Genomic DNA, 57,671 nt, shown 5'->3' with positions numbered 1-57,671 from the left:
GGACATCGACCAATACCAGCGACTGATTGATAACTGGCTGGATTCTGAAGTGGGCATTGAACGCTATTTTACTTACATCGTTACCAAAACCATCAAGCGAGATTCAGGTAGTTTAGAGATCAGTCAAAACGCGTTGTTATAAAAGGAAAAGTTAAACCGGTAGTGAGCAGAAAAAATCGCTATTTTCTGCCTTTATAAAGAAAAATTTCATCGTACCAGCCCTCCCATCAGAAATAATTTATCCCTCTCCTCGATTACAGTTTAACTATGGACAACGATGCTTGAGAGGGACTTATGGCAGCACTTCACAACTTTCATGGTGACGAAGTTAAAGCTTCACACGACATGATGGCGATCATGAAGGACGTACGCTTGGTCAGAGGGTTAGCGTACGTTAACGGTAAATGGACCAGCGGTGATAATTTCCACCCAGTAAGTAATCCGGCCGATGATACGGTTATCGGTTACATCACCCGACTGTCTCAGCAGCAGCTATACAAAGCCATTGATGATGCCGATCGCGCCTTTCGTCAATGGCGCCAAATGCAGGCAGAAGAGCGCGCTGAAATATTAATGCGCTGGCATGACCTAATTCTGCAATCCAAACAGGATCTCGCCCGCTTAATGGTAATGGAGCAGGGGAAAACCTTATGCGACGCGCTGGGCGAAATAGATTACGGTGCATCGTTTGTGCGTTGGTTTGCTGAAGAAGCCCGTCGTAGCTACGGTGAAACCATCCCAAGTCATATACCCAATGCCCAACTTTCCACAATACGCGAACCAATTGGGGTTGCAGCGCTCATTACGCCATGGAATTTCCCCAATGCCATGGTCACGAGAAAAGCGGCCGCCGCGTTAGCTATTGGCTGCCCGGTGATCATTAAGCCCGCCAGTGAGACACCTTTTTCCTCCTTAGCATTGGCGGAATTGGCTGATAGAGCAGGATTTCCGGCAGGCGTGTTTAACGTTGTCACTGGTGACGCTTCCATGGTTTCTCAGACCCTTTGTCGCTCAGACAAGGTCAAAGCGCTCTCTTTCACTGGGTCGACTCGCGTAGGCAAACTGCTACTTCGTGACGCAGCCCAAACTGTGAAGAAATGCAGTATGGAGCTGGGTGGCAACGCGCCCTTTATCGTACTGCCTGATATGGAAGTTGAAGCAGCAGCCAAAGCCGCCGTAGACGCAAAATTTCAAACTGCGGGACAAGATTGCTTGGCTGCAAACCGAATTTTCGTACCGCAGGATAAATACGAGCCGTTCTTAGAAGCCTTTGCCAAACACATGAGCAAGATTGTGCTGGGTAACGGCTTAGACGACAAGTCGACTATGGGACCGCTGATCAATCGAGCGGCCGTGGACAAAGCTCATGATCTCGTGCGTGATGCCCTTGATAAAGGTGCAAGATTAGTCGCGGGTTACCACGAAGTGGTTCCAGGCGATAACTTCTTCGCTCCGACTCTACTCGCCGATGTAACACCAGAGATGGACGTCTACCGTGAAGAGAACTTTTGCCCCGTCGCTGGTGTGCTTCCTTATCAGGATTTAGACCGCGTTATAGAAATGAGCAACAACACCGAATATGGCCTCGCTGCCTATGTTTATGGTCATGATATTCGCCTGATCTGGCGATGTATGCGTGGGTTAGAGTTTGGCATGGTAAGCGTAAACTCCGTCAAGATGACTGGCCATCCAATACCCTTTGGCGGCGTAAAACAGTCCGGATTAGGACGGGAGGGAAGCCTTCACGGCTTTGAAGAATACAGCGAGATTAAATATTGCTGCTTAGGTGCATTGCCGACAGTCAGTGGCAGTTGAGACAGGAAATTACAATATCAACAGGAGAATGATTATGAGCACTAAAACCCAACAACTTCTAGAGATCGATCGTCAACGTGTTTTTCATGCCTCAACCCACCTCAAGCAATACGCGGCTGGTGAGCTTCCGGGCAGAATCATATCAAGCGGACAAGGCATTCGAATCACCGACTCAGAAGGCACTGAGCTTATCGACGGATTTGCTGGCTTGTATTGCGTAAATATTGGATATGGCAGAACAGAGATGGCAGAGGCGATTTACGAGCAAGCGAAAGAGTTGGCGTACTACCATACCTATGTTGGTCACACCAATGAAGCCTTGGTTAAACTCTCAGACCGAATTATCAAAATGGCACCGAACGGCATGAGCAAAGTTTACTACGGAATGTCCGGTAGTGACGCCAACGAAACCCAGCTCAAATTAGTCTGGTACTACAACAATGTTCGTGGTTTGCCAGAGAAGAAAAAGATCATCTCCCGTGATCGCGCTTACCATGGCTCAAGTATCGCGTCTGGCTCTATGACCGGATTACCCCTGTTCCATGCGCACTTTGATCTGCCACTGGAGCGCATCAAGCACACCATGGCGCCCTACTATTACCGCCGAGAAGATGACAGCATGTCGGAGCTGGAATTCTCCCAATACTGTGCGGATCAGCTTGAGTCGATGATACTTGCCGAAGGGCCTGAAACGGTCGCAGCAATGATAGCAGAACCTGTACTCGGAACCGGTGGTATTGTCCCGCCTCCAGAAGGCTATTGGCAAGCTATCCGTAAAGTTCTCGATAAATACGATGTTCTGTTGATCGCCGATGAAGTAGTGTGTGGCTTTGGTCGTTTGGGCTCTGATTTTGGCTCTATCCACTATGACATGAAGCCAGACCTTATTACAGTTGCAAAAGGCTTAACATCGGCATACCAGCCTCTTTCAGGCGTGATTGTCGGCGAACGAGTTTGGAATGTTCTGGAAAACGGTACAGACCTCTGGGGAGCAATCGGCCATGGATATACCTATTCAGGGCATCCAATGGGAGCAGCAGCGGCGAACTGCAACTTAGATATCATTGAGCGAGAAGGCTTAGTGCAAAACGCAGCAGATGTGGGCGCTTACTTGCAACAACGTATGAGTGAAACCTTCAAAGATCATCCGCTCGTCGGCGATTCTCGTGGTATTGGTTTACTGCATGCCCTGGAGTTTTCGCCAGACAAACTGCGTCGCGCGCACTTTGATCCCAATTTAAAAGTGGGCCCACAAGTCTCGGCGGCTTGTCTGGAAGTCGGCCTGATTGCACGAGCCATGCCTCATGGTGACATTCTGGGCTTTGCGCCAGCGCTAATCACCAACCGCAATGATGTCGACACTATCGTGGCTAAAGCGCACCGAGCGGTCAATAAAGTGATGGATAACCTCGTCACCTCTAAACAGTGGAACGCTAAATAACCACTTTAAACGTCAAATATACTGAGCATGACATGCCGGCTTTTACCTCAAAAGCCGGCATTTTATTAGGATATTCGCCCTACTTCCCTTCCTCACTCTTTTATTGCTGATCAGGACTGGTTAAAATAGCCAAAATTGCGGATTAACTGGATTAAACATGGCAAAACTAACCCTTCAAGAACAAATGCTAAAAGCTGGCTTGGTTAACGAGAAAAAACTCAAGAAAGCGAAAAAAGGCTCGAAAAAATCCCGCGTTCAGGCACGCGAAGTCAAAGCGGCCGTTGAAGAGAGCAAACGCCAGCAGTTAGAACGAGATAAAGCGTTGAGCGAACAACAGAATGCTGAACGTTTGAGTAAAGAAATCAAAGCTCAAATCAATCAATTGATCGAAATGAACAAAGTTGATTTGAAAGATGGCGACATCAAATACAACTTTACCGACGGCACTTTGGTGAAATCACTCTACGTTGATTCTCTGATTCGTGAACAGTTGATCAAAGGTATTCTGGCTATTGCGATTGTAGGCGAGAGCTATGTGGTTATCCCTCGTGGCGTGGCAAACAAAATTGCGCAGCGTGACGAGTCTGTGATTATCGATCAAAAAGAACCTGAAGCCGACATTCCTGCAGAAGATGACCCATATGCAGAGTTCGTCGTTCCTGATGATTTGATGTGGTAATTCACCAACACCTAAAAACGAAAGGCAGCGAAATTCGCTGCCTTTTTTATTTATTTCGACTCAGTTCTGAGTACAGGTCACTTAGAAAGACAAGTTTTCGATAATGTCGTCATCAACTTTGTTCGCTAACGTCACCTTAAGCTTCGGTGTTCTTTCCATTTCACGTTGAATCGCAAAATTAGCTTCTTTGTTACGTGCCCAGCTACGACGTGCGATACCGTTGTTAACATCGAACAACAGCATAGACTTCAATCGGCGCTCCGCGCTGTCAGTGCCGTCAAGCAACATACCAAAGCCGCCGTTGATCACTTCACCCCAGCCTACACCGCCGCCGTTGTGGATAGAAACCCAAGTCGCGCCACGGAAACCATCACCGATTACGTTGTGAATCGCCATGTCAGCAGTAAAGCGGCTGCCATCATAGATGTTCGACGTTTCACGGAAAGGTGAATCTGTACCACTAACATCGTGGTGGTCACGACCAAGAACAACAGGACCGATTTCGCCGCGATTGATCGCATCGTTAAACGCTTTCGCGATTTCCATACGACCTTGCGCATCCGCATAAAGAATACGGGCTTGTGAGCCTACAACCAGTTTGTTCTGTTTCGCATCTTTGATCCAAGTAATGTTGTCTTGCATCTGCTGCTGAATTTCTTCTGGTGACTCTTCCATGATCTTGCTTAGCACTTCCGCAGCAATCGCATCGGTTCTGTCCAGATCTTCTGGTTTACCTGAAGTACAAACCCAACGGAATGGACCAAAACCGTAGTCAAAACACATAGGACCAAGAATATCCTGCACGTATGATGGGTATTTAAAGTCGATGCCGTTTTCCGCCATCACATCGCCACCAGCGCGAGAAGCTTCAAGCAAGAAGGCATTACCGTAGTCAAAGAAGTAAGTACCACGAGCTGTGTGTTTGTTTACTGCATCAGCATGACGCTTGAGAGTCTCTTGTACTTTTACCTTGAACACTTCAGGCTCTTCACGGATTAGACGGTTAGACTCTTCGTAGCTGATATCAACCGGGTAGTAACCGCCTGACCAAGGGTTGTGCAGTGACGTCTGGTCCGAACCCAGATGTACAAAGATTTCCTTCTCGTAGAAAGCTTCCCATACATCAACCACGTTACCGATAAAGGCAATCGACACCACTTCTTCATTAGCCTGAGCTTTGCGAACACGATCAACCAGTGCGTCCATGTTATCAACTAGCTCATCGACCCAACCTTGTTCGTGACGCTTAATCGCCGCTTTCGGGTTCACTTCTGCACACACAGTAATACAGTTTGCGATGTTACCTGCTTTAGGCTGCGCACCGCTCATACCGCCAAGACCAGCAGTCAGGAAGATCTTACCTTGTGGGCTTTGACCTTTTTCCAAAACCTTACGAAACGCGTTCATTACCGTGATTGTGGTGCCATGTACGATACCTTGTGGACCGATGTACATGAACGAGCCAGCCGTCATCTGACCGTATTGAGTCACGCCTAATGCGTTGAATTTTTCCCAGTCATCTGGCTTCGAGTAGTTCGGGATCATCATGCCGTTAGTCACAACAACGCGCGGTGCCTCTTCAGACGACGGGAACAGCCCCATAGGGTGACCAGAGTACAAGTGCAACGTCTGGTCGCTTTCCATCTCACTTAGGTATTTCATGGTCAGCAGATATTGCGCCCAGTTCTGGAATACCGCGCCGTTACCACCGTAAGTGATAAGCTCTTCTGGGTGCTGTGCTACTGCAGGATCTAAGTTGTTGTCGATCATCAGCATGATGGCCGCTGCCTGCTCACACTTGGCTGGATAATCTGAAATAGAGCGCGCTTTCATGTTGTAACTTGGCTTGAAGCGGTACATGTAAATACGACCGAAATCTTTCAGCTCTTGAGCAAACTCCGCTGCCAATTCCTCATGCCACTCTTTCGGGAAGTAACGCAATGCATTACGAATAGCGAGCTGCTTTTCTTCTGGGCTCAGAATGTCTTTACGTTTTGGCGCGCGGTTTACGCCTTCCGGATAAGGCTTTGCTTCCGGCAGTGTACTAGGGAGTCCTTGCTTAATCTGGTCTTGAAAATTTAATACGGTTTTCATTTTGTGAGTCTCCCTTAGTTCACGTTAAATGCTTGTGTTTTAACCAGTGTGATCATCGCATCGATATCAGGCTTAAGCAGGCGGTCTTCTTCTAGCTTGGCAACTTTCTCACGAATAATCTGGAAGTTTTCTTCAATCAGATCTGAACATTTGTGCGGACGTCTAAACTCTATCGCTTGCGCGGCGTACATCAGTTCGATAGCTAAAATCTTTTCCAGGTTACCTAGAATCTGGTTCAGTTTACGACCAGAGATGCTACCCATAGAAACGTGATCTTCCTGACCCATTGAGGTCGGTACGCTATCAGCAGACGGTGGGAAACAGAGTGATTTGTTTTCAGTCACCAGTGCAGCTGTCGCGTATTGCGGAATCATCATACCCGAGTTAAGGCCACCAGATGAGGTCAACAGACGCGGCAGACCGTGCAAGCCCTCAAGAAGCAGGTAACAACGACGGTCTGCAATGTTGCCCAGCTCCGCAGCTGCGATTGAAGCGTAATCCAATACCATCGCCAGAGGTTGACCATGGAAGCTACCACCTGAAATTGCTTCTTCAGAACTGATAACGATCGGGTTATCAGTCACAGAGTTCATTTCGATTTCAGCCAGCTCTTTTAAGTGGTTAAAAGCGTTGCGAGAAGCACCGTGTACCTGCGGAATACAACGCAGTGAATATGGGTCTTGCACGCGAACACAATCAGCATGAGAAGCCATGTTCTCAGAACCTTCGAAGAAACGGCGCATACGCGCTGCAACTTCAATGTTACCTACGAACGCACGCGTCAGGTGAAGCTCTTCTCTGAATGGCGAGCCACTGCCTTGCATGCCCTCGATACTCATCGCGCCAGCCAAATCAGCCAGATCTAGCAGGTAACGCATTTTTGTTAGCGCGGTAATCGCATGTGACAAGATGAACTGTGTGCCGTTGATCAGTGCCAAACCTTCTTTAGCATGCAGCTCAAGAGGCTCTAGGCCGTTTTCACGAAGTGCTTGTGCCGCAGGGACAATGCTGTCTCCCTGCCAGAATTCACCTTCACCGATAAGAGGCAAAAACAGGTGAGAAAGAGGGGCCAAATCGCCAGACGCCCCCACTGATCCTTGCTCCGGCACAACAGGAATAAGATCCAGTTCGATGAAGCTCAACATGCGCTGAACCACTTCTAGGCGAATGCCCGAGTAACCCTGACTTAACGCATGCACCTTAGTAATCAGCATCAGTTTTGAGATTGGTTTAGCAATTGGCTCACCAACACCAACCGCATGAGTAATCAGGAGGTTTTTTTGTAGTAGATGCGTTTCTTCAGGTGAGATTTGCGTATCACATAGAGGACCGAAACCAGTATTGATGCCGTACACCGCCTTATCAGATGCAGCGATGATGTCTACATTACGACGACTTGCATTGATCTTATCCAGCGCTTCTTCACACAGTTCCGCTTTGATGCTGCCGTCAGCAATTCCATTCACGATATCTAGGTTTAGTCGGTCTACACCATATCTAAACGTCATTTTGTTCTCCTAACAGACGATATTTTGCTATCACGTTACTTATGGACCTATGCTAGCTTGCTCTGGATGTTTTATAAAAGCATAATGTTCGTAGTTCATTCCGGATTTATCGAACTAACAATCCAAACTATAAAGAGGCCTACCTATGCAGGTGCAAGACGTTGATTTACGTATGCTGAGAATATTCGTTGCTATTGTCGAGTGTGGTGGTTTATCGGCAGCGGAATCCCGTTTAAACATCGGTCGCTCAACCATTAGTTCTCATTTATCGGATTTGGAATTGCGGCTTGGTATTAAACTGTGTAAACGCGGACGAAGCGGCTTTGAAGTAACAGAAGCAGGACGGGTGACTTATCAGGCATCACTGGAATTACTACAACAGTGCGAAGCCTTTGCTGCCACCGTCGCAAGTTCGAAAAATGAACTTTCTGGCCGAGCAACGATTGCCATGATTGACACCTTAGTCAACGATCCACGCTGCCGCGTGTCAGAGGTAGTGTCGTCATTAAAAAGCCGAAGCAACAACTTACAGTTCGACATCAACGTCTGTGAAGCACGCGAAGTAGAAACATCGGTAGTAAATGGTCGTTCGCTGGTCGGTATTGGCGTCAGCCGTCACCAATTAAGAGGACTCGATTACTTCCCCCTGCATAATGAAACCAACTATTTGTATTGTGGCAAAGGCCACCCGCTATTCGACTGCAAACCTTCTGAAATCAAGACTCTTTTACAACAAGCAGAAGTGATCACCAGTAACTACATGCGTGACAAAGAAACCCGCAACGACGCACTGAATTACCAAAACAGCGCTACCGCCTATCACGATGAAGGGATCGCACATTTGATTTTATCAGGCGCGTTTATTGGCTACCTGCCAGAACACTACGCCAGCAGTTGGGTCGACAAGGGGTTGTTCAAGCCTATCCTGCCGGAAAAATACACCTACCAAATTCCGGTTATGTTGATCACATTGAAAAACAATTCTGCTACACCACTGGCTAAGGCGCTGATTGAAGAGATTAAACGTTGCTACATCTCAGATAAATAGCCATGTAAAGCGATCTTAACCAACAGGAGTGGGGATTCCTCTACTTCCGAAACAAGAAAAGCGAAATAAGAAAAGCGAAATAAGAAAAGCCTAACATCCATGTCCCTACAACTCTGATGTTAGGCAAAATACAGTACCGACCAACGCCAACACTGCCCTACAAATAGAATGTTTTAGGGTTAGAACACGGTTTGAACCACCGCCGAAATACCCTGCTGCTGAAGATCATTAGCTGCCGCCAACTGACGAATTTTCTGCGGTGTATAACTGCGCTGGTCATACACTACCACCATGCTCACATCGCCACGTTTTAAAAAGTTAGACTCACCATATGGGGTGTAACGCGTCGCACCTAACGCCAGCAGGACCTGAGATGGGTAGTTTGCTTCAGCAATCATCTGTTTGATATTTTCTTTCGGCCCCATGTCTTGCTGCTGGTTCATCTGCTCACCAATCCAATTAAGCAAGGTGTCGTAGAAATAGGTGTAGCCAGAGATTTCGCAATCTTCACCATACAGTTCAAACGCTTCGCCGCGCTGGTGAAAGCTTGCAATCCGATATTGATCAATATCACCGCCACGAGTCAAACCGCTTATCGGCAACATGGTTTGGGCAATGCCCTTTGACGCCGTTCCCCAGTTCTTTTTCTCACTGATCTTATTAGCATTAGGACGGCGAATGGAGCAATCGTTAAAGGCACCAAATGATTGAGGCAGTAAATCAACGACGTGATTATTCTGATCATAGATGACATCGCACAACAGCCCCACTTCTGGTTCAATTTGTAAATTATCCACATCCAGAGGCAGTTGAATCGCATCATGACTGAGCGGGAAATTAGTTAAAAATGAATTGCTCTCAGCAGGCACGTAGATAGGAAACAGTGCTTGCGGCATCGCAAGGTCTGCCCCTTCAATCTGGGCAAAGTCTGCCGCCTCTCCCGCTTGTTGTAGGTGACCGGCAAAGTTACCCGCAATGCCGAGCACAAGAACATCTGTATACATTTCCATGAAGGTGAAATCCTTATTTTCACTGTTGTCGCTTTAACGACTATGTTGACTGAGGTGGTTTAACTGCGCTAAAAGCCAGGTCATCGCTAACAAATCTGCACTCCCTCCCGGGCTCAGACGGCGCTCAGTAAACTGCTTATTGAGTTCAATAAGTTCTTGTTCGAGTTGAGGATGGTCACAGCCCCCTTTTTGCAAAAGTTGCCAAGCTGCATTTTGCACGAAACGCAGTCCATGCATGCCACCGCGAGACACAACGTTGGTGTCTTGGTTGTTGGCCATCAAGACCAACAAAGTTTGCCACAATGCGTGTTCGGTGGTTTTTCCTTTGGCAATCGCTTGCTCATACGCAGGAAGGCTAAACTGAGTAATGGTGGCAAAACCCGACGCCGCTTCTCCGCGAGCGCCAGTCAAGCCATATTGCTGAAAGAGCTTTTCACCGTGAGTATCGGCAGTGCGATTTGAATGTTTCAGTTCATCTATAACCAAGGTTTCGCAACAACGTTTTATGACGTGGCTAACATGAATCGAGTCAAGCGTTAAACCTTTGCCTTTTAACCAACCAATGGCACCGCAAATCAGCCCAATGCTGAAAATCATACCTTTATGCGTGTTGACCCCTTGAGTGGATCTAAACATCGCCTGCTCCGCCTGGATACCAATAGGCCTCAATGCTGGCAGTAAGCTATCAGCCATAAACGGACGATGTTCAAAACCAGCACTCAAAAAGTCATGAATAAAAGGCTTAATGGCTTCGGCACTGCGTTCAAACAGGCGCACATCCATGTCACTGTGGGCGCCATTATCAAGTAAATCCACTAACCCTGGTTTCGGCGTCAGGTGCACTTCTACCAGCATCGCGTGATAAGCCAACTCAGAGACCAATTTGAACAGGTCAACACGGACTGAGCGATCAGCTTGAACAGGTGTACTGCAAAAGTGCTCAGTACCCACTAAAAGATTAAGCGCTGTATTCATATTCTCTTACCATTTCATCGATGACGGAAGTCAGTTCAGAGAGTGCGTGACGATGACTGCGCCCACAGACGACGGCATCTTGCTCACAGATGAGGCATTTGCGACGCGGCATTTGTTTCCCTTTGCGCGATATAATTTTGCCGTCTTCGCCTATTACGTCGAGATCCATCAGCCTGCCCAACGGGTGACAAGACTCAATTTTAATCATCAGCTTTTTGAGTACCGATGCGCTGACGGCTTTCACCGCAAAGACCCCTTCAGGGCCAGTATTTTTCGTCAGCAATTGGCGCTCGGCTATATCACAGCCGTGTTGCTTACAAGCAAGGCTTATGGCCTCCACCCCTTGTTCAAACACTTTGCTGGAACTTGGGGTTAACTTGTATGGGCCGGGAATATTGACAGTAAAGGAGATAAGAGGTGATGAGTGGCGGCTAAGCCACTCATGTTGTCGTTTCATTCGAGCCTCTTTGCTCTCCAATACTTCGTCAAGCCCAACCGCGTGTGCTTGGCGATCACAGGTCATTGTTTTACTCTCCTAATCACATCAATCACAGAGCCATCACGGTAGCGAACATAACCCACGATTTGTTCTTCAAACTCAATCGGTGCTGGTTCACCCGTTAAAGTCATAGCGCGTTGGTAAAGCGTTTCAATCTCTACCACTTCAATGCCTTTGCTTTCTAGCTGCTCTCGCACATCCGCACGTTTTGGGTTCACCGCCACACCGTGATCGGTCACCAACACATCCACTGACTCACCCGGTGTGACCGTATTGAGCACTCGATTCACTACGGTTGGAATTCGCCCGCGAACAAGTGGCGCAACGACAATCGCTAAACTTGCACCTGCGGCGGTATCACAGTGGCCACCAGAAGCACCGCGAATGACCCCATCAGAACCGGTGATTACGTTGACGTTAAATTGAGTATCAATTTCTAACGCACTGAGAATCACAATATCTAAGCGATCAACCACCGCCCCTTTTGAGGATGGATTCGCGTATTCGTTAGCGGAAATCTCAATATGATTTGGGTTGCGTGCTAATGAGTCCGCCGCACCAGCATCAAAACATTGCACATCCAGTAAGCTTTTAATTAAGCCTTTTTCGTGCATCGCCACCATAGTTGAAGTGATACCACCTAACGCAAACTCTGCTGTAATGTCTTGTTTCACCATTTCATTTTCTAAAAAGCGAGTGACCGCTAACGACGCGCCACCAGACCCGGTTTGCAGGTTAAAGCCTTGTTTGAAATAAGGTGAGTTGATGATGACATCCGCCGCTCGCTTCGCTATCAGAAGTTCACGCGGGTTGCTGGTAAGGCGCGTCTCACCACCGCCAATTTTGGCTGGGTCACCCACTTCAGCGACTTGCACTACCGCATCTACATAGTCTTGCGTGATAGACGCAGGATGGTTGGGATAAGGCGCTAAACTTTCTGTCAGCATGACCACATGTTTTGCATGCTGCGCATCCACTTTGGCATAGCCCAACGATCCACAGCGAGATTGACCATGAATGCCATTCGCATTACCAAACTCATCACAGCAAGGGACACCGATAAAGGCGACATCGATATTCAGCTCACCACTTTGTACCAGGTGAACACGACCACCGTGGGAGTGAATATGCACGGGTTCTTGCAACAATCCGTTCGAAATAGCCTCGCCCAGTTCGCCGCGAATACCCGAGGTATAAAGCTTACTCACCACACCATTACGGATGTGCTCAACGATAGGCGAATGAACGCTGGTTAGTGAACTCGGCGCTAACGTTAGGTTTTTAAAGCCCATACTGGCGATAGTTTCCATCACCATATTGATGACTTTATCCCCACCGCGAAACGAGTGGTGGAAAGAGACGGTCATACCATTTTGTAGGCCCGAGTCGCGGATCGCTTGCTCAAGGTCGGTTTTCATTTTGCGACCCGTTTTTGCTTTCGCATCAACCAGATAAGGCGTAGTACGGTTGGCACCGCCAAATGCGGTCAGCGAAGACGCGTGAGGAAGGTCTAGATTAAATTCAAATTCTGCCATGATACTGCCTTACTGTTTGATACCTGTTTGTGCTTTTTGAAGAGTCCAGCGCGCGCGCTCAATGATTGGGCTATCGACCATTTTGCCGTTAAGAGACACCACACCGAGACCTTGCTCTTCGGCTTCTTTCGCAGCTTCAATCACGCGAATGGCGTAGTCCACTTCTTTCTGCGTTGGGGCAAATACGTTATGAATAATTTCGATTTGGCGAGGGTTAATCAACGACTTACCATCAAAGCCAAGTTGTTTGATGTGCTCAGCTTCACGTAAGAACCCTTCCTCGTTATTAGCATCAGAATAAACCGTATCAAACGCCATGATTCCTGCAGAACGAGCCGCCTGCAGAATTGAACAACGGGCAAACAAAAGCTCGGTGCCTTCAGCTGAGCGCTGGGTGCGCAAGTCACGAACATAGTCTTCAGCACCAAGCGCAATACCAATTAAACGTGGACAGCAATGTGCGATATCCACGGCGTTATTAACCCCGTTAGCCGACTCAATCGCTGCCATCATTTTAGTGCTGCCTACTTCACGACCACATTGGCGCTCAATCTCTGAGATATGACGTTCCATCTCCAGAACGTCTTCAGCATTGTCAGTTTTAGGTAGACGAACCACGTCTGCACCACCGCGAATGACGGCATTGAGGTCATTAAGACCGTGCTCAGAGTCGAGAGGATTAACGCGGACCACGGTCTCAACATCTTGATAAAAAGGGTGTTGCAGCGCATTAAACACCAACATTCTTGCAGTATCTTTTTCGCGTATAGAGACGGAATCTTCCAAGTCAAACATGATGGCATCTGGCTTGTAGATAAACGTGTTGCTCAACATGGCGGCGTTAGCGCCAGGAACAAACAGCATGCTGCGACGTAATTGACTCATGATAGTGCTCCCCATTCAATCTGTTTACTCTCGGCTGCGCGCATAACTGCGGCTTGGACCCGAGCTTTGATCACACAATCCAAAGCACCTTTGTCTTCAATCTCAAGCTGGGCAGATTCGACACCCATGCTGCAGAGCACCTGACGAACCAAACGTTCAATAGCGCCACCGAACTGCTTTTGTACCGAACTGTCTAGCGCAATATCAATCACGCCTTCAGGGTTCGGCGCAATACGAACTTGCAAGTCACTGGACTCCAGTGTGCCTGCAAAAGCGGGCTGTATAATTTTCATTCAATAAACCTTTACACGTTAATTTTTTAGGCAGCTAAGCAGCCGCAAACTCACCAGAGCGCGCCGCAGTGAACAGTTGATGGCTCTGGATATAATCGATGGATGTCTGTGGCAGCAGCAAAGTGAGCTGTTTGAGCTGCCCTTGTTTTAGTAGCGAACGCACCGTTGAAGCAGATATTGGCTGTTGCTGTACGGTTTTACGCTCAAGTTCAACCACTTCAACCGATGGCCACTTCAAATCCTCTGTGGTCAGCCAATGTTTCATTTGTTGGTTGTAATGGCTGGTGACCACGCACTCAGGCTCACTGCCCACATAACGATGGGTAATGCCCAAAGCTGGCGCGATGAAATGACGAAATAGCTTTAAGTCGATGGCGGTATGACAATAGTTAATCAAGCCCTGAGACTTAATAAAATACGTAGGAAATGTCGCTCTTGAAATAATATAATTTGAACCTGGATGTACCGTTATATTTCGAATATGACTAATACCACTTTTAATCATTTCAAATCTGTCGTGATAAGAAAATTCACTTCCTTCTTCTTTAACGACAATGATATGTAGCCAATCGCAATCTTTTGCCGCTTGCTCAATTAAATATTGATGACCTAAAGTAAATGGATTCGCATTAATAACGATTCCACCAATTTTACCGCCTTCTACTTTTAATTTTTTCAATTTACGACAATAGTTTCTTAAACGATATTGACTATTCTCTAAAAGGACTAAATTACCGTCGACTTTTGCAATCGGAAAGAAACCAGATTGACGAAATAACTTAACATTCTGTGGCTTAGTAAATAGGAATAACTCATACCTTCCCATTTCATAAGCCAAGGTGGTTAATTCGGTCATGAGTTTCAATGAAAACCCAGTACCATGAAGTTGTTCAACGATAGCAATTGATTTGAGAATATTACCGGCAATCCCGCCGCAGGCTACAATCTCCTCGCCTGAATACGCGACAATAAAGCGTTCTACATCCGTGTCGATGCCAAGGTTAAAGCGTTGTAAGAACGCCGCTATATCAAACCATTTGTTCTGGTTCCTGGCACTAACCCTGCTTAACGTATAAGTGTCTAACATCTTATTCATCCCCTTATCTCGACACATAAATAGTGAGCGAATAAGCGATAGAAAATGATGATCGAAGTCGACTATTTTTTGCGACTAAAAAACCTTTATGAATTTAATGTTTTTTATTACCTAACCTATTGAAATATAACAAAACTAAACAATTAAAAACTTTAAATTCATAAGTGTATCTTTAAGCCATGACATTAAATGATCACTCTCACAGTTAAGGAGAGAAAATATTAATAAGTTATAAATGAAACATCAACAATGGAATATTTAAGATGAACGAAAAAACATTAATTATAAATGAAGGACAAAGCTCTGGCTTAGCGATGTTATCGCAAGTTAGAATTTTTGGCCTACCATTACCTCTCTACAGCATCTTATTCATGGTTATTTTAATCGCGCACGTCACTGACACTATCCCAAATAATATTGTGGGTGGTTTTGGTTTTATGTTCGTGGTTGGAGCCTTATTTGGTGAATTAGGGAATCGTCTACCCATCTTCAATAAATATATCGGTGGTGCGCCTGTCATGATTTTCTTGGTCGCCGCTTGGTTTGTTCATGCTGGTTTATTAACGGATAAAGAAATAGCAACCGTCACCGACGTCATGAAAAGTACTGACTTCCTCGACTTGTTTATTGCCGTATTGATTACGGGTTCGATTCTTGCCGTAAACCGTAAACTTTTGCTCAAATCCCTTGTCGGCTACATCCCAACGATTTTAGCTGCTGTAGCTGGCGCGTCAGTTCTTGGCATTCTGGGTGGTTTGATCTTCGGAATTTCTGTTAAAGAAATCATGATGTTATACGTTCTTCCTATCATGGGCGGCGGTAACGGTGCAGGCGCGATTCCTCTATCAGAAATCTATGAATCCGTTACAGGCGGTTCTAAAGAGCAGTACTACTCAATTGCTATCGCGATTTTAACCATCGCTAACATCGTTGCGATTGTGGCAGCAGCGGTACTTAATGGCATCGGTGAAAGAATGCCATCACTAACAGGTAATGGCGAATTGCTACGTAAGTCTAACTTCAGCGTTGGCGAGCAAAAAGAAGCCAAAATCACCCCGCGTGAAATCGCGATTGGCCTCATGCTAGCTGCCTGTGTATACACGTTTTCTGCTGCACTATCGAAACAAATTTTACCAGGCTTTGGTGATGTAAAAATTCATACCTTTGCTTACATGGTGATTTTGGTTGCCATCATTAACGCGTGTGGTTTGTGTTCTGACGAGATAAAAGAAGGCGCTAAGCGTCTCGCTTCATTCTTCTCAAAACAGCTGCTTTGGGTACTGATGGTCGGCGTAGGTATCGCGTATACCGACCTTGGCGAAATCATCAACGCATTGAATTTCACAAACGTGGTTATCGCTTCACTTATCGTCGTAGGTGCCATTATTGGCGCATCTGTTGGTGGCTGGGTGATGGGCTTCTACCCTATTGAATCATCCATTACTGCTGGCCTTTGTATGGCAAACCGCGGTGGTTCTGGTGACCTGGAAGTACTTGCTGCTTCAAACCGCATGTCTCTGCTTTCTTATGCGCAAATCTCCTCACGTCTTGGTGGCGGTCTGGTACTGATTATTGCCAGTGTCGTGTTTGGCGTACTTGGCGGTTAATCGCACTCTTTTTTCACTGGGAGCAAACGGGTGACCTTTGCTCCCCCACTTATTTTTGGGAGCGCTTATGCAGTCAAATCTATTTTCCGAAGGACTCAACCTGATGACGTTAGGCATGGGGTTTGTGTTCATTTTTCTCGTCTTTTTGGTGTTCGCCGTCACCGCCATGTCCAAATTAATCGCACGCTGGTTCCCAGAACCTGCCCCAAAACCGGCAACAAAAAGTGTTACTCCTCCACCTTCAGCACAACAAGATAACCAGTTGGTTGCCGTGCTGGCGGCGGCAGTCCACCAAAAAAGAATTCAACAAAACTCGCTGTAGAAGGAATACTCATGTCTGAGTCAAAAAAAACCATTGGCATAACTGACGTTGTCTTACGTGACGCGCATCAATCGTTATTCGCAACTCGTCTTCGCTTAGATGACATGCTCCCTATCGCTCAACAGCTTGATGAGATTGGTTACTGGTCTCTGGAATGTTGGGGCGGCGCGACGTTTGACAGTTGCATTCGCTTTCTTGGTGAAGACCCATGGGTACGTCTGCGTGAATTAAAAAAAACCATGCCTAAAACGCCGCTACAAATGCTGCTGCGTGGCCAAAACCTATTAGGTTATCGTCATTATGCTGACGATGTGGTGGATAAATTCGTCGAACGCGCAGTGAGTAACGGAATGGACGTTTTCCGTGTCTTTGATGCCATGAACGACCCGCGCAATATGCAGCAAGCCATCACCGCAGTAAAAAATAACAATGCTCATGCCCAAGGGACACTTTGCTATACCACCAGCCCGGCACATAATTTACAAACCTGGGTTGATGTCGCGCAGCAATTAAGCGAAATCGGCGTCGACTCCATCGCACTCAAAGACATGGCGGGTATTTTAACGCCATACCAAGCCGAAGAGCTGGTCTCTACCCTGAAAAAGCAAGTCGATGTACCACTTCACCTGCATTGCCACTCTACTGCTGGCCTTGCAGATATGACGATTATTAAAGCGATTGAAGCAGGCGTTGACCGCGTTGATACCGCTATCTCATCAATGAGCGGCACCTACGGCCACCCAGCCACAGAATCGTTAGTCGCGACGCTAAAAGACACGCCATTTGATAGCGGACTTAATATTGAAAAACTAGAGTCTATCGCCGCTTACTTCCGAGAAGTACGTAAAAAATACGCCGCTTTTGAAGGCCAGCTAAAAGGCTCAGATTCACGCATCATCGTCGCACAAGTGCCCGGTGGCATGCTCACCAATATGGAAAGTCAGCTCAAACAACAGAATGCGGAAGACAAACTGGATCAAGTGCTGACTGAAATTCCAAAAGTACGTGAAGAGCTTGGCTTTATTCCACTAGTCACCCCAACGTCGCAGATCGTCGGCACTCAAGCGGTGATCAATGTATTGATGGGTGAGCGTTACAAAACCATCACCAAAGAAACGGCGGGCGTTTTAAAAGGTGAATACGGCCGCACTCCAGCGCCAGTCAACCTTGATTTGCAAGCTCGTGTACTCGATGGTGAGCAGCCACTAACCTGCCGCCCAGCAGACCAACTACCGCCAGAGCTCGATGCCCTAATTAACGACGTAAAATCTCAGGCTCAAGAGAAAAACCTCACGCTTGCCGATGACCTAATCGATGATGTTTTGACCGTCGCCCTATTCCCTCAGGTTGGCTGGAAATTCCTCGAAAACCGCCACAACCCAGATGCCTTTGAGCCTAAGCCATCAGCATCTCAATCTAAACCAGCAAATACAGAGAAAAGTAAAATGACACAAGAATCAAGCACGTACACCATTACTGTTAACAACCAAACGTATGTGGTTGAAGTCAACGAAGGGGGCGATGTCACTCAAGTTTCACCAAGTGCAGCCCCACAACCTGTGCCAACTGCTGTACCAGCACCAGCAGCGAATACTGAGCCGATGAATGCTCCGCTAGCCGGTAACATTTGGAAAATTCACGCTAAGCCGGGCGATACCGTCGAAGAAGGTCAAGTCCTGCTGATCCTGGAAGCAATGAAAATGGAAACCGAAGTGCGCGCCGCGCGTAACGGTCAAATTGCAAGTATAGATGTCTCAGAAGGTGATGCCGTCGATGTCGGTGCACCGCTACTGCAAATCGCTTAACAGGAGTCGCTACAATGGAAAAAGTATTTGCGCTGGTCAATGATTTTGGCTTGTTCCACCTTGAGGTGGGCCAGGCCATAATGATCATTGTCGGCTTACTTCTGCTGTATTTGGCAATCGTTAAACAGTTTGAGCCTCTCTTGCTGGTACCGATCGGCTTTGGTGGTATTCTTGCCAACCTTCCCGATGCAGGGCTTGCAATGTCAGCCGTTGAAAACGCGCTGCATGCAGCCAAGCCGGAAGTAATGTCAGCCTTTGCATCAGCATTGAATCTGACGATGGACTCCGCCGCTGAAATCAAAGCAGCGCTTGCAAGTGCCACACCTACCCAGCTCACTAATATTCATTTGCTGGCTGAAGAGTATCAATACACTGATGGCATGCTGTACCAATTCTACAGCGTGGCTATCGCTTCAGGGGCAGGTCCTTTGGTGATCTTTATGGGCGTTGGGGCAATGACTGACTTTGGTCCCCTGCTGGCTAACCCTAAAACGCTGTTACTCGGCGCTGCAGCGCAGTTTGGTATCTTCGCCACCGTCCTTGGCGCTCTGGGTTTAAGTAGCTTTGGCCTGATGGACTTTAGCGTGGCTCAAGCGGCCGCAGTTGGCATTATCGGTGGTGCGGATGGCCCAACCGCTATCTACGTGTCAAGTTTGCTGGCGCCAGAGCTTCTCGGTGCGATTGCCGTTGCTGCATATTCCTATATGGCGTTAGTGCCGCTAATCCAGCCACCTATCATGCGTGCGCTCACTACACCGGCTGAGCGACAAATTACCATGCAGCAGCTACGTAAAGTCGGCAAGCTAGAGAAAGTGTGTTTCCCACTCTTGCTCCTTGTACTCATCGCTATGCTCCTGCCTTCAGCAACACCACTGCTGGGTATGTTCTGCTTTGGTAACCTGATGCGCCAATGTGGTGTGGTTGAACGTCTGTCTGACACCGCGCAAAACGCGCTAATCAACATTGTGACGATCTTCCTTGGCCTTTCAGTTGGTTCAAAACTGATGGCGGATAAGTTCCTCCAAGCCGAAACCATCGGAATTTTGGCCCTGGGTATTGTGGCATTTTGTATCGGTACAACAGCGGGCGTTCTGATGGCGAAACTGCTTAATCGTTTTACGTCCGAACAAGTTAACCCTTTGATTGGGTCAGCGGGCGTTTCCGCCGTCCCAATGGCTGCGCGCGTCTCAAACAAAGTCGGCCTTGAAGCCAATGCGCAAAACTTTTTGCTGATGCACGCCATGGGTCCTAACGTTGCCGGGGTTATCGGCTCAGCTGTAGCGGCGGGTGTGATGATCAAATATGTGATCGGCTAGACAAATGTAGGAAGAGACTGACAAATGATAACTCCACTAGATCGAGATCAGTTCTCTTCCTCGTTTCATTTTATAAATTCACTGTTCTTAAGTTGCAACGACGATCACATGCCAAATCAAGCCTTTCATCACCATTTATGCAGAAACATGACCTTTCGCCAGCGTGTTTGGGCACTGCTGTTTGTGGTCGTAAGTATTCAGCTACTATTGATAGGTGGTTACTTTCACTACATCTTATCCAACACGCTGACCCATCAGGTCAGCACGCGTGCGGTGATTCAAGCACGAGAAATTGCCAGTGACCCACAGTTAATCGCTGCGATTGCACAGCACAATGACGCCGAAGTCGTAAAGCAAATCGCCCGCTTACAGAAAATCTCCGATGCAGACTTTATTGTGGTGGGCGATGACCAGGGCATTCGTCTTGCTCATCCGGATAAAGAAAAAATTGGTTATCCGATGCAGGGCGGCGATAACGTACGCGCACTTGAAAAAGGCGAACATTATCACTCGGTTCGTAAAGGCAGTCTTGGAGTTGCAATTCGTGGCAAATCTCCTGTGTTCTCGCCACAAGGAGAGATCATCGGTGTGGTCTCAATCGGTTACTTATTAGATACCGTCAGTACCTGGTTACTGCTCTACTCTTATCCTTTTTTCTTCGCTCTTCTCATCATTTTTGCCTGCTCCACTTTGGGCGCGTGGGCATTTTCTCGACACATTAAAAAACAGATGTACGGCATGGAGCCTGAAGAAATTGCGCTCTCACTTCGAGTGCAAAATTCGGTTCTGGAAGCTGTGTATGAAGGTATTGTTGCCGTTGATAAACAAGGGCGTTTTCTCTCCGCTAACCAAGAAGCCCTGCGTATTCTTGGTATTGCACACCATTTAGATTACCTGCGTGGACGTATGGTCAAGGAATTCATTACCCCATGTGAATTTTTCTACGGCGTAAAAATGAACGGTGAGCAAGACATTCAAGAGCGTCAACATGAGGTCATCACCTGTAACGGCGAGACCTTAGTTGCTACACGAGTTCGCATCTGGGAAAACGAGCATGATATTGGCTGGGTGATCAGTTTTCGACCACGTAACGACAAGAGTACGCTCAATTATCAGCTCAACAATATTCGTCAACAAACCGATAATTTGCGCGTACTAAGTCATGAGTACGCAAATAAACTTTCCACTATCAGTGGATTGATACAAATTGGCGCTTATGACCAGGCGCTAAAAGCGATTCGTCAAGAAACGGAAACGCATCAACAATTGATTGATTTCATCTCGCGAACCTTTAACTCAAAAGTGATTGCGGGTCTGTTACTTGGTAAATACACCCGCGCCCATGAGTTGGGGTTAACCCTCGAGTTTGATCCATTTTGCCAGCTACACCATCCTCCGACGCGAATTACCGAAGATGAACTTGCCGCGATTATGGGGAATCTGCTCGACAACGCGTATGAAGCGACACTAAAAAATCCAGACAGCAATAAACAAGTCACTATTTTGCTCTCGGATTATGGCGAAGATGAGCTGATTGTCGAAGTCGCGGATAATGGCACCGGGATTCCGTCACAAATAGCAGAATCCCTATTTGAAAAAGGGATCACAAGCAAAGAACAACCAGGCCACGGCATCGGGCTCTACCTTGTTAACCACTTTGTCACCCGTGCTGGGGGCACAATTGTGGTGGATGACGCAGAACCAGCCGGAACAATTTTTTCTTTATTTATTCCTAACATGAGTACAAATGATGGAAACCTATGACGTATTGATCGTCGAAGACGAAAACAACATCGCCGAGTTTCACTCCTATTATTTGCAGCAAACGCTGCGCTTTAGACCGATTGGCATTGCCAAAAGCGTGACGGAAGCAAAAAAGATGATTCAGTTACTAAAGCCGAAACTGCTGCTGTTAGATAACTATCTTCCAGATGGTAAAGGGATTGATTTACTGAAAGAAATAACAGCGTCGAAAAGCTCACCCGATGTCATTTTTATCACTGCGGCTAATGATATGGAAACGGTACGCGAAGGGGTGAGATGTGGTGTATTTGACTACCTGTTAAAACCGATTTCGTATGACCGTTTAGCCGACTCGCTGGACCGCTACCTGAAATACACCAGCTCCTTGAACTCCAACGACAGTATTAACCAGCGCCATGTTGATGAATTGTTTAACTTTCAATCTAAAACCGCGCATCTTCAACAATTACCTAAAGGCATTGACGAGCTGACGCTGGATAAGGTCACTGAGGCTTTTGATGAAAATGAAGAACTCTATACTGCTGATACTCTGGGTAAAGAAGTGGGCATCAGTAAAACCACCGCTCGTCGCTACCTTGAATTTCTTACTGCGAAAGGCTTTGTCCATGCTGTTATCCAACACGGCCGCGTTGGCCGCCCAGAGCGTGTTTATAAGAAGAGATAATAGAAAATGTTGGCAACACGTCACGACAAACTCGCTGCGTGTTGCCAAGTCTTTACAAAGTAAGGTTGGCAGGAATCACTTCCGTACCCTCCGCGATTTCGAGTGGGCTGTCTAAATTTTCACTGTGCGCCTTGCACAATGGGATCACGTATAGTTGTCGTTCATCATTATGGGCTTTGACTAATACGCCATGCGTATGTTCAACAACGCAATTGACCTCACTGCAATATCTATCGTTCAGAGAACTAAAGTGTTGCCAGTATGAAAGCCACTCTTGCTTCGCTTTATCTTTGATTAACTCATCAGAAACATTACTTACAATCATATGCAGACCATTTGTTTTGTTGTTTGGAATGCTTTGATTAAACCGAAAACTGCGCGGATAAATCTCGCGGTAGCTCAAATAAAAGCATGAGCTTAATGCCCTCTTCGGTTTTTAAGTTTTTAATTGTTTCGGCGTCAATTCAGGGCTCACAGTCCGCCTTAAAAGGGCGTTTCAAATTCATAACATCTATATGCACCCACGCGCTTTTTCATGCTCCGTTGCTATACTTGAAGCAATTTGGTTAGCAATCTTTTGGTTATCATGTCAGATAAAATTACGGTTTGGATTGGCGTAGGCTCGTCAATCATCACCATCATTCTTAGCGTCATGAATTTCAATCTCAATGCGGAAATGCAAGAAATTGACGCTTATGTCAAAAAGGTGGAAGCGGATCTAAAACAAAAGACCTATGAGCTAGAAAAGTCCAGAGAGAATACATCGCGGTATGAGTTTATTAATAAACTGATGCCTGATTTACTGGCCGATGATGAAAAGCATGTGGTGCTCACAACCAACCTGATTGCTTTGGTTCTCGATGAATCCGAAACCGAGCAGCTTTTTAACGGCCTCGCGAGTTCGAAAGAAGAGAATGTCAGTAATGTCGGAAAGATAGGCATCGAAACCATCAACAGTGTCCAGGAAAATAAATCTAAATATCAATCTGCCATCGAATACGAGGCAAAGGCCTTTGACGCGTTAGTGAATCAAGATTTTGTCAATGCCATCAAATACCTCGATATGGCAGAAAAGGTGTATCCCTCTTTTCATCAAGTCTATGAAATTAAAAACCTCCTCAAGGAAAACATAGACAACATACAAGACGAAAAAACAAAAGCGGCGGTTCTTAGAGAAATCGTGTTCGAACTCAGTTGGAAAGCACCTCAGCCACAGCTAAGTCAACTGAGAAAAATGGTGGAATAAATTCAATAATATCAATCACTCGGATCAGGAGATAAATAACATGGCACAATACAAAGTTGGCTATTTCGTTGGTAGTTTGTCTTCAAACTCAATTAACAGGATGCTAGCGAAAGCACTGGCTCGTTTAGCACCGCCAGAGCTTGAACTCGTAGAGATCCCAATCAAAGATTTGCCCCTTTATAGTCCAGATTATGATGCTGATTTCCCTCAGGTAGCACGAGAGTTTAAGCAAGCTATCGCCGATGTGGATGGCATTCTATTTGTCACGCCAGAGTACAACCGTTCAATACCAGGCGCGTTAAAAAATGCCATTGACTGGGCGAGCCGTCCTGGGGGACAAAACTCGTTTACCGCTAAGCCATCGGGTGTAATTGGTACTTCTCCAGGTTCGATAGGAACTGCATTAGCGCAACAAAGTCTGCGCAGCGTATTGTGTTTTTGTAACTCACCACTGATGAATACGGTTGAAGCTTATGTCCAATTTAAGCCGGGGCTGATTACTGAGGATGGTATAGTCACCGATGAAAGCACAGCCGAATTTCTAAGTAACTATATGACTGAACTCCACGCCTTCATCGTCCGTGTTCTCACGGTACTTCCACGAAAACCGCAAAAGCCAGAGTAGTGCTCTTTAGGACACCAATGTAAGCACAGAGCAAATGGCAGTGCTAAGACTATTACGCTGCCATTTTTAAGCGGTTTAGCCCAGATCTAATTCTTTACTCTCAAGCCCCTCAACACCATATCAACCACAAACTCCTGCGCTTTTTCAAACTCTTCTGTCGACAAGGGCCCGCCTTTAATTAGCCTTATTTCGGTATCAAAGTCAGCGTAAAACTGGGTAGCCCCCCAGATCAGAAACAGCAGATGCAGAGGCTCAACAGGGCGAATCAGTCCCTGATCAATCCAGGCTTGAATGATTGTGGCTTTGCCTGCAGCCCAATTGACCATGGGGAATTGAATGGAATCCGCAATAATAGGTGCACCCTGAATGATCTCTTGCGCGAAGATCTTCGATTCTTTTGGGTGTGTGCGGCTGTATTGCATCTTACCGACGATGTAATTTCTCAGCACGACTTCAGGGGGTAACATGGCGGCTTGTTCAGAAAAACCATCGTTCCATAGCGTGAGGATGTCTTTCAATAACGCCTTATAGATGCCTGTTTTTGACTTAAAGTAGTACAGCAGGTTCGCCTTAGGTAAATTCACTCTGTCGGCAATGGCCTGAACAGAGGTGCCTTTGTAGCCATGCTTGACGAACTCATCCGCTGCTGCTTGTAAGATAAGCTCTTCATTACGTCGTCTAATCTCACCGACATTAGCTCGTTTTGTTTGCCCTGCTTCTACAGCCAAGTTGACTCCTTATCTCTCAACTTTTTGTCCCTACCCATAGTGTGTAATAAATAGCGGTTCATCTTAGCTTGCTAAAACGCTTAACGTTACCTATGCGTCGTTAATACCGTTATTCATCTGACTCATCGAGTTATTAAAAAAGATACACGTTACAAGATACGCGCCAACCCTGAAAAGCTTCAGCTAACCTTAGCGAACCGTTGATATCGGGGATCACCATCGCTTAGCCAAACTTAATCTGCATCAAATGAGTGCAATATGTACAAGATTTAGCACCAAAATTGTACACAATCCAGTCGGACCAACGGTTCCCTTCGAAATGTTGGGGGTTTTCTGGCACACATATTATGCTTGATATATAAGCCCTCAAGCCAAAAGTGGAAAGTTATTTTTCAAAAACACGACCAGTTGGTCAGGTTTTTGCTTTAGTCCTAATAACAACTGGCGAATAGCAACAACTAGGCTAGTTATGCAAAGACGAAACGAATAACAGATTCATCCTTGGCTTGTGCTTTCGACAAGACGGCGCGAGCAACTTGGGGCTCTTTAGTTGACCATATGGACAGGTTTTAAATAATAATGAACAGAGGAAGTTATGTTAGAGCTCATGATTAATAATGATGTCGTTAAAGTGACATCAGCAAAAGCAGATACCATGCTTTTGAACTACTTGCGTGAACAGAAACACATGACAGGCTCTAAAGAGGGGTGTGCCAGTGGTGACTGTGGCGCTTGTACCGTAGTGATCGTTGATAGCGATGACGGACATAAACTGAATTATCGTCAAATCAATGCCTGCATCACACCACTTCACGCGTTACACGGTAAGCAGGTTATTACCGTTGAGCACCTTAAGCAGAACGATCAGCTTCATCCCGTGCAACAAACCGTGGTTGACCATCACGGTTCTCAATGTGGATTTTGTACACCCGGGATTGTCATGTCGCTTTATGCGCTGTCGAAGCAAGAAGCAACCCCACAAAACCCAACGCACTTTCTGTCAGGCAACCTTTGCCGCTGCACGGGCTACGGTCCACTTATAGAAGCAGCGAACTCAATTACTGCAAACCGTATCGATGATCCACTTAGCGCCCATGAAGCCACAGTCAAAACATGGATGGCCTCCGTCTCGGAAGAAAACGAGCCTGATTATGCGCGCCCGCAAAACCGTCAGCAACTCGCTCAGGCAATCAAGGATATGCCAGGGGCAAAAATGATCGCAGGCGGAACGGATTTATCACTTGAGGTGACTCAGCAACACAAACCTCTGGCGCAACTGATCGACTTGTCTCACGTCGATGACTTACTGACAATCACAGAGACTTCGGCAGGTTGGCGTATTGGTGCGGCAGTTCCGATGACGCAGGTACATGAGTTTGTGAAACAACATTTTCCAACGGCAGATGAAGTGATTGAACGTTTAGGCAGCCTGACAATCCGTAACAGAGCAACGCTGGGCGGCAGCCTTGGCCATGCATCACCCATTGGTGATATTGCCCCACTGCTTATCAGCCTACATGGCTTGATTGAATTGGATGATGGCGAAGACAAAGTGTTACTGGCACCGGAAGAGTACATTACCGGTTACCGTCAGACAGCGCTTCAGCCTAACCAGTGGATCAGCGCAATTCACTTGCCGCAACTGGCTAAAAACGAGCGCCACGCCATCTATAAAGTCAGCAAACGCTACGAAGATGATATCGCGACAGTCACTTTGGGACTGAATATGGCGTTTGGTTCCAGCCACTGTGTCACTAATTGCATCATCTCCGCTGGCGGAGTGGCCGCGAAATCAGTGCGCCTTAGCCAGTTAGAAGCGCTATTTATTGGTAAGCCATTGTCGCTATCTGTCGTTCAGCAAGCTCAGGAAATGGTACCTCAGGTGATTCAGCCACTGAGTGATGTACGAGGCAGTAATACTTATCGAGTCAAGTTGGTTCAGAACCTGCTTAAACGTTTTTATTTAGAGTCTCAGAGCATTGAGACAAGGTTGGTGCAAGATGCGTAAGTTAACTCAGGTTGAATCGGGACAAACCATACTCCCTGAATCCCAAAAAATCGTGGGGAAATCTTATAAGCATGAAAGTTCTGCGAAACAAGTCAGCGGAGAGGCACTATTTGTCGATGATTACGCCACCCCAGCAGGTTGCTTACACGCCGCCGTTGTGACCAGCACCATCGCTAAAGGCCTCATTACTGAGCTCGACTTATCAGAGATTGAGCACGCTGAAGGCGTGGTAAAAGTACTGACTGAAGCGTCAATTCCCGGCGAAAAGGACATTGGTACCATCCTCAAAGGCGACCCACTGCTAGCGATGGGTAACGAAATTAAGTACTTTGGGCAGCCCATTGCCCTGATTCTGGCGACGTCACATGAGCTTGCATGGAAAGCCGCAAGTCTGGCTAAAGTTGAATACTCCGAAGACAACGATTTAACCCTCACTTATCCAAAAGCCACATCACAAAACCCTCTGTTACCTCCGCACCAGATGGGCAAAAAAGTCGAGCAACACGTCTTTGACCAAGCCCCTGTTTATGTTCACGGCGACATCCACGTCGGTGGTCAGGAACACTTTTATTTAGAAGGTCAGGTGAGCCTTGCGGAACTGACTGAAGATAGAGGTATCTTCTTACGCTGTTCAACCCAAAACCCGTCTGAAGTCCAGAAGTTAGTCGCCGAAGTATTGGCTGTAGACTTTAACCGAGTCACGGTTGATATGCGTCGTATGGGCGGAGGCTTCGGTGGTAAAGAAAGTCAGGCGGCTCAATGGGCATGTCTGGCGGCACTTGGCGCTCATCACACAAAACGCGCCGTAAAAATGCGTCTCCCTCGTTCAATGGATATGACGGCCACAGGTAAACGTCACCCATTTTACAACCATTACCAACTTGCGGCAGACGCTCAGGGACAGATCATTGCTGCGAATATAGAGGTGAACGGTTTGTGTGGCCACTCCCCTGACCTATCGGATGCGATTGTCGATCGCGCCATGTTCCATGCGGATAACGCTTACTCGTTAGGCCAGGCCTGCGTGGTTGGCAACAGGCTAAAAACCGATATGGTTTCCCATACTGCATTCCGTGGATTCGGTGGCCCCCAAGGGATGATCGCGATTGAAAAAGCGATGCAGGACTTAGCGCTTCAGGTTGGACAAGACGCTCTCGATGTTCGTTACAAAAACCTGTATCGCGATGAAGCAAAAACCACACCTTATGGTATGGAAGTCGAACAGCATGACGCAATGCTGGATATCATGCGACAGCTTGAGCAGCAAAGTCACTACCGCGCTCGCCGCGAAGCAATCAATCATTGGAACCAGAGCAATCCAGTGCTTAAAAAAGGCCTGGCATTAACGCCGCTCAAATTCGGGATTGCCTTTACCGCAACGCACCTGAACCAGGCAGGTGCGCTTATCCATGTTTACACCGACGGGACACTTCAGGTATCACACGGCGGGACAGAAATGGGCCAAGGTCTGCATACAAAAATTCAGCAGATCGTCGCTCAGTCTTTCGGTATCGATATTAACAAGGTGCTTGTCACCTCAACCCGCACGGATAAAGTACCAAACACGTCGCCAACAGCAGCGTCTTCAGGTGCTGATCTGAACGGTATGGCGGCACATAATGCGGCAATGGCTATTAAACAACGCTTGCTTGATTTCGCTTGCGAGCATTATCAAGTCGAAGAAGCGGACATCGTCAACGGTGAGCTGGTTGGTATCGAATCCTCACCGAAATACCAACAACCCGTCAGTTGGGCGGAGTTAGTTCAGTTAGCATATATGAACCGCATTTCCCTCTCTGCAAGCGGATTCTATCAAACACCAAAAATTGGTTATGACCGAAGCACGGCCACTGGTCGTCCGTTCTTCTATTTCGCTCTGGGTGCCTCTTGTTCAGAAGTCACGATCGACACCCTAACTGGCGAAATGCGCGTTGAAAAAGTCGACATTCTTCATGATGTGGGTAATAGCCTGAATCTGGCAATCGATAAAGGCCAAATTGAAGGCGCGTTCATTCAGGGCATGGGCTGGTTAACCACCGAGGAGTTAGTCTGGGGTGAAAATGGTCATTTGCTAAGTAACAGTCCGATGAACTACAAAATCCCGACGATTGGCGACTACCCGAAACAGATGCACGTTGATCTGTATGATCAGGCGAATCCGGAATACAGCATTTACCGCTCTAAAGCCGTCGGTGAACCACCCTTCATGCATGCGAACAGTGTCTGGTGTGCAATCTACGATGCCGTGGCCTCAATCAGTCAACATCAATGCGCTCCAGCACTGCACGCGCCTGCAACAGGCGAAGAGATTCTTAACGCTTGTGAACATCAGCAACAGTGGCTTGAAGAGCAATCAATGCAGGAGGAATCTTATGTCGTCGAAGAGTGATACCTACCTGTCTAACCCGGGAATGAATTGGTTAGCGGCCTGTCAGCAACTTGAGCAACAAGGCCAGGCGTACTGCATTGCAACGGTGCTCGCTTACGTGGGTTCTGTACCGCGCTCTAGTGGTGCAAAAATGGTTATCTCGGCTCAAGGCCAGTTCGATACGCTCGGCGGCGGCAACCTGGAATACCAAGTGATTGCCAAAGCGCGTGAAAACCTGGCGCTGCAACACGCAGAACCCATTATCGAACGTTTTGCGCTGTCAGCCGATCTTGGGCAGTGTTGTGGCGGTGCGGTACAAGTGATGTTTGAGTATTTCCAAACGCAAACGCCTCAAGTGGCGATCTTTGGTGCCGGACATGTTTGTCAGTCTCTCACCAATATTCTCAGTGGCTTGTCTTGCCATGTAAAAGTTATCGATAGCCGCCCAGAATGGTTAGCGCCTTTAGCGCAAAAAGGAATCGAGACAAAACAACATGCCAACCCAGTCGAGGCGATTAAAAATCTGAAAGACAACACATTCGTGTTGATCATGACGCAAGACCACGCGCTTGATTTTGAACTGACTCAACACGCGCTCGAAAGTCAGCGTTTCGCTTATGTCGGCTTGATTGGCTCACAAGGAAAAAGCCAGCGTTTCCGGTTTCGCCTTAAAGAGCAACTGACCGATATCAACTTGCTAGACCAACTCACTTGCCCAATTGGTCATCCTGACATCACAGGCAAACTACCAATGGAAGTTGCGGTGTCCGTCTCAGCTCAATTGATGAACCTTTTCAAGCATCATCACGCGTCCGTGCCGTCTACTGACCTGCAGTTAGATGAGAAACAACGCAATGAAGAGCAGTGGCGACAAGCCAATATTGTGCGAAAGAATATCAAGGAAAACCATCAATGAATGCAGTAAATCAAGCCTTGAACCTAAGTGACGAACAGTTAGAGAGAATTTGTACCAGCCAACGTTGGCAGCAAGAAATGAAAATCCGCATGCCGTTTGACTCAGCAGATTCTTTACATCGCAGCGCAGAGATTGCTTTCACCAAGTTAAAAGAAGGTGACTGGCTCGAAGCTTTCGCAGGGCACCCAATGATTGGGGACCTTAATAGCCTGAAAAAGAAATACGCTCAGGGCAAAGACCTCAGCGAAAAGGAGCAAAAGAACGTGAAGCAGGCTTCAACCGATGTGTTGCAAGAAATGCTTACACTCAACCGCGAATACCACGACAAATTTGGCTTCATTTTTATTGTGTGCGCCACCAATAAGACTGCTGAAGAGATGCTCAACTTACTCAAAGGCCGAATCAATCGCTCTCGGGATGAAGAACTGCATCAAGCCGCAATAGAACAACAAAAAATCAGTAATATCAGAATGGAAGCCTTGTTATGAAACAACTCAGTTGCCACGTTTTAGATACCGCAAACGGAAAACCGGCTGCCGGTATTCAAGTTCAACTATTTAGCCTTAGTGACCAAACCTGCCTCGCGGAAGGCACCACCGATCAAGATGGTCGTGCCAAGTTCCCACAAGTCACACTGGAAAAGCAGGGCTATACGCTACGTTTTCTTGTCGCACCTTATTGTGAAGCACAATTTGGTAGCGCTTTCTTTCCTCTCATTGACGTGAATTTCAACGTTTATGACGAGGGTAACTATCACATCCCTCTTCTGCTATCCCCATTTTCTTATTCGAGCTATCGGGGAAGTTAATTAGAGAGGATTGTGCTTCAGTGAAGCAGTTAGGCTAAGCCCCCTCGCAAAGCGCAATCCAACATCAACAGGACATAATTTCAAAGAGTAAGACGTTAATAAGGAATATGACGATGTGGCCACAACTTTATGAATGGCTGGCGCTGTTTATCAAATGGTTTCATGTGATCTGTGGCATTGCATGGATTGGAGCGAGCTTTTACTTTACTTGGTTGGATAACAACTTAGAGACACCGCCAAAATGGAAAAAAGATAAAGGCATTAAAGGCGACTTATGGGCGGTACATGGTGGTGGATTTTACGAAGTCGCTAAGTATCAGGTGGGTCCGGAGAAAATCCCAGAAAAACTGCACTGGTTTAAATGGGAAGCCTACGCCACCTGGCTAACTGGCTCTGCGTTGATGATTTGGATGTATTACTTCAACGCACAGGCTTATCTGATTGATCCACGAGTCATGGAACTGACCTCACTACAAGCCGTTGGTATTGGGGTTGGTGGTATTTTGCTTGGTGTTGTGGTTTATGAAGGGCTGATGCGCTCACCTTTAGGTCGTAATACTGTGCTGTTTAGCGTCGCGTTACTCGCGTTTGGTGCGTTATTTTTCTATGGCTTTACCCAACTGTTTAGTGGACGTGGTGCATTTATCCATATGGGCGCACTCATTGGCTCTATTATGGTCAATAACGTGTTCCACAAGATCATTCCTGGTCAGCGCAAGATGGTGGCGCAAGTTATCGCAGGTGAAACCGTTGATCCGGCGCCGGGTTTAGAAGGTAAACGACGCTCAATCCATAACAACTACTTCACTCTGCCAGTGATTTTCTTGATGATCAGTAATCACTATCCGATGATCTATCAACATCCGCTGAACTGGCTGATTGGCTTTTTCGTTATGATCATCAGCGCGTATATCCGTCATTACTTTAACCTCAAACATGTTGGTAAAAATCAACCAGGTGTCATGTTAGGTGGTGCTTGTGCAATGTTATTGCTGGCTGTTGTTGTAAGTTGGCAGTCAACGTCTGGCAAAGTAGCGCAAGCTACCGTTGCGAGTACCGATAGCCATCATGAAGCCGTCACAAGTCAGGTATCGCTCACTGACGATCAGATGATTGCAAAAAAAATCATTGATGAACGCTGTAGCCAGTGCCATAGCTCGACACCAACGGATGATGTATTCAAGGTTGCGCCAAGTGGTGCCGTGTTCGACAGTTGGCAAGATATTGAACGCTGGAAGGCTCGCATTCTGGTTCGCTCCGTCGAAAGTGCTGACATGCCATTTTTGAATAAAACCAAGATGACCGATGAAGAGCGACAACGCTTAAAAGAAGTGTTGAATTAACCTATCAATCTGAAGCCACCTGAAACCCAGGTGGCTTTTTTATTTCGATTTCAAATTATTACTCTGCAGCCAAGCAATATCGAACCAGGTTGTGAATGCACTAAATTAAGTAGATTTGCACCAATACGAAACAATATTCTCAGTCTACTCAACATGGCTTTCTCCTAACCCACTGGAATAACTTGACTAACCAGTCAGGAAGTTTGTGGCACAAAGCTTGCTGAAATGTATTCATAAAATAGTACACAATAATGAATACAAGGAAGTCAGTATGTCTCAACAAGAAACCCACGACCTCATATATGGGTTAGAAGACAAGCCCAAGGCCGGCGCAGCACTTTACGCAGGGCTACAACATGTACTTGCGAGTTTTGTCGGAATCATTACTCCAACCCTCATCATCGGCGGCGTGCTTGGACTCGGCGAGCACGTACCATATCTCATCAGTATGGCGTTAATCGTGTCAGGGATTGGCACCTTTATTCAGGCACGCCGTATCGGTCCAGTTGGTGCGGGTTTAGTCTGTGTTCAGGGTACCAGCTTTGCGTTTCTTAGCTCGGTACTGGCAGCAGGTTTTATCGTTAAATCTCAGGGCGGTGGTCCAGAAGAAATTCTGGCAATGATATTCGGGGTCTGTTTTGTCGGTGCTTTCGTCGAGATTATCCTCTCTCAGTTTATTAATAAACTCAAACGCATCATCACACCGGTTGTAGCGGGTATCGTGGTAACAACGATAGGTATCTCTCTGATTAAAGTTGGTATGACCGACCTTGCGGGTGGATTCAACGCGCCAGACTTCGGTTCATGGAACAACCTTGTTTTGGGGACAGTCGTTTTAACCACCATCATCGTTTTAAATCGCTCTAAAAACCTAATGGTAAGATTATCGTCTATCTTGATCGGTATGGTTTTTGGCTACGTTCTGGCGGCCTTTATGGGCATGGTTAACTTAGACGGTGCCTTTAATCAGCCTTTGGTCAGCGTACCAGTTCCATTTAAGTACGGGTTTGATTTTGATTGGTTTGCATTTGTACCAATTGCAGTGATCTATGCCATCACTGCAATTGAGTCAGCAGGTGATATTACCGCGAACTGCATTATCACCAAACAACCTGTGTCGGGCCCACAATACCTCAAACGCATTAAAGCTGGCATTCTTGGCGATGGCGTGAACTCGCTGATTGCTGCGGTATTTAATACTTTTCCGAACACCACTTTCAGCCAAAACAACAGCGTAATTCATCTGACTGGCATTGCAAGTCGTTACGTTGGTTACTTTGTCGCACTTATTTTGGTGGCTCTCGGACTGTTCCCATTAATCGGTGCCATCTTAACCACCATCCCTAAACCGGTTATCGGCGGAGCAACGTTAGTCATGTTTGGTACGGTCGCAGCGGCAGGTATCAAGATCATCGCTAATGAAGAGCTGGACCGACGTAATCTCATGATTCTGGCGGTTTCCTTCGGCATCGGTTTTGGTGTTATGCTCGTTCCTGAAATTCTGGAAGGTATGCCAAAAATCATGCAGAGCGTCTTTGGCTCTCCAGTGACCACCAGCGGTATTGCTGCCATTATCATGACCATTGTGCTGCCTCAAACACCAACAGAAGATGTGCAGCAAGCGAGTCAAACCGACAAACAAAAGACGCTATCAAAACCAGCGTTAGAAAAGTAACACGTTTCACCCTAAGTTAAGATAAAACATTGACGACCACTCCGAGGATACACACGTATCACTCGGGGTGAGTTGTTAAAATGAATTGATCAGTTAGTTGAGATGAATAAAGCAGCGAGGGAAAGCGAAACGGTTAGATAATTTCTGCGTCAAAACGAGCCGTTCTGGCTTGGGCGATAGTGCAGTTGGTTTCTGCCATTAACTCAGCCAAGGTTACATTGGGATTATCAACAACTAAACGAATCAACTTAGCTTCTAGCGGCTCTAACTTATCTTGGTGCGCCGCGAGCCCGACTTCCATCTTCTTGATAACAAATCGCAGCGCTTCCGGTTCTTCGGATTTAATTTGCTCAAGAAAGCAGTTCAAATCCAACGCTTCACCTGTCACTACCCAATTCCGAGAACGTCGAACACGCTTCAGCTCGCACTTCTTCTCCATTGCGATCATTTTGGCTCGCTTAGCCTGATCGCCGCCAATGCGGTGAATCAAAGAAGGCAATGAAATTGTGAGCTGGTTTGAATCCATAGAAGACGTCATATCATCAGAAATAGACTCCTATCTTAAACTCAACATTGTGATTTTTCATCATTTAGCCAGATTGAGCCATGAAAAGTAGTTTCCAGGGTCGAGTGACTAAGTCGAGAATACAAAAAGGCCTACCTTGCTAAGCGAGGTAGGCCTTGTTCGTGACTCGTATTCAAATTTGATAATTACAGCTCTTCACCGTAGATATCGAAAGAGAAGTATTTCGCGGCAATCTTATCGTAAGTGCCATTTTCACGAATGGTTTTGATCGCTTGGTTAAACTTCTCAGCTAACTCTTTATCGTTTTTACGCAGCGCTAGTGCGGTACCTTCACCGATGTAAGCTTTATCTGTAACGGCTTCACCAACAAACTCATGGCCTTTACCGATGTCTTTGTCTAAGAACGCCAACGAAAGTTGGTCTGAGTTGCCAAACGTCGCATCCAAACGGCCATTTGCCATGTCGAGATACACTTCATCCTGACCAGAGTAACGCTTGATGGTTGCTACAGAACCGAACTTATCAGTCACGTAGAGATCGTGAATCGTGCCGCTCTGAACACCAATCACTTTGTCTTTTAAACCCGCTTCACTGATCTCTAGATTACTGTCTGAGCTAGCAACAAAACGAGCTGGAGTTTGGTAGTACTTGTCAGTAAACAATACGCGTTTTTTACGATCATCCGTAATGCGCATGGAAGCCATGATCACGTCTGATTTACGTGCAAGCAGGCTTGGGATAAGAGAGTCCCATCCCTGTGAAACCCAGGTACACTCAAGCTTCGCTTCTGCACATAAAGCATCAGCGATTTCGATATCAAAACCAACCGGAGTCCCACTCGCATCTTTGTAATTGAATGGTGGGTACGTAAAGTCAGAAGCCAGACGAACTTCCTTCGCCATCAAAGGAGTCGAGAGTAGTGCCGCGGTACAAGCTAACGCGCTGAGCATTTTGTTCATGTGTAATGTCCTTATTATTTCAATTGATGGTGTCAGTTGATTGGTTTTGTTGCAAGTGACAAATCGTTTCTGCCACTTCCTGCATGCTCTTTTCAGAACCGATAGTGATGCGAACACAGTTGTGCAGGCTTGGCTCATGCGTTTGGTTACGCGTCACAATACCTTGCTCACGTAAGTATTCAAAAAGATTGATTTCCGGTTTAGTTCGAATCAATACAAAGTTGGTTGCTGATGGATAAATCTTTTCAATCCAGTCAAGATCCTGAATGCGTTCAATAAAGCGCTGACGTGATTCAATCAAAGTACGGGTATGTGCCGCTACCTTGTCTAACCCTTCTGCACTCAACGCCTGGAGAACAATTTCTGCAGAGCTGTCCGGCATTGGATACGGTGGAATCAGCTTGTAGACAAAGTCCATCACCGACTGCTGAGCGATAATAAATCCACATCTGACGGCAGCCAAACCAAACGCTTTCGATAGCGTGCGAACCACAACCAGATTCGGATAACGATCTATCAGTCCAACGACGCTTTGGTCGAGTTCAAATTCAATGTAGGCCTCATCGACAACCACGATCGCGCTGTGCTGAGTTTGCTCCAGTACCTCAACAATCTTGTCGTAGCTGAGCAGCTGACCGGTTGGATTGTTGGGTGAACAGAGGAACACAAGGTTTGCCTTTTCAGCGGCTTGAACCACGCTGTCAACATCAAGGTCAAAGTTCGGCAAAACCAAAGGACAGTCGATAACATCGATCGCTAATGATTCAGCACAGAACTCGTACATCGCATAAGTCGGGCTGCATATTGCGATGCTGTCTTTTCCTGGCTGGCAAAAGGTACGAATGAGCAAATCAATCGCTTCGTCCGCACCTCGTACCGCCAATGTAGGCTGTGTCGTTGAACAGTAAGCCTGATAAGCAGCAGCAATATCATGAGGAAGAAAATCCGGGTAACGATGCAGTGGAGACTGATGTTCTTTGTACAGTAATGGATCTTCAAGTTCATTGGCGTTAAGCCACAATCTCCCTGCCCCACCAATGCGTCTTGCTGACTGATATGGTATTAACTTTTTTATGCTCTCAGGCGCTAACTTCTCAGCTAATGACATTATATTTATCACCCCAATATGAATACCTAATCAGTTTTAACCGACTAAACTAAATTTAATTTCTGTATTGGCAATAAATTAGTCAAGAACGGCTTCCGGTTAAATCGAAATAAAGGCATACTAGCCATGCAAAAAAAGCATGGATAAACAAGATGCATAACAGACTCCCTTCGACAAAAAACCTGCAAGCTTTCTTAGCCGTCGCGCAGCACCTGAATTTCACCCATGCGGCAGAGGCACTTAACATGACCCAGGGCGCGATAAGTCGCCAGATTCAGTCGATGGAGAGTTTGATGGGGGTTGCCCTGTTTTATCGTCAAGCAAGAGGGCTCGCTCTTACATCGGAAGGCGCGAAGTTTGTTCCGCTCGCAGAAGAAATCATTCAGCGCTTACAAACGTCGATTCGGGAAGTGGTAGACAGTGCAAACCGAATCAAACTAAACGCACCTAGCTGTATTACTTCATGGCTACTGGCTCACATCGCCAATTTTCAGCAAGAATATCCCGATGTGAATGTAGAACTGACCTCTACCACCAAACATCAGGCCATACCCAACTTCGATAGTTTTGACTTAGTCATCTCTTACGGTAAACCTATCCGCAATAAAACCATCGAACAGGTGTTATTGTTCGATGAGCTTTTGGCTCCGGTCTGCGCGCCACAACTTTGGGACAAGCTAGCGCCATACGCTAAAGACAAAGGATTTGATGAATTAAACGTGCTCAAACGCTGTACCTGGCTGCATGCCAATACGGAGCAGTCAGACTGGTCTATGTGGCTGGCCTCACGTGGGTATCGCAATATTCAGGGCAAAGGTAACCAGACGTTTGCCACACTCGATCAGGCAGTCAACGCGGCTCAACAAGGTTTTGGCATGGCAATTGGTGACATAACGCTGGCCGAACAAGACTTGAAGTTAAAGCACCTGATTCAGCCATTCGACCACTACGTAGCATCTGGCAACGGTTATCATCTGCTCAACCCAAAACACGAGGGAAATGCGATGGTTGGCAAATTAGTTAGCTGGTTGTCTGAACAAAGCAGAGCTTCGAAAATCTCGCCCTAGCAGTGACACAGTGGCGAGATTCTTCGTCTTAAATTAAATGTAATTATCACACACTATAAAGAGTGAGAATTTTTGTCACTTCATCAATACGGCGAGTAAAGCTCGCCTTTAACGCACGCTCATGGTGAGTATGATCACCATCGCCAAACGGTCCAAAGCCGTCTAAAGTGGCAACGCCCATTCCTGCCACCACATTAGCATCACTCACTCCACCACGCTGTTCGGTAAGTAACGAATACCCCAATGCAGCTTCTATTTGGGCCATAAACTCGGCTTGAGCAGCGGTTGGAACCATGACATCGCGCTGTAGGCCACCACTGAGTTCCGATTTCACGCCGTCCATCTGCGGCTGCTGAACTATGCTCTCAATACTTTCAAGTACACGTCGTTGCTCTTCTACCGAGGTAAATCTAGCCTCTACAGTCAGGTGAGCTTGTGGTGAGATCGTATTGGCGCCAATACCGCCCTCCATTTTACCGACATTAACCGTCGTACCTGCGGCTAAATCGGTTAACTCGGCTAGCGCAATCATCATCTTGGCTGCGGCAAGGTTAGCGTCACACCCTTGAGCATAGCAATTCCCTGCATGGGCAGCTTTACCTCTTAGATCAATATGGTAAGTTGCCACGCCCTTACGACCAATCACGATTTCGTGGTTCTCTCCGGCAGCTTCAAAATCAATACAAAATGCATAATTAGTCGCAAGCTCTTTGGTCAACTCACGACTGTCATCACTGCCTGTCTCTTCATCACTAACGAGCAGAAAGTCGACATTGCCGATTTCCCCTCGCAGTGCAAATACATTGCGCAAAGCTTGCAGAGCAACAAAATTCCCGCCTTTCATATCACACACACCAGGGCCGTAGACCCAATATTTGTCTTGGCTAAAACCTTCGAATGTCTCTGGTGCAAACACGGTATCCAAATGGCCCAAAAGCAACATCTTTGGCAAACTTTCATCACTTTTTGTGCTAAATAGCAGGTGATCACCAATATTTTCACGCTGATATCTATCACAGACAAAGCCCAATTCTCCCAACCACTTCTGCATAAGTTGACCTGTTTGGTCCACTCCGGATTTGTTATGTGTCCAGGAGTTTATGTCTACTAATTGCTTCAAATCACCAAAATCTAACATGTGTAAATGACCTTCCATGTGTCCAGAAGTTATAGCTTATCCAGAGCCTACAACTTTCGAGTTATGTGTAATAAATATTCAATAAAGTGATGTGAACATATAGCCCTATTGTGACAAAGGCATTAATCAGCAAAACAACCAAAACGAGCAATTAACATCAATCCTGCCCCGAAATTGAGAGAGCTATAGGTTCTGATATGAAGGGAAATAGCAATTAACGGAGCTATACATGACACCGAAGCAAGTGGGAATTTGGATGTATGAAAATAGCGGTGGTAGCCAAATTCAACAAAAAATGGTGGACCAACTGCGTGAGCGTGAGATCGAATCTATTTGTGGTTTGAACCTTGCAGAGGCAACCGCCCAAGACGGGACGGTTTTCTGCCAAGGTAAGGACCTGTCTGAGCTGGAGCTGTTTTTCTCTTACAACGCGGGAGAACAAACGCCCTACCAAGTTTATCTATACCAAACCATCGACAGCATGATGCCGATGATCAACAACTACACATCGTTTGCGCTGACGGAAGACAAATTCCGTACCGCTCATAAACTCAAGCAAGCGGGAGTATGTGCGACAGATTACATCGTATGTAACCGCGACAATCTTGATCAAGTTCGTGATCAGTTAATCGCGTGGGATGGCCAGGCCATTTGTAAACCCGTTGATGGCTGGGGTGGCAATGGCATCATCAAGCTTGAACAGACACGCGACATTGATCTACTAGCGCCCTTTTTAAAAAATCACCCTAGTAGTCAGTTTTATCTCGAACGTGTCATTCCAAATGATTTTTCTGATTATCGCATTGATATTGTGGATGGTAAGTTTGTCGCCTGCTACGGCCGTAAAGCGGCCGCTGGTAGCTGGAAAACCAATATTTCCAACGGCGGTCATGTAATCCTGCGTGAGCCTCTTCCAGAAGTGGTTGAACTTGCTCAACAAGCTGCATTCGTAACCGGACTGGAAATCGCTGGCGTTGATATTATTTATGACATTGAAAAACAACGTTATGTCGTTATTGAAGTCAATGGCATTCCTGCGTTTGCCACACCAGAGCAAGAAGCGTTCGGCCTGAATTTCAACGATACAAAAATCAACTACATCGTCGATCTGATTAATCGCAACGTGAATCCGGCCCAAAACCAGTCTACGACCACGACCTTAGACACCAGCTTCATTCATTTAAACCCAAATCAATCTAACACTCAGCAGGTAGAAATCTCATTATGACCTCTCATGGCTCCACTCGTCCCACACTTGGCTTGCTCTATCTCGATCATGTATTACGTTTTTTCGACCGCTCAAACTTCAAAGGTTGGCCCGACAAAATTGAACAAGTTGTTTATCATTGGGGAAATGACAAGCAGCGCTTTATCGATGAAATCAAACGCAAAAAGATCGACGTACTGATCGGCAATATCCCAGCCACCGCGTATGAAACCTTCCGTGAAATTAGCCGCGCCTTGCCTGAAGTTCAGTTTGTACCATCACTCGACAGCCAGTTTTGTAATAAGTCGAAAGAGAACGTCACTCACTTTTGTCATAAGCATGATCTGCCGATCCCGCGTACTGAAATCTTTTATCAAGTTGATGAAGCGCTGGATTATTTAAGCCATACCACTTATCCCAAGATTGTGAAGCGCTCCTATGGTCCTTCCAATTATGGCGGCTATTTTGTGCATAAAGTGGACTCAGAAGCTGAGGCGTTGCGCCTGTTTGCGAAAAGACAATATTATCCCGCTTATATTCAAGACTTTGTACCAATGAAGGCCGATATTCGCGTCATGCTCGTGGGTCACCAACCTGTGTGTGCGTTTTGGCGTCGTCCACCGGAAGGGGAATGGCTCACCAATACCAGCCAGGGCGGCAGCATGGATTACCAAGCCGTACCAGAAAAAGTGCTCGACGTTGCAGTAAAGGCATCTAAAGCGGCCAATGCTGAATATTGGGCGTGTGATATCGCAGTTAGTATGGACGATGATTACACCATTTTAGAATGTGCGACCGCCTTTGCTGCTTTCCCTTACATTCGTGACTGGATCGGTCAATATCTGATGTGGTTATTCGCGCCAGAGCGCTTTAAAAAGCCTTACTTTGCGCATCGCAACTGGGAGGAGTTAGGCAAAATTCATTCATCTTTACTGCGTACTCTGCGCCATCTAAGCTTTGGTGAAACCAGCATTTCTACCGATACGGGAGAATACGCACCACACGACTCAGCTTATCCACTTGCTCGCACATACCAAAACAATGGCGAAGAGTGGCCAAGTGAAGTCTGGAACCGACAAGGCCTACTCGCTCATCAGTTAATCGCACCATCCGAGCCTCAACTGGGTGAACAGTCTCATCTGGAAGCCATGGATACAGGTATTGAAAGCTTAGACAGCCTTGAATTAGAAGCACAAAGCGAAAGTGAACATTTACTAAATTCAACCGCCCAAAAAACGAATCGTGCGATGAATCAACAACAATTGGTGACATTTTTCACGAGTATTAAGGGCATAGGCATAGAGCAAGCGAAGAAAATCATCACTCAACTGGGTGTTGCGCAAACCTTGGTCGCATTAAATTCTGCCCCAGATCTGTTGATGACCGTCCCGGGGATTAAGCAGAAAAAATGCGATGCGATTTGTCTGCATTGGAATTTACACTGCAAAGCATTGGCTTGAGCAGAGGTAAACGAATGAAAAAACAATACCTAAGCTATGAGCAAACCCAACAGTTTCTCGAGCAAGCGATGGCAAAGCATCCGGATTTAATCCGCCTTGAAAGTATTGGAGATACCCATGAAGGGCGGCCAATCCTACTAGCTACTATTTCTCAAAATGTGGCGTATGCACACCTCAAGCCTGCAATGCTCTACACAGGTACCATCCATGCACGTGAATGGATAGGAAATGAGTTGGCCGTTAGCTTTATCCAATACTTGCTGGATAACCACCAAACCAATCCAGATGTGATAGATGCATTAAGTCGCAATACCTTGTATATGGTACCTTGCCTCAACCCTGATGGTTTTGAGTATTCGCATAAGCACTTTTCCTTTTGGCGTAAAAACCGACGAGACAATGGTGACGGCACTTTTGGGGTAGATTTAAACCGTAACTTCGGGGTCAACTTCCGCCGCAGCAATCAAACCAGCTCGAATATTTACAGTGGTCCAGAAGCTTTTTCAGAACCAGAAACCCGTGCGATCAAACACTTTGTGGAGCAGCATAACAATATCTGCATTGCGCTCGATTACCATTCACAAGGTAACGTGTTTTTCCCCGCACACAAGTTTAACCATGAAGCTGAAATTGAAGGCACCGATCTGAATGTGTTGTGTGCCAATATGGCGCAAGAGATCTATAAGGTCACCAAGCGCCAATATGGTATTCACCGCGGCAAGCCACCAGCCAACTTAATCCATGGAAGCGGGCGCGAGTGGTATTACAGCCGTGGCATTCTTGCGACGGTGGTGGAAGTAGGCAGTCGTAATATCCCGGATTATCTGATCAACATGTCGCAAAGTGTGGATGAAAACATTCCAGCGCTACTTTATGCCTTGCGCAGCGCGATCAATTATTCGGATCTTGCTCCCAAAAGACCTGAGTATTTTTCGGTGAAACGTGTCGATGCCACCCAGGCAGAGTTAGTGTGGCAAGAAGCGGATGATAGTGACACAGGTTGTCACTATCAGGTATATCGTAGTGAAAGTCCGAAAGCGCCTTGCACCAAGGAAAACCTGATTGCTATCACGTCACAAACTGGCTTCACCGATAAGCAACTTAAAGCCGGTAAGCGTTATTTTTACAACCTACACCGTGTCGATAAATTCAAGAAAGTTGCTTCCCCTTTTGCGCCAGAAATCCGCATCAAAACACCGCTGGATAAAGCCGATTGCTCGTTTACGTTATTCCCGACACCCGAAAAAATAGGATACGTTGGCGAACTCACTAAGAACAATAGCGAACATTTTGGTCACAATTCCCTATTTGTGGGAGTAAACAACACCAAAGGTATTTGCTATGGCGTCATCGATTATGATCTCAGCCGCTTGTCGGAAGACTCGCATATTAGCCTGGCCGAGTTCTCGCTTTACCCAATGAACCGCGTGGGTGCTAAAATTGAAAATTATGGCGAGTGGTCGGTGTCAATCCTCAACCCAACAGACATCACCGACATCAGCAACTTTGAGCAAATTCATCAAGCCACGCCAATCCAAACCCTGGGCGAGACCATAGATTCCGATCGTTTAACGCAAGGTATTTGGCATAGCTGGCAATTTAGTGCGATAGAAAAGCGTATCCTCGAAGAACAGTTAAAACGTGGACGTTTGCTACTGCGCATTCAAGGCCCTGATAAATTACCTCTCGGTAATGACTCTCAAATGATGCAATTTGATATTGGTTATGGCCGCTTTGGTGGTGGCATTCACTATCGTCCAAGCTTGTATGTGATTTACCGACGCAAAGCCACCACGGTGCAGCTATCTGCCGCTCAATGTCAAACCTTCCAACATAGTGAATTGATCGATAATCAACTTACTACCGGCTATGATAGCCATGGTAACGCTGAAATTGGTCAAATGGTGTTTGAGCTACCGCAGCTAACCAATCCAAAAGAGCTGGTGATCACCGAAGCCGCTATCATCCTAGATATAGCGAACATGCATGCCTTGAATCACTCGATGCGCTTTAGTGTGGCTCTTGTGGACAGTGAAACTGAACTCGATGAGTTACCGCAAGATTTTACTCAATTAGAATACGTAGGCTATGAAGTCAGCTCACAAGATCTCAATCGTAACCCACGCCAAACCTTTTTATTTGATAGCTCAGCTCGTCAATATGTTGAAGACTTGCACGACCAGGGGCGCTCAATTCGTCTGATCATCATCCCTACGTCAGAGACCGACACCATGGATAGCCGCGTGACATGGAAAACTCAGATAAATGATGAATCAGTCACGCCAAAACTGATGCTCACCTATGTCGAACGACGAAAAGAGGCGTTAGCAGCACCAAACAATCTGCAAGCCAATGTGGAAAATGGTGTCGTAAAACTCACTTGGGATAACCCCGATCATCCTGCATGGGTTGGCAGCTATGTCGTTCGTAACAGCTTCCATCCACCCAGAAACTCACTGGATGGCGTAAAACTTTACGCAGGTAAAGACGACTTCACTTACGATCGCTTTGGCAACGCCAACCTCTCTAAATACTACTCAGTATTTAGCTACGATGACGTACCAAACTACTCGCAACCCACAACAGTCAGCTATACCAGCAAAGAAGTCACTGAAGTGATTCATCAAGAGTTTGAGGCTCAAGACGAAGTGGAACAACGCTACCGTGACGGTGATTAGCACGAACGTTTTCTGTGCATTTACAGTGTAAAAAAAGTCTCTCATCTATATGAGAGACTTTTGTATGAAAGACAGAACACATCGCGGTTTTTGGCAAGGTTTTAACTATCGCATTCTTTCTGGATATCTTGTATTCGCTGATAAACGTGATTAGCTGGTAACCCCTTCGACTCGAGTTCATCCAAATATTGCCTTGTCACCTTCTTCAGTTCTGGTTGCCACGCCTCTTTCATGTCTTCGCTTAACGAAACGACCTGATCATTTCTTTGATTTGCCTCATTGATGGCCTCTTGGTCAAGTCGATCAAAGACACGTGCCATATGCTGTGACCATTCATATCCACTGTGTTTATCAATAATGCTTTGTAAGTCAACAGGTAGTCGTTGGTAAACAGACTTATTCATCGTGACAACAAAGCTCAAACTGTAAAGGTTTAACTCGGTATGATAAGGCGCAATTTCACCCAGGCGGAAAACTTTCGCTCCGTCCCAAGAAATCGCCACGCCCTCAAGGATCCCCTTTTCTAGAGCTTCATACGCATTAGGCGCTGGTATTCCTGTCGGTTGTGCGCCTAAGTTTTTTAACAGTTGTCCTACAATGGCGGTAGGTTGACGGACTCGCTTTCCTTGCAAATCTTGCGGCTGGATAACTTGGCCATCTTTCATATGGATATGACCCGGGCCATTGGTATACATAAACAGAACATGTGTATCACTATATTCTTGTTTGATATCCCCTTCATCATAGAGCTTCTGGATAATGCATGAGCCTTGGGCAGCATTCTTAACAACACCAGGTAATTCAACGATTTGAGAGAGAGGGAATCGGTTCGCTGTGTATCCCTGAACCGTCGCGGTTATATCAGCAATATTATGAATGACCGCTTCATAAGACTTGGCTGATTTCGTCAAGGTTTGCGAGGGATAAATATCGACATTGATACGGTCCTCAGAGGCGTTCTCGATGGATTGAGCCCACTCTGTCAATCCCTGATTTATTGCTGATGTTGCAGGCCATGGATGGGACATTCGTAAGTTGAATTCAGCAGCATATGCGTTTAATGACAGGAGGGTGCTGCACCCTATTATTAGGCATGATTTAAATTTTGACGGCATGACAAACTTCCTTTTTTGTTATTTTTATTATTAGAGATCTAAGGTTAACGAGCGTGTTTTCGAACGAGAGCAGCAGGGTAAAAACTCTCGATTACACGCTTTCTCTTTTTCCGTCAGATAGTGATCCCTATGATCAGGGATGCCATCTAGCACCGGCGTAATACACGTACCACATACGCCTTCTTCACAAGAAAATGGCACATCTATTCCAGCTTCAGTAAGTACCTCAAGAACCGTTGAGTCGACAGAGACATCCAGCGTTAAGCCGCTGTTACTCAAGTGGATCTCAAAAGCCGTATTTTCGCTGGCTGGTTCGCTCTTAGGCGCCTGGAATAGCTCACGATGAACTTGAGATTCTGGCCAATTCACCTTTTTCGCCGTATCCAGAATGTATTCAATGTAACGCTCAGGGCCGCACACATATACGTGTGCTGATGGGGCAAGCGTTGCAAAAATAGCCTCTGCGTCCACTCTTCTGCCTTCATCGCTAAAGTAGAGTTCCGCTTGGCTTGCCCAACTTGATGATGAGATTTCTTTAACGAATGCAGCATCGCGTCTTGATCTCGCAGAGTAGTGCAACTCAAACTCTTGTGTTTTATCACTTAAGGACTCAGCCATACTGAGTAGCGGCGTTATCCCAATTCCACCAGCAAAAAGAACATGTTTCGATGCTTCTTTCTCGAGTTGAAAAACATTTTTTGGCTCGCTGATAGAAATGACATCACCAACCTGCAAATGACGGTGGACCCAATCTGATCCACCTCTTGACTGTTCGGCGCGAAGAATAGCGACTCGGTATTGGTTACGTTGACTCGGTGAATGAAAGAGTGAATATTGTCTAACTAAGCCATTTTGCAAGTGTAAATCAATATGTGCGCCGGGTTCGAATACCGGAAGTTCTTCACCATTGATTGGAGACAGATCGACACTAACCACATTTTGACTGCGTAGCTTTTTAGCGATTACTTGAACCTCTAACATAGACTTCTCCTTAACTGGCTCGTGCGTTAGACAAATCTTGTACATTGATACTCGACGACTGCTCCTGTTCAACGAGCTTGTCAATCAAACGTCTTGCCTGTACTCCACCCGCATCGATATCCAGCTTTAGTAATTCTCTATTTGGGTTTTTTAATAAGTTTGCTTGCTGGCGTTCGAGCATTTCTAAGTCTTCACTGAAAATCGTATGCTGTCCTGAACGAATTTTTTCAGTAAGCTCCGCATCCTGAGGTTTGAAGTTGCGTGCCATTCCCCAGAAATACCACATGCTTGTATCCGTTTCTGGTGTAATAAAGTCCACAACGATACTGCTTGCTCTTACGTCCTTTGGAGCATCAATCCCACCCTGTCCCGCCATAGCGACGCCGACTTCAATCAAAACATGGCTAGGCGGGCTGAATTTACAAATTTGCCAACGGTCTACATCCATTTTGGGATCCAAACCGTTTTCTTTTAGCGCAAGTTGCCAAAATGGTGGCGCTTTTACCGAGTCCATAAAACGCGAGGTGGTTACCTGATTGCCTTCTAACTTGGTGCGCACCGGAGCTTCATCTATCTCTTTTTGGCCAATGCTTGACGCATGAACATACGTTTCATGGGTCAAGTCCATCAAGTTATCTATCATTAGCTGATAATTGCAATTGATGTGGAACAGTCCACCACCATAGGCCCACTCTGGATTGTTGGCCCACTCGAGATGAGGGATTAAATTGGTATCCGCACGTTTTTTATCACCAGTCCATACCCAGATGAACCCGTGTCTTTCCTCTACCGGGTAAGATTTTACACATGGAAAGCGTCCGACTCTTTGCTTGGGCATGGACGTCGTTTTGCCATCTCGCCCCATTCGTAACCCATGATATCCACACACTAACTCTCCATTTTCCAGGTAACCCAGAGAGAGAGGAGCCCCTCTGTGAGGGCAGAAATCTTGTACTGCGGCGACTTTACCCTCACCATCACGATAAAAGGCGATGTCTTCATTACAGATGGTTCTTGCTAAAGGGGCGTTAGCGATTTCGTCTGGCGTACAGGCTACGTACCAACAATTTTTTGGATGCATTCGATATTCCCTTATCTGTATTCACGATTGTTAATGTATTGTTAATTATTATGGGATCCAGAATATCACCAAATTTGAAAAATTCAGCCTAAATATCCATTTTTGGGATCCCAAACATAATGATCATGAAAACGAGATGGCCATTTTTTGCGCTAGGTTGCTAAATAATTTAAATTTCTGTTAAATCACGTTCGGATTGCTGAATCGTGTTTTTTTCGGTAGGTAATAGGAAACGGAATTAGCCGTGAGTTAAGTGGAGAGTCAATTTTGAGTTCTGGCATTGAAGTAGTATCAACACTAAGACGAATGATCGTTGCTGGTGAGTTTGAGCAAGGAGAGCGGTTAGCTGAGTTACCAACAGCTGAGCGTTTAGGCGTGTCGAGAACGCCTGTTAGGATCGCTTTTCGCACCCTGGAGCAAGAAGGGCTATTGCATAAATTAAAAGGCCGCGGATATTGCGTTAAAGAAATCACCAAGGGTTCGGTAGCGGGTGCAATCGAAGTCAGAGGTGTTCTTGAGGGATTAGCTGCCAGGCAGGCCGCCGAAAAAGGGCTAAGTCCAAATCTACACTCTGCTCTCATAGAATGTCTGAAAGTTGGCGACGCTATATTTGATAAAGGTTACGTCAGCGAAGACGATCTCAACTTATATCATGAAATTAATCAAAGATTTCACGCTCTCATCTTAGATGCAAGTGGTAACCCGGCTATTGCATCCTCACTACAAAAAAATGAGCACATGCCTTTTGCTACAGTGAATTCTATTACCTTTGATTTCGACAAGCTCAAACAAGAATATCGACGATTTTACTTTGCCCATTTGCAACATCACACCATTGTGCATGCTATCGCAAATCAACAAGCTTCTCGTGCCGAAGCGCTTATGCGAGAACATGCAAATGTGACCTTGAACTACGCAGAAGTATTTAGTGAGTCAGACTGAGCGCAACGGGAAAAATAAAGCGCCAAGTATTACTGCAATATCATTGTCATACGGAGCAGATAAATTGTGCGACCATAATTTGTTATACACCATGCATATGGTCAAAATTAGTTGGTACGCATGTCAAGAAAACCACACCATTTAGATAATAAAATCATCAAATTGATGCAAGAAAACAGAGGGTTAATCAAAAAAGAAGCACAAGCACTGCTCAAGAAAGAAGTGTATAAACTCAACTCCGATGAAGTCAAAAAAGTGAAAACGTACGCAGAGCATTTTGGCTTAAATTCTCAAGAGCAGTTGTTAAACGAGATTCATGACCTTCGCCGCGAAACTTTAATTTCTCGGCTGTCTTCTTATACCAATCACAGTAAGTAAGTGATCAGAAATAGCGTAGGAAAAATGCTTGTGAACAAGGCATGTTTGGTAGGTAACCATAAAAATTAGTCTTAGTCAGATGAAGGTAAAGTCGATCTCAAAAGAAGGTGAACTACAATACATTGCCAGTCATTTTTTATTTGCCCGTAAGTCGAGTGGATCAACTGTTCCCGCCACAATCGCCATACCGACTAATTCTGGTAAGTTATTGGCCTCAAGGCGTTTCATAATGCGAGAGCGATATAAATCGACAGTTTTGATGCTAATGTCCAACTGTTCGGCTATCTCTCGGCTCGTATACCCTTGTATTAATGGCAGAAAAACATCCTGCTCGCGAGGGGTAAGTGAAGCAAGCTTTTCTTCTATCACCTGCTGAGCATTATTTCTAATGACACTCGGCTCGCTATGAAGAGAATCCTGAACACTGTCTAACAGTAACTGATCATTGTAGGGTTTCTCGATGAAATCAACAGCACCAGATTTAAATGCACGCACAACAATCGGCACATCAGCATGACCGCTAACAAAAATGACGGGCAGTTTAATTCCCCGACGGCGCATCTCTTCCTGTACGTGCAGTCCCCCCATACCTGGCATGCGAATATCAAGTAGCACACAGGCATTGGCATCGGGATCGCATGACGACAAGAAATCTTGTCCGGAAGAAAACGGCACCGCTTTTAGCCCTACCGATTCAAACAACCAAACCGTTGAATCGAGCATTCCCTGATCATCATCAACCACATATACAATTTGTTCACTCTGCATGTCCTACTCCTAACAAGCGTTGCTGCTGGGGTCACTATTCTCCCCCAATCGTTCTTTGTTGCTACATAAGGGCAACGCACAACAAAATGTTAATCCTTTATTCGTTGAGGGCTCAACATCAAGACTGCCGCCAAAACCTTCCACTATGGTTCGGCTCATTGACAGACCAAGTCCCAGTCCATCCGGTTTGCTGGTATAAAACGGGGTAAAAAGCTTGTCACTCTCATCCGGCTTTAGCCCTGGCCCCTGATCCTTAACACGAATAAGCAACCATTGCGCATTAGTGCTCACGTTAATATCGACCTTTGAGTCTTGATTAGGATGCACACTCCAATTAGCATCAATCGCATTGCGCAGCAGATTAATAAGAACCTGCTCCAACAAAACAGCATCACCATATACAAGCGGTCGTTTCTCATGTTCTGCATTGCAATAATTGATGGTGACTTTATATCGACTGGCTTCACTCGCACAAAGACCCACTGCTTCCCACACCACCATATCGATATCTATCGATTGAATATTTCGCGGGCTCTTGCGCAAAAAATTTCGTAACCGGTTAATGACGGCTGAAGCATGACTCGCCTGGCCACAAATCAATTGCAGCCCTTCTGCAACGCGCGCAGCGTTTTGAGGATTTTGAGCAAGGTTTTCTAAATAACGCTGGCTGGCGTTGGCATAGTTAATCACCGCAGCCAGTGGCTGATTCAGCTCATGAGCAATACCGGATGCCAATTCACCCATCGTAACCAAGCGAGCAGTATGTGCTAACTCATCCTGATGACGCCTTTGTTCTGCCTCACGTAACTCTCGCTCAGTCATATCCCGAGCCACCAGCGAAGCGTAATACTGCCCTCCTGCGCCTTTGTGAGCGAGCAATACTAATGATGCGACAAAACCTGTTTTCTGCTTCAGAGGAGTTAATTTCACTTCAGTGGTCCACGCTCCCTGTCGGATAGCATCCGCCCAACCTTCCTCTCGAAGCCTGCCAAAATCCTGAGGGTTCAGAACCTCAGCCAGATTAGGCAGTTCACTCTCTTCAAAGATCCCCAACGCTTTACGAGCAGAAGGGTTCAACCTGGTTACCTGCCACTGCGAATCGGTAAACAAGACCAAATCCGTATTGGCCCTGACGACTTCCGCTAAGCGCCGATTTTCTTCTTCAGCGGTTACTCTGGCCGTAATATCCCTTGAAATGCCGATAATTTCTACCACATCGCCAGTATACGTTTCCCGAATGCCACGGAACGCGGTTTCAAACCACAAATAATGTCCATCACAATGGCGAATACGATAAGACAACGTCAGGTAGCCCTCTCGTTCCAGTGGTTCGACCATCTCAGCCAGGAGCTGTTCTCTATCGCTAGGGTGTACCAGATTTCTGACGGACATACCACGCAACTCTTCGGGCCAGTAGCCCAGTAAGGTCCAGGAGGCAGCTGAAGCATCCAAAAAAACACCATCAGGACTATGCCGAGAGATCAAATCCGTCGTATTTTCCGTGATCAGGCGATAAAGCCTTGAGGCGGTTTCAGCCTCTCTTTTATTCAAAATTTCGTCCGTTGCATCTCGACAACGAACAATGACCGATCCCATTAAAGGCGCGGGGAAAAATTGCCATAGCAAATGTTGATCGTCTAATTTAGATTCTACCTCTCCTATCGCTCTTCTCTGATTGAGACATGAGGTGATGAGTTGAACGTAGTTAACTGGCAACAGATCGGGCAGTGATCGTTCAGGTCGCTCAGACAGAAGATTCTGCATTGAAACATTGATCGCTTCGGGCTTACCTTGCTGATCAAAATACACGGTAGGCAACGGATCACTTTGCTGTAATCCCTCAGATGATTGCTCCGAACGATTTGCCAGCAATGTTTTTAGCAAGGTTCCCATCGCAGCCAAAGATTCTTCGTGTTCCCTCTGCTCAGTTGAGATCACCAGTATCCCTTCCCCAGCCGCCGCTCGCCCCCCAGGCATTAACGAAATGACCCCACCATGTGTTAAGCCAGCGCGACGTAAACGTCCTGCCAGCCAAGAATCCCCAAGACGAATATCTTGCAATGACACACAGTTTTGACTCTGTAATTGTTGGTGTACTCCAACATCGCTGGCACGAAGCGGATCTCCTTGCCCTGGCGGAAGAGCAGGTACGCCATCATTATGAGCATAAACCTGTTTAATCGGTTGCCAAGTAAGCCAAAAGACCTGTTCAACGCCAGGCCAAGTAGATACATAGCGACATAAGGCAGAAGCTTGCTCTGCGGCAGAGCCCTGATTCAATAAACTTAGCCATAAATCGAGATAAAGTTGTGCGCGTTCGCGTTCCATGCCGTCTTCCAAAGATGCGCTTATCAAAATATTCCCCCCTTAAGCCTTAATGCCATTCGCTTACCGATTTTTATCTGAGTCATTCCAGCGAGCCTTAGCGAGACTAGGAATCTAATAACAGCGCACTAAACAGTTATGAAATAACTTGGGTCATAAAGTGCTCAAAAACGAGATCCTGAATCACGCTCCTTCGTCGCAGTTCAGGATGACGAGTGACTTAAACATATCGTTACTCTGGCACACAGCATAGAGGAATATAGGATAAATACTATAAGACTATAGGCTATTACTATAACTCATACGGGTATGCTATAAATTAGCGCATGTTAATAAAACATTAAATTTAAAGAACGCGCTTGTTAATAAAAAGTATCTGATAACGGAATCACCAATAACTAAAAAAAGGATCTTAAATGTCAATCTATGATAATGATCTTACGCATTGCGCAGTGAATCACATTGCTCTCACTCCACTGAGTTTTTTGGAGCGCACTGCAACCGTCTACCCTGAGTACCCTGCTGTCATTCATGGCAGTATTCGTCGCAACTGGTCAGAAACCTATCAACGCTGCCGTCAACTCGCTTCAGCTTTATCCAGCCGTGGTATTGGTAAAGGTGATACCGTATCAGTGATGCTGCCGAATATACCGGCGATGCTGGAGGCCCATTTCGGTGTCCCTATGATCGGGGCGGTTCTCAACACGCTGAACGTCAGACTTGATGCAGAAACCATCGCTTTCATGCTCAAACATAGCGAAGCCAAAGTACTTATCTGCGACCGCGAATTTCATACTGTGATTACTGAAGCACTGACTTTGATCGATAATCCACCATTGATTATTGACGTCAACGATCCAGAATACGGAGGAGAAGAAGCGACCAGCGATCTCGATTATGAAGCTTTTCTGGCTGAAGGTGATCCTAATTATGAATGGCAATGGCCAGAAGACGAATGGCAGGCGATTTCTCTCAACTACACATCAGGAACGACCGGTAACCCAAAAGGCGTGGTTTATCATCATCGTGGTGCTTACCTGAATTCACTCGGCAACCAAATGACCTGGTCAATGGGGCATCACCCTGTCTACCTCTGGACCCTGCCAATGTTCCACTGTAACGGCTGGTGTTACCCATGGACTATTACCGCTTTGGCTGGGGTACATGTGTTCCTTCGTCGAGTAGACCCGCAAAAAGTCCTTACTCTTATCCGTGAGCATAAAGTTAGCCACTTATGTGGGGCACCAATTGTTCTAAACGCTCTGGTTAACATGCCCGAAGAAGCCAAAGCGGCAATTGACCATCCAGTTAACGCGATGGTTGCAGGAGCAGCACCACCAGCTAAAGTGATTGGCGATGTGGAAAAAATGGGCATTAATATTACCCATGTCTATGGATTAACCGAAGTCTACGGGCCTGTCACTGTCTGCGCATGGCACGAAAGCTGGGATGAGTTCAGCCTTGAAGAGCGTGCGACGCTAAAATCACGTCAGGGCGTCCGTTATCCAACCCTTGAAGGTGTGATGGTGGCCGATACGCAAACGCTCAAACCCGTTGCTAAGGATGGTAAAACGATCGGTGAGGTTTTCATGCGAGGCAACACTGTAATGAAAGGCTACCTGAAAAATCCAAGCGCTACATCAGAAGCCTTTGAGGGTGGTTGGTTCCATACCGGCGACTTAGGCGTATGCCACCCTAACGGCTACATAGAGATCAAGGACCGCCTTAAAGACATTATTATCTCAGGTGGAGAAAACATCTCGACCATTGAGCTGGAAGACGTTCTCTACAAACATCCCGATATTCTTGAAGTTTCCGTCGTCGCCAAGCCAGATGAACGCTGGGGCGAGTCGCCATGCGCATTTATCACGCTTAAGCAAAACAGATTCACGAGTGAAAATGAAATTCTCGACTACTGTCGTGATCACTTAGCCGGTTTTAAAATTCCCAAGACCATTGTCTTCACCAACTTACCCAAAACGTCCACAGGCAAAGTGCAGAAGTACATTCTTCGCGACTGGGCAAAAGAAATCTAAGCAAATAATAAATCTAAATAAATAAGTAAAGCGGGAGGCATTGCTTCCCCATCTTTTACTGCAACACAGCAAAGTAATACTCCCCCGATAACGTCAACAAGGAAGACACCATGCAAGTTTATAAACGACAGCAGGGAACCGAACAACCATACTGGCCACTGGGGCCTTTTAAAATTAGACTGCCTTTCATTCACTACCGCTGGGAATTTGCGGAAATGCTGCAAGCGTTAATTATGTTTGTAGTGAGCTTAGCGATGATCCCCCTTTTAGAGAAATATCTCGGACTACCTTATGACATCGCTCTGGCCTACGTAGTGGTATGCGGAATTGGCTTTATGATTCCAGCGATGTTAGGTGTGCCGTTTGTACCCGGCTGGATCACTCCGGGTATTCCGGTGGTTTTACTGTTTCTTGGCGACTTCAAGCCCGGACCAGAAGCAATACAAGCGCTGTTCGCGCTTCAACTACTGGTATTTATCATCTTCTTAGTCCTGGGCGTGACTCGTTTAGGCTCTGCGATGGTTAAACTGGTACCGAACTCGCTCAAGGCAGGGATCATCATCGGTGCCGGGATCGCGGCGATAATGGGCGAGATTTCCAGCGGTGGACGCCTGGCGGCCACTCCCATCTCTCTGAGCATTGGTAGCTTAGTCTGCCTGTATTTAATGTTCTCAGTCTCTTTTAAAGGATTGATTGATAGAGTGCCACTGGCGAAAAAAATTGTTAATTACGGCATGGTACCGGGCATGCTGATTGCCATTTCGGTCGGCATTCTGGTCGGTGAATACCCAATGCCTGATGTTCAATGGGGAATTACTCAACCAGATTTTGTCGGAATGTGGCAGTACTTACCATTCAATATTGGTTTCCCGGATTTAGATGTATTCCTGATGGCCATTCCAACCGCCGTCATTGCTTACATTATTGCGTTCGGGGACATCATTGTCGGTCAATCATTGATGCAACGAGCGGATGAACTGCGTACCGATGAGGTCATTGAAAACAATATCGACCGTGTTCATTTGGTCACCGCGATTCGTAACGCTTTGCATGCTTTCTTCGCACCATATCCAGGTCTAGCTGGACCACTGTGGACCGCAGTTGCCGCGACAATGGCTGAGCGGTACAAACATGGACGCGAAGCAATGGACTCTATCTACAGCGGCTCAGGTACATTCTGGATTACTGGTTTTGTTGCTCTATTTGCGCTTCCACTGGTTAGTTTCTTCCAACCTGTATTACCGATAGCGCTTTCGTTAACTCTGCTATTAACGGGTTACATCTGCCTGATGGTAGGACTAGAGCAGCTAAACAATAATACCGAACGTGGCATTGCCGGCATGATGGGCGTTGTTCTTGCTGTCTATGGCGCAAGCTGGGGGTTAGTCACTGGGGTTGTCCTTTATGTTCTGATCGAGCGTACTCACATACTGCGTTTTCAGGTCAGTAAGAAAGACAGAGAAACCGTTAGCGATAGCTGATAGCAGAGTTCACTAAATAAACGCAACAGGCTGTATTCACCTGTTGCGTTTCTAACGTCACCTTCACTGTCTGTTTCAGTCACAACTTCCAACCCGATCAACTTACCACTGACACATTCTCTCCAACCCACGTCAGCAATTGCTTGGCCGCTTTGGATAACACCTGATTCTGGCGAACGATATAGCCAAAATCTGTGTTAGGGAAGCTTGGCAACGGTGTGACTTCTCTTGAGAGTTTCAACCTAGGATCGATCGAAAAATCCGGCACAATCGCAGTACCAAAACCGGCTTCCGCCCAGTCTATTTGTGCTTCCACACTGCCAACTTCCATCACTCGATGTTTGGGTAGCTTCAGTTGAGGCAAAGACGCATCGATCAATTCGCGCGTGCGTGTATCGTGCCCAAGCAGAATCAGTGTCTGGCTTTCTTTCTTATTTTCTTGCCACTCAAAGATATTATCGCCAAAAGCACACCAGTGAATTTGCGTAAGAGGGGTAAAGTGAAGCGGCTGACTCTCTTTCTGGGCGATAACAAACCCAATGTCAGCGCGAGCACGCTTAACTAAGTCCACCGCTTGAGACGAGGTGGTGTTGAAAAGTGCTAAGTCGATGCCCGGATACTCATCCTTAAATTTTTGAAATGGCTTGATAAGCAATAAACGCGAGACAATATCGCTGGCAGCAATCGAAAGCGCTCCCTGCGTAAGATCGTTAATCGCGTTAAGGTCCGCCTGACAAATCTGCAGCTCGTTCAGCATGCGTTGCGCCGTATCCAATAAGCGTTTTCCGGCCTGTGTCAGTTGTACAGGGTTTCGCTCAATTAACTTAGTCCGTGTTGCTTGCTCAAGTTGCTTAATGTGTAAACTGACATTCGGCTGAGTCATATGGAGTTCGGTCGCTGTTTTGCCGAAATGTTTGACTTCAGCCAACGTGACGAAAGTTCGTAACCAGTTCAAATCCAACATAACCCTTCACCCGATATGAAATCCTTATTAAGTTTATAAGTATAATTAATTTCTCTTATTGATGCGAACCACATAAGATTTTTCGGTCGGTTAAGGGAGAACAAATTATGTCGTCTATTGTTGTTGTGGGTGCAAACTGGGGTGATGAAGGCAAAGGCCGCATCGTTGACTTTTTGGCAGAGCAAGCTTCTGCGAGTATTCGTTTCCAAGGTGGTAACAACGCGGGCCACACCGTGGTTAACGACCTGGGTACGTTTAAGCTACACCAGCTTCCAAGTGGCGTATTCAACCCAGACTGTTTGGCAGTTTTAGGTCCGGGTATGGTGATTAGCCCTGCGTTGCTGTCTCAGGAGATTGCGGAAGTTGAAGAAGCGGGCGTAAAAGTGAATATGTCCATCTCTGACCGCGCAACACTGTGTCTACCTCTACATGCACTTGAAGATACGCTAGAAGAACAGCGTTTAGGCGACAAAGCATATGGTTCGACTCGTCAAGGTATTGCACCAGCGTACGGTGACCGTGTGATGAAAAAAGGCATTCTTGTTGGTTGGCTGAAGCAACCTGAGGTGCTCGTTGAACGTCTTCAATTTATGATGGATTGGAAACTGCCTCAACTACGTGCGCTTTACCCTACATTTGAGTTTGAACAGACGGCAGAAGAGCTAGCAAACTGGCTACTGGAAGTATCGGCACCTTGGCGTGATGCTATCTGCAACGTAACACTTCCTCTAAAAGCACTGCAAGCAGAAGACAAAACCCTACTATTTGAAGCTCAGCTTGGTGCTGGCCGTGACCTTGTTTACGGTGAATACCCATGGACAACTTCTTCTAACGTTGTCTCTATGTACGCTGGTATTGGTAGTGGTCTGCCAGCCCTTCGTCCAGAACGCGTCATTGCAGTAGCAAAAGCATTCAGTTCATCAGTCGGTACAGGCACGCTGATCACTGCAATGGAAGAGCAAGATGCATTCCGTGAACTTGCAGGTGAGTTCGGCGCGACAACAGGCCGCCCTCGCGACATGGGTTACTTTGACGCCGTTGCAACCAAAAACGGAGTTGAGCTACAAGCTGCGACTGAAATCGCGCTGACCAAAGTTGACTGTCTGACCGGGCTTAACGATCTTAAAATCTGTGTTGGCTACGAAGGCGATCACAGTGAAAACCCTATCTGGCCTCAAACAGCAGCACTGGCACCAATCTACGAAAAAATGGAAAGCTGGAGCGAAGACATCACAGGATGTCGTCAGTTTGAAGAGCTACCAGTAGCGGCACAGAAATACGTACTGCGTATTGAAGAACTCATGGGCGTACCAGTGAAAATGGTCTCTGTTGGTCCTGGTCGTGAACAAATGATTATGCGTTAAGGTGTGATGGATACCAACCA

General features: G+C 46.4%; 50 protein-coding genes (1 of these 50 cut by a window edge). 29 read left to right on the top strand and 21 right to left on the bottom strand.

Features of this window, described 5'->3' with window-relative positions:
- The 4 genes from RXX31_RS13555 to RXX31_RS13540 all read left to right on the top strand — a co-directional run.
- Positions 1 to 142: the 3' end of an Lrp/AsnC family transcriptional regulator gene (locus RXX31_RS13555; RefSeq protein WP_317589993.1), read on the top strand. It extends 338 nt beyond the left edge of the window; the window shows 142 of its 480 coding nt (coding positions 339–480); its start codon lies off the left edge, out of view; its stop codon occupies positions 140 to 142.
- Positions 143 to 294: 152 nt separating this feature from the next.
- Complete coding sequence (locus tag RXX31_RS13550) at positions 295 to 1,815, top strand: NAD-dependent succinate-semialdehyde dehydrogenase (protein WP_317589992.1); 1,521 nt, start codon at positions 295 to 297, stop codon at positions 1,813 to 1,815.
- Between the two features lie 34 nt (positions 1,816 to 1,849).
- Entirely contained in the window at positions 1,850 to 3,256 is a 1,407-nt protein-coding gene (locus RXX31_RS13545; protein WP_317589991.1) for an aspartate aminotransferase family protein, read from the top strand.
- A 157-nt stretch (positions 3,257 to 3,413) separates the two neighbouring features.
- Complete coding sequence (locus RXX31_RS13540) at positions 3,414 to 3,935, top strand: DUF2058 domain-containing protein (RefSeq protein WP_014233705.1); 522 nt, start codon at positions 3,414 to 3,416, stop codon at positions 3,933 to 3,935.
- Between the two features lie 81 nt (positions 3,936 to 4,016).
- Here RXX31_RS13540 and RXX31_RS13535 read toward each other — a convergent pair whose 3' ends face one another.
- Together RXX31_RS13535 and hutH are read right to left on the bottom strand one after the other, a co-directional pair.
- Positions 4,017 to 6,029, bottom strand: a complete 2,013-nt coding sequence (locus RXX31_RS13535; RefSeq protein WP_317589990.1) for a urocanate hydratase — start codon at positions 6,027 to 6,029, stop codon at positions 4,017 to 4,019.
- Between the two features lie 14 nt (positions 6,030 to 6,043).
- Positions 6,044 to 7,537, bottom strand: a complete 1,494-nt coding sequence (hutH, locus tag RXX31_RS13530; RefSeq protein WP_317589989.1) for a histidine ammonia-lyase — start codon at positions 7,535 to 7,537, stop codon at positions 6,044 to 6,046.
- A 145-nt stretch (positions 7,538 to 7,682) separates the two neighbouring features.
- Between hutH and RXX31_RS13525 the strand changes: the two genes are divergently transcribed.
- Entirely contained in the window at positions 7,683 to 8,585 is a 903-nt protein-coding gene (locus RXX31_RS13525; protein WP_317589988.1) for a LysR family transcriptional regulator, read from the top strand.
- Positions 8,586 to 8,764: 179 nt separating this feature from the next.
- Here the strand turns inward: RXX31_RS13525 and RXX31_RS13520 are convergent, their stop codons facing one another.
- From RXX31_RS13520 to citC, 7 genes are read right to left on the bottom strand one after another with little or no spacing between them, the layout of a single operon-like run.
- Positions 8,765 to 9,595 carry a DUF5718 family protein gene (locus RXX31_RS13520; protein WP_317589986.1) on the bottom strand — a complete coding sequence of 277 codons (831 nt, stop codon included), beginning with the start codon at positions 9,593 to 9,595 and terminating at the stop codon, positions 8,765 to 8,767.
- A 33-nt stretch (positions 9,596 to 9,628) separates the two neighbouring features.
- Positions 9,629 to 10,570 (bottom strand): triphosphoribosyl-dephospho-CoA synthase CitG, encoded by a 942-nt coding sequence (gene citG / locus RXX31_RS13515; protein ID WP_317589985.1) that lies wholly within the window; start codon positions 10,568 to 10,570, stop codon positions 9,629 to 9,631.
- Positions 10,554 to 11,093, bottom strand: coding sequence for a citrate lyase holo-[acyl-carrier protein] synthase (citX, locus tag RXX31_RS13510; protein ID WP_317589983.1), 540 nt, complete (start codon positions 11,091 to 11,093; stop codon positions 10,554 to 10,556). The genes citG and citX overlap by 17 nt, the downstream gene beginning before the upstream one ends.
- The gene (citF, locus tag RXX31_RS13505) at positions 11,090 to 12,604 is read right to left on the bottom strand and encodes a citrate lyase subunit alpha (RefSeq protein WP_411197985.1); all 1,515 of its coding nucleotides are present in this window, start codon (positions 12,602 to 12,604) and stop codon (positions 11,090 to 11,092) included. The genes citX and citF overlap by 4 nt, the downstream gene beginning before the upstream one ends.
- A 9-nt stretch (positions 12,605 to 12,613) precedes the next feature.
- Positions 12,614 to 13,489 (bottom strand): citrate (pro-3S)-lyase subunit beta, encoded by an 876-nt coding sequence (citE, locus tag RXX31_RS13500; protein WP_317589982.1) that lies wholly within the window; start codon positions 13,487 to 13,489, stop codon positions 12,614 to 12,616.
- Positions 13,486 to 13,782, bottom strand: a complete 297-nt coding sequence (gene citD / locus RXX31_RS13495; protein WP_317589980.1) for a citrate lyase acyl carrier protein — start codon at positions 13,780 to 13,782, stop codon at positions 13,486 to 13,488. Before citD ends, citE begins: the two co-directional genes overlap by 4 nt.
- 34 nt (positions 13,783 to 13,816) lie before the next feature.
- Complete coding sequence (gene citC, locus RXX31_RS13490) at positions 13,817 to 14,869, bottom strand: [citrate (pro-3S)-lyase] ligase (RefSeq protein ID WP_317590122.1); 1,053 nt, start codon at positions 14,867 to 14,869, stop codon at positions 13,817 to 13,819.
- Between the two features lie 272 nt (positions 14,870 to 15,141).
- On the opposite strand from citC, the gene RXX31_RS13485 reads away from it, so the two are divergent.
- From RXX31_RS13485 to RXX31_RS13460, 6 genes are all read left to right on the top strand, one after another.
- A complete protein-coding gene (locus RXX31_RS13485; protein WP_317589979.1) occupies positions 15,142 to 16,485 on the top strand; it encodes a 2-hydroxycarboxylate transporter family protein in 1,344 nt (447 codons plus the stop codon).
- Positions 16,486 to 16,552: 67 nt separating this feature from the next.
- Positions 16,553 to 16,807 (top strand): OadG family protein, encoded by a 255-nt coding sequence (locus RXX31_RS13480; RefSeq protein ID WP_317589978.1) that lies wholly within the window; start codon positions 16,553 to 16,555, stop codon positions 16,805 to 16,807.
- 11 nt (positions 16,808 to 16,818) lie between these two features.
- Positions 16,819 to 18,612, top strand: a complete 1,794-nt coding sequence (oadA, locus tag RXX31_RS13475) for a sodium-extruding oxaloacetate decarboxylase subunit alpha (protein WP_317589977.1) — start codon at positions 16,819 to 16,821, stop codon at positions 18,610 to 18,612.
- Between the two features lie 14 nt (positions 18,613 to 18,626).
- On the top strand, positions 18,627 to 19,928 hold the full coding sequence (locus tag RXX31_RS13470; RefSeq protein ID WP_317589976.1) for a sodium ion-translocating decarboxylase subunit beta: 1,302 nt from the start codon (positions 18,627 to 18,629) through the stop codon (positions 19,926 to 19,928).
- A gap of 108 nt (positions 19,929 to 20,036) precedes the next feature.
- Entirely contained in the window at positions 20,037 to 21,692 is a 1,656-nt protein-coding gene (locus RXX31_RS13465; protein ID WP_317589974.1) for a sensor histidine kinase, read from the top strand.
- Positions 21,676 to 22,356: a response regulator gene (locus tag RXX31_RS13460; RefSeq protein ID WP_317589973.1), complete on the top strand. Its 681-nt coding sequence runs from the start codon at positions 21,676 to 21,678 to the stop codon at positions 22,354 to 22,356. Before RXX31_RS13465 ends, RXX31_RS13460 begins: the two co-directional genes overlap by 17 nt.
- A gap of 52 nt (positions 22,357 to 22,408) precedes the next feature.
- Here RXX31_RS13460 and RXX31_RS13455 read toward each other — a convergent pair whose 3' ends face one another.
- Positions 22,409 to 22,681: a hypothetical protein gene (locus RXX31_RS13455; RefSeq protein WP_317589971.1), complete on the bottom strand. Its 273-nt coding sequence runs from the start codon at positions 22,679 to 22,681 to the stop codon at positions 22,409 to 22,411.
- A 261-nt stretch (positions 22,682 to 22,942) separates the two neighbouring features.
- On the opposite strand from RXX31_RS13455, the gene RXX31_RS13450 reads away from it, so the two are divergent.
- Together RXX31_RS13450 and RXX31_RS13445 are read left to right on the top strand one after the other, a co-directional pair.
- The gene (locus RXX31_RS13450) at positions 22,943 to 23,602 is read left to right on the top strand and encodes a hypothetical protein (protein WP_317589970.1); all 660 of its coding nucleotides are present in this window, start codon (positions 22,943 to 22,945) and stop codon (positions 23,600 to 23,602) included.
- 40 nt (positions 23,603 to 23,642) lie between these two features.
- The gene (locus RXX31_RS13445) at positions 23,643 to 24,227 is read left to right on the top strand and encodes an NADPH-dependent FMN reductase (RefSeq protein ID WP_317589969.1); all 585 of its coding nucleotides are present in this window, start codon (positions 23,643 to 23,645) and stop codon (positions 24,225 to 24,227) included.
- Positions 24,228 to 24,313: 86 nt separating this feature from the next.
- Here RXX31_RS13445 and RXX31_RS13440 read toward each other — a convergent pair whose 3' ends face one another.
- On the bottom strand, positions 24,314 to 24,955 hold the full coding sequence (locus RXX31_RS13440) for a TetR/AcrR family transcriptional regulator (protein ID WP_317589968.1): 642 nt from the start codon (positions 24,953 to 24,955) through the stop codon (positions 24,314 to 24,316).
- 595 nt (positions 24,956 to 25,550) lie between these two features.
- Here RXX31_RS13440 and xdhA point away from each other — a divergent pair.
- The 7 genes from xdhA (at position 25,551) to RXX31_RS13405 (ending at position 34,073) form a co-directional block, all read left to right on the top strand.
- Complete coding sequence (xdhA, locus tag RXX31_RS13435; protein WP_317589966.1) at positions 25,551 to 26,963, top strand: xanthine dehydrogenase small subunit; 1,413 nt, start codon at positions 25,551 to 25,553, stop codon at positions 26,961 to 26,963.
- Complete coding sequence (gene xdhB / locus RXX31_RS13430) at positions 26,956 to 29,352, top strand: xanthine dehydrogenase molybdopterin binding subunit (RefSeq protein WP_317589965.1); 2,397 nt, start codon at positions 26,956 to 26,958, stop codon at positions 29,350 to 29,352. Before xdhA ends, xdhB begins: the two co-directional genes overlap by 8 nt.
- Positions 29,336 to 30,247 carry a xanthine dehydrogenase accessory protein XdhC gene (xdhC, locus tag RXX31_RS13425; protein ID WP_317589964.1) on the top strand — a complete coding sequence of 304 codons (912 nt, stop codon included), beginning with the start codon at positions 29,336 to 29,338 and terminating at the stop codon, positions 30,245 to 30,247. The genes xdhB and xdhC overlap by 17 nt, the downstream gene beginning before the upstream one ends.
- The gene (locus RXX31_RS13420) at positions 30,244 to 30,735 is read left to right on the top strand and encodes a 2-oxo-4-hydroxy-4-carboxy-5-ureidoimidazoline decarboxylase (protein WP_317589963.1); all 492 of its coding nucleotides are present in this window, start codon (positions 30,244 to 30,246) and stop codon (positions 30,733 to 30,735) included. The genes xdhC and RXX31_RS13420 overlap by 4 nt, the downstream gene beginning before the upstream one ends.
- Complete coding sequence (gene uraH, locus RXX31_RS13415) at positions 30,732 to 31,055, top strand: hydroxyisourate hydrolase (protein WP_317589962.1); 324 nt, start codon at positions 30,732 to 30,734, stop codon at positions 31,053 to 31,055. Before RXX31_RS13420 ends, uraH begins: the two co-directional genes overlap by 4 nt.
- A gap of 113 nt (positions 31,056 to 31,168) precedes the next feature.
- A complete protein-coding gene (locus RXX31_RS13410) occupies positions 31,169 to 32,398 on the top strand; it encodes a urate hydroxylase PuuD (protein ID WP_317589961.1) in 1,230 nt (409 codons plus the stop codon).
- 271 nt (positions 32,399 to 32,669) lie between these two features.
- Entirely contained in the window at positions 32,670 to 34,073 is a 1,404-nt protein-coding gene (locus RXX31_RS13405) for a nucleobase:cation symporter-2 family protein (RefSeq protein WP_317589960.1), read from the top strand.
- Between the two features lie 133 nt (positions 34,074 to 34,206).
- Here the strand turns inward: RXX31_RS13405 and RXX31_RS13400 are convergent, their stop codons facing one another.
- The 3 genes from RXX31_RS13400 to hisC all read right to left on the bottom strand — a co-directional run bounded on the left by RXX31_RS13400 (position 34,207) and on the right by hisC (position 36,669).
- On the bottom strand, positions 34,207 to 34,611 hold the full coding sequence (locus RXX31_RS13400; protein ID WP_411197984.1) for a ribosome recycling factor family protein: 405 nt from the start codon (positions 34,609 to 34,611) through the stop codon (positions 34,207 to 34,209).
- A gap of 173 nt (positions 34,612 to 34,784) precedes the next feature.
- A complete protein-coding gene (locus tag RXX31_RS13395; protein ID WP_317589959.1) occupies positions 34,785 to 35,558 on the bottom strand; it encodes an ABC transporter substrate-binding protein in 774 nt (257 codons plus the stop codon).
- 19 nt (positions 35,559 to 35,577) lie between these two features.
- Positions 35,578 to 36,669 (bottom strand): histidinol-phosphate transaminase, encoded by a 1,092-nt coding sequence (hisC, locus tag RXX31_RS13390; RefSeq protein WP_317590117.1) that lies wholly within the window; start codon positions 36,667 to 36,669, stop codon positions 35,578 to 35,580.
- A 149-nt stretch (positions 36,670 to 36,818) separates the two neighbouring features.
- On the opposite strand from hisC, the gene RXX31_RS13385 reads away from it, so the two are divergent.
- Complete coding sequence (locus RXX31_RS13385) at positions 36,819 to 37,733, top strand: LysR family transcriptional regulator (RefSeq protein WP_317589958.1); 915 nt, start codon at positions 36,819 to 36,821, stop codon at positions 37,731 to 37,733.
- A 46-nt stretch (positions 37,734 to 37,779) separates the two neighbouring features.
- Here RXX31_RS13385 and RXX31_RS13380 read toward each other — a convergent pair whose 3' ends face one another.
- Positions 37,780 to 38,784 (bottom strand): M20 family metallopeptidase, encoded by a 1,005-nt coding sequence (locus RXX31_RS13380; protein WP_317589956.1) that lies wholly within the window; start codon positions 38,782 to 38,784, stop codon positions 37,780 to 37,782.
- 316 nt (positions 38,785 to 39,100) lie between these two features.
- Between RXX31_RS13380 and RXX31_RS13375 the strand changes: the two genes are divergently transcribed.
- The 3 genes from RXX31_RS13375 to RXX31_RS13365 are packed head-to-tail and all read left to right on the top strand — an operon-like array spanning position 39,101 to position 44,216.
- Positions 39,101 to 40,099 carry a hypothetical protein gene (locus RXX31_RS13375; RefSeq protein WP_317589954.1) on the top strand — a complete coding sequence of 333 codons (999 nt, stop codon included), beginning with the start codon at positions 39,101 to 39,103 and terminating at the stop codon, positions 40,097 to 40,099.
- Positions 40,096 to 41,538 carry a helix-hairpin-helix domain-containing protein gene (locus tag RXX31_RS13370; RefSeq protein WP_317589953.1) on the top strand — a complete coding sequence of 481 codons (1,443 nt, stop codon included), beginning with the start codon at positions 40,096 to 40,098 and terminating at the stop codon, positions 41,536 to 41,538. Before RXX31_RS13375 ends, RXX31_RS13370 begins: the two co-directional genes overlap by 4 nt.
- Before the next feature lie 14 nt (positions 41,539 to 41,552).
- The gene (locus RXX31_RS13365) at positions 41,553 to 44,216 is read left to right on the top strand and encodes a M14 family zinc carboxypeptidase (protein ID WP_317589952.1); all 2,664 of its coding nucleotides are present in this window, start codon (positions 41,553 to 41,555) and stop codon (positions 44,214 to 44,216) included.
- Between the two features lie 101 nt (positions 44,217 to 44,317).
- Here RXX31_RS13365 and RXX31_RS13360 read toward each other — a convergent pair whose 3' ends face one another.
- From RXX31_RS13360 to RXX31_RS13350, 3 genes are all read right to left on the bottom strand, one after another.
- On the bottom strand, positions 44,318 to 45,244 hold the full coding sequence (locus RXX31_RS13360) for a TRAP transporter substrate-binding protein (RefSeq protein ID WP_317589951.1): 927 nt from the start codon (positions 45,242 to 45,244) through the stop codon (positions 44,318 to 44,320).
- Between the two features lie 117 nt (positions 45,245 to 45,361).
- Positions 45,362 to 46,312 (bottom strand): PDR/VanB family oxidoreductase, encoded by a 951-nt coding sequence (locus tag RXX31_RS13355; protein WP_317589949.1) that lies wholly within the window; start codon positions 46,310 to 46,312, stop codon positions 45,362 to 45,364.
- A 10-nt stretch (positions 46,313 to 46,322) separates the two neighbouring features.
- Complete coding sequence (locus RXX31_RS13350) at positions 46,323 to 47,393, bottom strand: aromatic ring-hydroxylating dioxygenase subunit alpha (protein WP_317589948.1); 1,071 nt, start codon at positions 47,391 to 47,393, stop codon at positions 46,323 to 46,325.
- A gap of 267 nt (positions 47,394 to 47,660) precedes the next feature.
- Between RXX31_RS13350 and RXX31_RS13345 the strand changes: the two genes are divergently transcribed.
- Both RXX31_RS13345 and RXX31_RS13340 read left to right on the top strand, forming a co-directional pair.
- A complete protein-coding gene (locus tag RXX31_RS13345; protein ID WP_317589947.1) occupies positions 47,661 to 48,335 on the top strand; it encodes a GntR family transcriptional regulator in 675 nt (224 codons plus the stop codon).
- Between the two features lie 120 nt (positions 48,336 to 48,455).
- Complete coding sequence (locus RXX31_RS13340) at positions 48,456 to 48,713, top strand: hypothetical protein (RefSeq protein WP_317589945.1); 258 nt, start codon at positions 48,456 to 48,458, stop codon at positions 48,711 to 48,713.
- 129 nt (positions 48,714 to 48,842) lie between these two features.
- Here the strand turns inward: RXX31_RS13340 and RXX31_RS13335 are convergent, their stop codons facing one another.
- Positions 48,843 to 49,481 carry a response regulator transcription factor gene (locus RXX31_RS13335; protein ID WP_317589944.1) on the bottom strand — a complete coding sequence of 213 codons (639 nt, stop codon included), beginning with the start codon at positions 49,479 to 49,481 and terminating at the stop codon, positions 48,843 to 48,845.
- Positions 49,482 to 49,490: 9 nt separating this feature from the next.
- Complete coding sequence (locus RXX31_RS13330) at positions 49,491 to 51,809, bottom strand: ATP-binding protein (RefSeq protein WP_317589943.1); 2,319 nt, start codon at positions 51,807 to 51,809, stop codon at positions 49,491 to 49,493.
- 413 nt (positions 51,810 to 52,222) lie between these two features.
- Between RXX31_RS13330 and RXX31_RS13325 the strand changes: the two genes are divergently transcribed.
- Positions 52,223 to 53,842: an acyl-CoA synthetase gene (locus RXX31_RS13325; protein ID WP_317589942.1), complete on the top strand. Its 1,620-nt coding sequence runs from the start codon at positions 52,223 to 52,225 to the stop codon at positions 53,840 to 53,842.
- A 110-nt stretch (positions 53,843 to 53,952) separates the two neighbouring features.
- A complete protein-coding gene (locus tag RXX31_RS13320) occupies positions 53,953 to 55,323 on the top strand; it encodes a xanthine/uracil/vitamin C permease (RefSeq protein WP_317589941.1) in 1,371 nt (456 codons plus the stop codon).
- 97 nt (positions 55,324 to 55,420) lie between these two features.
- On the opposite strand, the gene RXX31_RS13315 is transcribed toward RXX31_RS13320, so the two are convergent.
- Complete coding sequence (locus RXX31_RS13315; protein WP_317589939.1) at positions 55,421 to 56,287, bottom strand: LysR family transcriptional regulator; 867 nt, start codon at positions 56,285 to 56,287, stop codon at positions 55,421 to 55,423.
- A 107-nt stretch (positions 56,288 to 56,394) separates the two neighbouring features.
- Here RXX31_RS13315 and RXX31_RS13310 point away from each other — a divergent pair, with 107 nt between their 5' ends.
- Entirely contained in the window at positions 56,395 to 57,651 is a 1,257-nt protein-coding gene (locus tag RXX31_RS13310) for an adenylosuccinate synthase (protein WP_317589938.1), read from the top strand.
- The last annotated feature ends 20 nt before the right edge of the window (positions 57,652 to 57,671 follow it).

The organism is Vibrio sp. EA2 (assembly GCF_033042495.1).
In the GTDB taxonomy this organism is placed as follows: Bacteria; Pseudomonadota; Gammaproteobacteria; order Enterobacterales; family Vibrionaceae; genus Vibrio.
The sequence above is the reverse complement of the archived record's forward strand: the minus strand, read 5'-3'. Positions and strand labels throughout refer to the sequence as shown.

Bases quoted from the DNA above. Each gene is read 5' to 3' on its own strand.
- RXX31_RS13550 (WP_317589992.1), top strand. From the start codon at position 295: ATGGCAGCACTTCACAACTTTCATGGTGACGAAGTTAAAGCTTCACAC.
- RXX31_RS13545 (WP_317589991.1), top strand. From the start codon at position 1,850: ATGAGCACTAAAACCCAACAACTTCTAGAGATCGATCGTCAACGTGTT.
- RXX31_RS13540 (WP_014233705.1), top strand. From the start codon at position 3,414: ATGGCAAAACTAACCCTTCAAGAACAAATGCTAAAAGCTGGCTTGGTT.
- RXX31_RS13535 (WP_317589990.1), bottom strand. From the start codon at position 6,029: ATGAAAACCGTATTAAATTTTCAAGACCAGATTAAGCAAGGACTCCCT.
- hutH (WP_317589989.1), bottom strand. From the start codon at position 7,537: ATGACGTTTAGATATGGTGTAGACCGACTAAACCTAGATATCGTGAAT.
- RXX31_RS13525 (WP_317589988.1), top strand. From the start codon at position 7,683: ATGCAGGTGCAAGACGTTGATTTACGTATGCTGAGAATATTCGTTGCT.
- RXX31_RS13520 (WP_317589986.1), bottom strand. From the start codon at position 9,595: ATGGAAATGTATACAGATGTTCTTGTGCTCGGCATTGCGGGTAACTTT.
- citG (WP_317589985.1), bottom strand. From the start codon at position 10,570: ATGAATACAGCGCTTAATCTTTTAGTGGGTACTGAGCACTTTTGCAGT.
- citX (WP_317589983.1), bottom strand. From the start codon at position 11,093: ATGACCTGTGATCGCCAAGCACACGCGGTTGGGCTTGACGAAGTATTG.
- citF (WP_411197985.1), bottom strand. From the start codon at position 12,604: ATGGCAGAATTTGAATTTAATCTAGACCTTCCTCACGCGTCTTCGCTG.
- citE (WP_317589982.1), bottom strand. From the start codon at position 13,489: ATGAGTCAATTACGTCGCAGCATGCTGTTTGTTCCTGGCGCTAACGCC.
- citD (WP_317589980.1), bottom strand. From the start codon at position 13,782: ATGAAAATTATACAGCCCGCTTTTGCAGGCACACTGGAGTCCAGTGAC.
- citC (WP_317590122.1), bottom strand. From the start codon at position 14,869: ATGTTAGACACTTATACGTTAAGCAGGGTTAGTGCCAGGAACCAGAAC.
- RXX31_RS13485 (WP_317589979.1), top strand. From the start codon at position 15,142: ATGAACGAAAAAACATTAATTATAAATGAAGGACAAAGCTCTGGCTTA.
- RXX31_RS13480 (WP_317589978.1), top strand. From the start codon at position 16,553: ATGCAGTCAAATCTATTTTCCGAAGGACTCAACCTGATGACGTTAGGC.
- oadA (WP_317589977.1), top strand. From the start codon at position 16,819: ATGTCTGAGTCAAAAAAAACCATTGGCATAACTGACGTTGTCTTACGT.
- RXX31_RS13470 (WP_317589976.1), top strand. From the start codon at position 18,627: ATGGAAAAAGTATTTGCGCTGGTCAATGATTTTGGCTTGTTCCACCTT.
- RXX31_RS13465 (WP_317589974.1), top strand. From the start codon at position 20,037: ATGCCAAATCAAGCCTTTCATCACCATTTATGCAGAAACATGACCTTT.
- RXX31_RS13460 (WP_317589973.1), top strand. From the start codon at position 21,676: ATGATGGAAACCTATGACGTATTGATCGTCGAAGACGAAAACAACATC.
- RXX31_RS13455 (WP_317589971.1), bottom strand. From the start codon at position 22,681: ATGATTGTAAGTAATGTTTCTGATGAGTTAATCAAAGATAAAGCGAAG.
- RXX31_RS13450 (WP_317589970.1), top strand. From the start codon at position 22,943: ATGTCAGATAAAATTACGGTTTGGATTGGCGTAGGCTCGTCAATCATC.
- RXX31_RS13445 (WP_317589969.1), top strand. From the start codon at position 23,643: ATGGCACAATACAAAGTTGGCTATTTCGTTGGTAGTTTGTCTTCAAAC.
- xdhA (WP_317589966.1), top strand. From the start codon at position 25,551: ATGTTAGAGCTCATGATTAATAATGATGTCGTTAAAGTGACATCAGCA.
- xdhB (WP_317589965.1), top strand. From the start codon at position 26,956: ATGCGTAAGTTAACTCAGGTTGAATCGGGACAAACCATACTCCCTGAA.
- xdhC (WP_317589964.1), top strand. From the start codon at position 29,336: ATGTCGTCGAAGAGTGATACCTACCTGTCTAACCCGGGAATGAATTGG.
- RXX31_RS13420 (WP_317589963.1), top strand. From the start codon at position 30,244: ATGAATGCAGTAAATCAAGCCTTGAACCTAAGTGACGAACAGTTAGAG.
- uraH (WP_317589962.1), top strand. From the start codon at position 30,732: ATGAAACAACTCAGTTGCCACGTTTTAGATACCGCAAACGGAAAACCG.
- RXX31_RS13410 (WP_317589961.1), top strand. From the start codon at position 31,169: ATGTGGCCACAACTTTATGAATGGCTGGCGCTGTTTATCAAATGGTTT.
- RXX31_RS13405 (WP_317589960.1), top strand. From the start codon at position 32,670: ATGTCTCAACAAGAAACCCACGACCTCATATATGGGTTAGAAGACAAG.
- RXX31_RS13400 (WP_411197984.1), bottom strand. From the start codon at position 34,611: ATGACGTCTTCTATGGATTCAAACCAGCTCACAATTTCATTGCCTTCT.
- RXX31_RS13395 (WP_317589959.1), bottom strand. From the start codon at position 35,558: ATGAACAAAATGCTCAGCGCGTTAGCTTGTACCGCGGCACTACTCTCG.
- RXX31_RS13385 (WP_317589958.1), top strand. From the start codon at position 36,819: ATGCATAACAGACTCCCTTCGACAAAAAACCTGCAAGCTTTCTTAGCC.
- RXX31_RS13380 (WP_317589956.1), bottom strand. From the start codon at position 38,784: ATGCAGAAGTGGTTGGGAGAATTGGGCTTTGTCTGTGATAGATATCAG.
- RXX31_RS13375 (WP_317589954.1), top strand. From the start codon at position 39,101: ATGACACCGAAGCAAGTGGGAATTTGGATGTATGAAAATAGCGGTGGT.
- RXX31_RS13370 (WP_317589953.1), top strand. From the start codon at position 40,096: ATGACCTCTCATGGCTCCACTCGTCCCACACTTGGCTTGCTCTATCTC.
- RXX31_RS13365 (WP_317589952.1), top strand. From the start codon at position 41,553: ATGAAAAAACAATACCTAAGCTATGAGCAAACCCAACAGTTTCTCGAG.
- RXX31_RS13360 (WP_317589951.1), bottom strand. From the start codon at position 45,244: ATGTCCCATCCATGGCCTGCAACATCAGCAATAAATCAGGGATTGACA.
- RXX31_RS13355 (WP_317589949.1), bottom strand. From the start codon at position 46,312: ATGTTAGAGGTTCAAGTAATCGCTAAAAAGCTACGCAGTCAAAATGTG.
- RXX31_RS13350 (WP_317589948.1), bottom strand. From the start codon at position 47,393: ATGCATCCAAAAAATTGTTGGTACGTAGCCTGTACGCCAGACGAAATC.
- RXX31_RS13340 (WP_317589945.1), top strand. From the start codon at position 48,456: ATGTCAAGAAAACCACACCATTTAGATAATAAAATCATCAAATTGATG.
- RXX31_RS13335 (WP_317589944.1), bottom strand. From the start codon at position 49,481: ATGCAGAGTGAACAAATTGTATATGTGGTTGATGATGATCAGGGAATG.
- RXX31_RS13330 (WP_317589943.1), bottom strand. From the start codon at position 51,809: ATGGAACGCGAACGCGCACAACTTTATCTCGATTTATGGCTAAGTTTA.
- RXX31_RS13325 (WP_317589942.1), top strand. From the start codon at position 52,223: ATGTCAATCTATGATAATGATCTTACGCATTGCGCAGTGAATCACATT.
- RXX31_RS13320 (WP_317589941.1), top strand. From the start codon at position 53,953: ATGCAAGTTTATAAACGACAGCAGGGAACCGAACAACCATACTGGCCA.
- RXX31_RS13315 (WP_317589939.1), bottom strand. From the start codon at position 56,287: ATGTTGGATTTGAACTGGTTACGAACTTTCGTCACGTTGGCTGAAGTC.
- RXX31_RS13310 (WP_317589938.1), top strand. From the start codon at position 56,395: ATGTCGTCTATTGTTGTTGTGGGTGCAAACTGGGGTGATGAAGGCAAA.